General features: G+C 70.5%; 43 protein-coding genes. 28 read left to right on the plus strand and 15 right to left on the minus strand.

The window, feature by feature from the left end; genetic code table 11:
• Positions 1-3 precede the first annotated feature (3 nt).
• Both E1267_RS15225 and E1267_RS15230 read right to left on the minus strand, forming a co-directional pair.
• Positions 4-669 carry a DUF4129 domain-containing protein gene (locus E1267_RS15225; protein WP_132333109.1) on the minus strand — a complete coding sequence of 222 codons (666 nt, stop codon included), beginning with the start codon at positions 667-669 and terminating at the stop codon, positions 4-6.
• Positions 666-1,700 (minus strand): glycerophosphoryl diester phosphodiesterase membrane domain-containing protein, encoded by a 1,035-nt coding sequence (locus E1267_RS15230; protein WP_246063894.1) that lies wholly within the window; start codon positions 1,698-1,700, stop codon positions 666-668. Before E1267_RS15230 ends, E1267_RS15225 begins: the two co-directional genes overlap by 4 nt.
• A 508-nt stretch (positions 1,701-2,208) precedes the next feature.
• Between E1267_RS15230 and mtrA the strand changes: the two genes are divergently transcribed.
• From mtrA to E1267_RS15260, 6 genes are all read left to right on the plus strand, one after another.
• Positions 2,209-2,886 (plus strand): MtrAB system response regulator MtrA, encoded by a 678-nt coding sequence (gene mtrA, locus E1267_RS15235; RefSeq protein WP_043620615.1) that lies wholly within the window; start codon positions 2,209-2,211, stop codon positions 2,884-2,886.
• A gap of 18 nt (positions 2,887-2,904) precedes the next feature.
• Complete coding sequence (mtrB, locus tag E1267_RS15240; RefSeq protein WP_132333111.1) at positions 2,905-4,653, plus strand: MtrAB system histidine kinase MtrB; 1,749 nt, start codon at positions 2,905-2,907, stop codon at positions 4,651-4,653.
• Positions 4,640-6,376 (plus strand): LpqB family beta-propeller domain-containing protein, encoded by a 1,737-nt coding sequence (locus E1267_RS15245; RefSeq protein WP_132333112.1) that lies wholly within the window; start codon positions 4,640-4,642, stop codon positions 6,374-6,376. Before mtrB ends, E1267_RS15245 begins: the two co-directional genes overlap by 14 nt.
• A 41-nt stretch (positions 6,377-6,417) precedes the next feature.
• On the plus strand, positions 6,418-7,140 hold the full coding sequence (locus E1267_RS15250; RefSeq protein ID WP_220449498.1) for a ComF family protein: 723 nt from the start codon (positions 6,418-6,420) through the stop codon (positions 7,138-7,140).
• 612 nt (positions 7,141-7,752) lie between these two features.
• A complete protein-coding gene (hpf, locus tag E1267_RS15255) occupies positions 7,753-8,421 on the plus strand; it encodes a ribosome hibernation-promoting factor, HPF/YfiA family (RefSeq protein WP_132333113.1) in 669 nt (222 codons plus the stop codon).
• A gap of 172 nt (positions 8,422-8,593) precedes the next feature.
• On the plus strand, positions 8,594-9,292 hold the full coding sequence (locus tag E1267_RS15260) for a response regulator (protein WP_132333114.1): 699 nt from the start codon (positions 8,594-8,596) through the stop codon (positions 9,290-9,292).
• A gap of 289 nt (positions 9,293-9,581) precedes the next feature.
• Here the strand turns inward: E1267_RS15260 and E1267_RS15265 are convergent, their stop codons facing one another.
• Together E1267_RS15265 and E1267_RS15270 are read right to left on the minus strand one after the other, a co-directional pair.
• Positions 9,582-10,775, minus strand: a complete 1,194-nt coding sequence (locus E1267_RS15265; protein WP_132333115.1) for a winged helix-turn-helix domain-containing protein — start codon at positions 10,773-10,775, stop codon at positions 9,582-9,584.
• A gap of 257 nt (positions 10,776-11,032) precedes the next feature.
• Positions 11,033-11,293: an HGxxPAAW family protein gene (locus E1267_RS15270; protein WP_132333116.1), complete on the minus strand. Its 261-nt coding sequence runs from the start codon at positions 11,291-11,293 to the stop codon at positions 11,033-11,035.
• 223 nt (positions 11,294-11,516) lie between these two features.
• Between E1267_RS15270 and secA the strand changes: the two genes are divergently transcribed.
• Complete coding sequence (secA, locus tag E1267_RS15275) at positions 11,517-14,306, plus strand: preprotein translocase subunit SecA (RefSeq protein ID WP_132333117.1); 2,790 nt, start codon at positions 11,517-11,519, stop codon at positions 14,304-14,306.
• A gap of 99 nt (positions 14,307-14,405) precedes the next feature.
• Here secA and E1267_RS15280 read toward each other — a convergent pair whose 3' ends face one another.
• The 4 genes from E1267_RS15280 to E1267_RS15295 all read right to left on the minus strand — a co-directional run bounded on the left by E1267_RS15280 (position 14,406) and on the right by E1267_RS15295 (position 18,518).
• A complete protein-coding gene (locus E1267_RS15280) occupies positions 14,406-14,858 on the minus strand; it encodes an Rv3235 family protein (RefSeq protein WP_220449499.1) in 453 nt (150 codons plus the stop codon).
• A 206-nt stretch (positions 14,859-15,064) separates the two neighbouring features.
• Positions 15,065-16,324, minus strand: coding sequence for a PTS transporter subunit EIIC (locus E1267_RS15285; RefSeq protein ID WP_132333118.1), 1,260 nt, complete (start codon positions 16,322-16,324; stop codon positions 15,065-15,067).
• A 123-nt stretch (positions 16,325-16,447) separates the two neighbouring features.
• Positions 16,448-17,761: a PTS transporter subunit EIIC gene (locus E1267_RS15290; protein WP_132333119.1), complete on the minus strand. Its 1,314-nt coding sequence runs from the start codon at positions 17,759-17,761 to the stop codon at positions 16,448-16,450.
• 31 nt (positions 17,762-17,792) lie between these two features.
• Positions 17,793-18,518: a GntR family transcriptional regulator gene (locus E1267_RS15295; protein WP_132333120.1), complete on the minus strand. Its 726-nt coding sequence runs from the start codon at positions 18,516-18,518 to the stop codon at positions 17,793-17,795.
• Positions 18,519-18,642: 124 nt separating this feature from the next.
• Here E1267_RS15295 and E1267_RS15300 point away from each other — a divergent pair, with 124 nt between their 5' ends.
• The 6 genes from E1267_RS15300 (at position 18,643) to nagZ (ending at position 23,799) form a co-directional block, all read left to right on the plus strand.
• Positions 18,643-19,677 (plus strand): SIS domain-containing protein, encoded by a 1,035-nt coding sequence (locus E1267_RS15300; RefSeq protein WP_132333121.1) that lies wholly within the window; start codon positions 18,643-18,645, stop codon positions 19,675-19,677.
• A gap of 51 nt (positions 19,678-19,728) precedes the next feature.
• Complete coding sequence (locus E1267_RS15305) at positions 19,729-19,965, plus strand: PTS sugar transporter subunit IIB (RefSeq protein WP_132333122.1); 237 nt, start codon at positions 19,729-19,731, stop codon at positions 19,963-19,965.
• Positions 19,966-19,975: 10 nt separating this feature from the next.
• The gene (locus E1267_RS15310; protein ID WP_132333123.1) at positions 19,976-20,422 is read left to right on the plus strand and encodes a PTS sugar transporter subunit IIA; all 447 of its coding nucleotides are present in this window, start codon (positions 19,976-19,978) and stop codon (positions 20,420-20,422) included.
• A 113-nt stretch (positions 20,423-20,535) separates the two neighbouring features.
• A complete protein-coding gene (locus tag E1267_RS15315; RefSeq protein ID WP_132333124.1) occupies positions 20,536-20,796 on the plus strand; it encodes an HPr family phosphocarrier protein in 261 nt (86 codons plus the stop codon).
• The gene (gene ptsP, locus E1267_RS15320; RefSeq protein WP_132333125.1) at positions 20,793-22,460 is read left to right on the plus strand and encodes a phosphoenolpyruvate--protein phosphotransferase; all 1,668 of its coding nucleotides are present in this window, start codon (positions 20,793-20,795) and stop codon (positions 22,458-22,460) included. The genes E1267_RS15315 and ptsP overlap by 4 nt, the downstream gene beginning before the upstream one ends.
• A 64-nt stretch (positions 22,461-22,524) precedes the next feature.
• Positions 22,525-23,799 (plus strand): beta-N-acetylhexosaminidase, encoded by a 1,275-nt coding sequence (gene nagZ, locus E1267_RS15325; protein WP_246063896.1) that lies wholly within the window; start codon positions 22,525-22,527, stop codon positions 23,797-23,799.
• 16 nt (positions 23,800-23,815) lie between these two features.
• On the opposite strand, the gene E1267_RS45325 is transcribed toward nagZ, so the two are convergent.
• On the minus strand, positions 23,816-24,010 hold the full coding sequence (locus tag E1267_RS45325; RefSeq protein WP_181957805.1) for a hypothetical protein: 195 nt from the start codon (positions 24,008-24,010) through the stop codon (positions 23,816-23,818).
• A 44-nt stretch (positions 24,011-24,054) separates the two neighbouring features.
• On the opposite strand from E1267_RS45325, the gene E1267_RS15335 reads away from it, so the two are divergent.
• From E1267_RS15335 to E1267_RS15355, 5 genes are all read left to right on the plus strand, one after another.
• Positions 24,055-24,714, plus strand: a complete 660-nt coding sequence (locus tag E1267_RS15335; RefSeq protein WP_342774826.1) for an HAD family hydrolase — start codon at positions 24,055-24,057, stop codon at positions 24,712-24,714.
• 129 nt (positions 24,715-24,843) lie between these two features.
• Complete coding sequence (locus tag E1267_RS15340) at positions 24,844-25,344, plus strand: DUF6912 family protein (protein WP_132333126.1); 501 nt, start codon at positions 24,844-24,846, stop codon at positions 25,342-25,344.
• A 114-nt stretch (positions 25,345-25,458) separates the two neighbouring features.
• Positions 25,459-25,893 carry a DUF2690 domain-containing protein gene (locus E1267_RS15345; RefSeq protein WP_165959628.1) on the plus strand — a complete coding sequence of 145 codons (435 nt, stop codon included), beginning with the start codon at positions 25,459-25,461 and terminating at the stop codon, positions 25,891-25,893.
• Between the two features lie 87 nt (positions 25,894-25,980).
• Positions 25,981-26,607, plus strand: coding sequence for an HAD family hydrolase (locus E1267_RS15350; protein WP_132333128.1), 627 nt, complete (start codon positions 25,981-25,983; stop codon positions 26,605-26,607).
• Between the two features lie 165 nt (positions 26,608-26,772).
• A complete protein-coding gene (locus E1267_RS15355) occupies positions 26,773-27,480 on the plus strand; it encodes an HAD family hydrolase (RefSeq protein ID WP_132333129.1) in 708 nt (235 codons plus the stop codon).
• An 18-nt stretch (positions 27,481-27,498) separates the two neighbouring features.
• Here the strand turns inward: E1267_RS15355 and E1267_RS15360 are convergent, their stop codons facing one another.
• Positions 27,499-28,671 (minus strand): penicillin-binding transpeptidase domain-containing protein, encoded by a 1,173-nt coding sequence (locus E1267_RS15360; RefSeq protein WP_246063899.1) that lies wholly within the window; start codon positions 28,669-28,671, stop codon positions 27,499-27,501.
• Positions 28,672-29,174: 503 nt separating this feature from the next.
• Here E1267_RS15360 and E1267_RS15365 point away from each other — a divergent pair.
• The 3 genes from E1267_RS15365 to E1267_RS15375 are packed head-to-tail and all read left to right on the plus strand — an operon-like array spanning position 29,175 to position 33,034.
• Positions 29,175-30,104: a LysR family transcriptional regulator gene (locus E1267_RS15365; protein WP_132333130.1), complete on the plus strand. Its 930-nt coding sequence runs from the start codon at positions 29,175-29,177 to the stop codon at positions 30,102-30,104.
• A gap of 49 nt (positions 30,105-30,153) precedes the next feature.
• Positions 30,154-31,011, plus strand: coding sequence for a serine hydrolase (locus E1267_RS15370; protein ID WP_132333131.1), 858 nt, complete (start codon positions 30,154-30,156; stop codon positions 31,009-31,011).
• A 58-nt stretch (positions 31,012-31,069) separates the two neighbouring features.
• The gene (locus tag E1267_RS15375; RefSeq protein WP_132333132.1) at positions 31,070-33,034 is read left to right on the plus strand and encodes an acetoacetate--CoA ligase; all 1,965 of its coding nucleotides are present in this window, start codon (positions 31,070-31,072) and stop codon (positions 33,032-33,034) included.
• On the opposite strand, the gene E1267_RS46400 is transcribed toward E1267_RS15375, so the two are convergent.
• Entirely contained in the window at positions 33,021-34,697 is a 1,677-nt protein-coding gene (locus tag E1267_RS46400) for an alcohol dehydrogenase catalytic domain-containing protein (RefSeq protein WP_246063900.1), read from the minus strand. The two genes, E1267_RS15375 and E1267_RS46400, sit on opposite strands and share 14 nt — an antisense overlap.
• 401 nt (positions 34,698-35,098) lie before the next feature.
• Here E1267_RS46400 and E1267_RS15390 point away from each other — a divergent pair, with 401 nt between their 5' ends.
• The 6 genes from E1267_RS15390 to rhaS all read left to right on the plus strand — a co-directional run bounded on the left by E1267_RS15390 (position 35,099) and on the right by rhaS (position 41,249).
• The gene (locus E1267_RS15390; RefSeq protein WP_246063902.1) at positions 35,099-35,452 is read left to right on the plus strand and encodes a reverse transcriptase domain-containing protein; all 354 of its coding nucleotides are present in this window, start codon (positions 35,099-35,101) and stop codon (positions 35,450-35,452) included.
• A 107-nt stretch (positions 35,453-35,559) separates the two neighbouring features.
• Positions 35,560-36,561, plus strand: coding sequence for an AraC family transcriptional regulator (locus E1267_RS15395; RefSeq protein ID WP_132333133.1), 1,002 nt, complete (start codon positions 35,560-35,562; stop codon positions 36,559-36,561).
• A 105-nt stretch (positions 36,562-36,666) separates the two neighbouring features.
• The gene (locus E1267_RS15400) at positions 36,667-38,163 is read left to right on the plus strand and encodes a sugar ABC transporter ATP-binding protein (protein ID WP_132333134.1); all 1,497 of its coding nucleotides are present in this window, start codon (positions 36,667-36,669) and stop codon (positions 38,161-38,163) included.
• Positions 38,160-39,203, plus strand: coding sequence for an ABC transporter permease (locus E1267_RS15405; protein WP_246063904.1), 1,044 nt, complete (start codon positions 38,160-38,162; stop codon positions 39,201-39,203). Before E1267_RS15400 ends, E1267_RS15405 begins: the two co-directional genes overlap by 4 nt.
• Positions 39,196-40,182 (plus strand): ABC transporter permease, encoded by a 987-nt coding sequence (locus E1267_RS15410; RefSeq protein WP_132333135.1) that lies wholly within the window; start codon positions 39,196-39,198, stop codon positions 40,180-40,182. The genes E1267_RS15405 and E1267_RS15410 overlap by 8 nt, the downstream gene beginning before the upstream one ends.
• On the plus strand, positions 40,179-41,249 hold the full coding sequence (gene rhaS, locus E1267_RS15415) for a rhamnose ABC transporter substrate-binding protein (protein WP_132333136.1): 1,071 nt from the start codon (positions 40,179-40,181) through the stop codon (positions 41,247-41,249). Before E1267_RS15410 ends, rhaS begins: the two co-directional genes overlap by 4 nt.
• Before the next feature lie 40 nt (positions 41,250-41,289).
• Here rhaS and E1267_RS15420 read toward each other — a convergent pair whose 3' ends face one another.
• Positions 41,290-41,925 carry a GNAT family N-acetyltransferase gene (locus tag E1267_RS15420; protein ID WP_132333137.1) on the minus strand — a complete coding sequence of 212 codons (636 nt, stop codon included), beginning with the start codon at positions 41,923-41,925 and terminating at the stop codon, positions 41,290-41,292.
• Positions 41,926-42,167: 242 nt separating this feature from the next.
• On the opposite strand from E1267_RS15420, the gene E1267_RS15425 reads away from it, so the two are divergent.
• Positions 42,168-42,836: a L,D-transpeptidase family protein gene (locus tag E1267_RS15425; protein WP_165959629.1), complete on the plus strand. Its 669-nt coding sequence runs from the start codon at positions 42,168-42,170 to the stop codon at positions 42,834-42,836.
• A gap of 26 nt (positions 42,837-42,862) precedes the next feature.
• Here E1267_RS15425 and E1267_RS15430 read toward each other — a convergent pair whose 3' ends face one another.
• The 3 genes from E1267_RS15430 to E1267_RS15440 form a co-directional block, all read right to left on the minus strand.
• The gene (locus E1267_RS15430) at positions 42,863-44,449 is read right to left on the minus strand and encodes an NADH-quinone oxidoreductase subunit NuoF family protein (protein WP_132333139.1); all 1,587 of its coding nucleotides are present in this window, start codon (positions 44,447-44,449) and stop codon (positions 42,863-42,865) included.
• A gap of 64 nt (positions 44,450-44,513) precedes the next feature.
• A complete protein-coding gene (locus E1267_RS15435; protein WP_132333140.1) occupies positions 44,514-45,347 on the minus strand; it encodes a hypothetical protein in 834 nt (277 codons plus the stop codon).
• A gap of 66 nt (positions 45,348-45,413) precedes the next feature.
• A partial coding sequence (locus E1267_RS15440) for a DUF1996 domain-containing protein (protein ID WP_132333141.1) occupies positions 45,414-46,317 on the minus strand: 904 nt, incomplete at its 5' end.

Below are 46,317 nucleotides of genomic sequence, written 5' to 3' on the forward strand. Positions count from 1 at the left end.
CGCTCATGAGGCGCCTCCGACGCCCGTCCACGGTCCCGCGCCGGGCGCGACGGCCGTCTGGGAGGCGATGGGCACCGGGCGGGCCTGGCTGACGCGGTCGTCAAGACCGGCCATCCGCGTGTAGGCCTCGCGCGTGCCCGGCACGCCGCCGTAGGTGACGTCGTCGAACGAGCGGGCCGCCATGGCCAGCTCGTCCGCGAGGTCCGGCAGGGAGACGGCGGCCTCGGCGGCCAGCTCGTCGGCCGTGCGCCCGGGCATGCCGTCGACGAGCGCGCGCTCCTCCAGGTCGCGGGCGATGGCCCGGAGGCGTTCCTGGAGGGCGGGGGCCCACTGCTCCTCGGCGGCCAGCCGTTCCGCCGCCTGCCGGTGCTCGGCCGCGCTCATCGTCCGCCGGCCGAACAGCGCGCCCACCGCCGGCGCGTTCCTGCGAGCGGACCTGCGCAGCTGCCACGAGATCAGCACGATCACCCCGAGAATGATCAGTACGATCACCACGGACGCGATGACGCCGCCGGCCGGGCCGCCGCCCACGGTGGCGTCGACCAGGTCGCCGAGGAACTGCATGACCCATCGGTAGACCCGGTCTGGCAGCGACTCCGTCTCGTAGGCGGGGTCGAGCAGCTCGCGCGCGGCCTGCCGCGCCGCCTCCTCCCTGTCGATCGGGCTCACGATCTGGCGGAGTTGGACGGGTGCCACAGCTCGTCGGCGGAGGCGTGCACCCAGCCCTGGCGCTGCTGCTCGATGGCCGCGGTCTGCAGGACGAGGTCGAACGCCTCACTGCGCATGCGGCGGTCGGCGTAGAGGAGACCGGCGACCCCGGCCTCGAACGGATAGGCGAACATGGCGCTCAGCGTGCCGCCGACGGCGATCAGCACGGCCGACACGGCCGTCGTCGCCGCCGAGCCCGCGCCGAACATGCCGAAGAGCGTGCCCGCGATCGTGAACGGCACCGACAGGATGCCCGCCACGAGCCCCACCAGCAGCGAGGTGAGCAGCAGGATGCCGAACACCCGCCAGAAGTCTCCGGTCACCAGGTGCCACGAGCGGCGCATGGCGTCGAGAGGGCTGCGCCCCTCGAGGACCACGGCGGGCGAGGCGAACGCGAAGCGGGTCCTGATGAACAGGTAGTAGGCGATGTAGACGATGATGAACAGGATGCTCATCACGGCCAGCCAGCCGATGTCGCCGGCGGAGGCGTTGAGCGAGAAGACCACGACGAGCATGACGAACACGAGCGCGGGCACCAGCATGAACGCGGCCATCAGCCCCACCACGCCGAACAACGCCGGCATCCGGCCCTTGACCAGTTGCCAGGACTCCCCGGCGGTGAGCTTGCCGCCGAAGACCGCCCGGCCGAGTATGCGGGTCAGCACGCCGGTCAGCAGGGTGACCGCGACGAACTGGATGGCGTAGGAGATCAGGGTGCCGCCGTACTGGGAGGCGAAGCCGTACAGGCCGGTGAGCTCGGCCTGTGCGGTGCTCACGTTGGCGGGATCGGCGAGCGCGCCACCCACCGAGTTGAGCAGGAAGGCCTGCCCCACCGCGAGCGGCACCGACGCGAGCAGTGCGGCGATGGCCGACAGGCCGAGCACGGCCTTCGGGTTGGACCTGATGAGTTTGATCGTGCCGTCGAGCAGATCGCCGAGTTGCAGGGGACGCAGCGGGATGATGCCGGGCCGCAGCGCGGGCGGTGGCGGCATGGCGCCGTAGACGGGCTGGGGATGCTGATGGGGCGGATATGGTGGCTGGGGCCCCGGCCCGTAAGGCCGCTGTGGTGGTGGTTGCTCCCCGTGGGGAGCGCCGTGCGGAGACTGCTGGTGCGAACCCGGCGCGGTCCACGGGGAGGCCGGCGGGGCGCTGTAGGGCGGGGGCTGCTCGGCCGACCAGCCTGATGGCGTCTCGGGCGTGGGACCGTGACCGTCTGACATATCCCCAATCCTGGCATGCTGGGCGGGAACTTGGTGTCGCTGAGTGCAGCCGGGCCCGTCCAGAGCCTCGGCTCGGCCGCATTCTTCGGCGAATCCGGCCTGTGTTCGCGTCCAGGGATGGCAGAAAGTTGCTCTGTTACCGCAGACTGAGATTGCGATCGCGGGGGCGGACCGAAAATTCGCCTTTTGCGGGGCTTGAGTCACACTCATGAGCCCACCAAGGGTAACCTTCAGCGATCGTGCGGGTATGTCCCACAATGCGTAGAACGAATGAGGGGCCATGAAAGGTCGCGTGCTGGTCGTCGATGACGACGCCGCTCTCGCCGAGATGCTGGGGATCGTGTTGCGGGGGGAGGGTTTCGAGCCGTCATTTGTCTCCGACGGTGACAAAGCCCTTGACGCTTTCCGGGATACACGCCCCGACCTGGTGCTGCTCGACCTGATGCTGCCGGGGGCCGACGGCATCGACGTCGCGCGCAGGATCAGGGCGGAGTCGGGCGTTCCGATCGTCATGCTCACGGCCAAGAGCGACACGATCGACGTCGTGCTGGGCCTGGAGTCCGGCGCCGACGACTACATCGTCAAGCCGTTCAAGCCGAAGGAGCTGGTGGCCAGGGTGCGGGCGCGCCTGCGCCGCACCGACGAGCCGACCCCCGAGATCCTGCAGATCGGCGACATCACCATCGACGTGGCCGGACACTCAGTCAAGCGCGGCGAGGAGACCATCAACCTCACGCCGCTCGAGTTCGACCTGCTCGTGGCGCTCGCCCGCAAGCCGCGCCAGGTGTTCACCCGAGAGGTCCTGCTCGAGCAGGTGTGGGGCTACCGTCACGCGGCCGACACACGGCTGGTCAACGTGCACGTCCAGCGGCTCAGGGCCAAGATCGAGAAGGACCCCGAGCACCCCGAGATCGTGGTGACCGTCCGCGGCGTGGGTTACAAAGCCGGCCCCGCCTAGCCTCCGCCCAGCCCTGCCATGCCCCCGACCAGAAAGACGAGAACACGCAGGCGTACGCTCCGCCAGATCCTCGGCGGAGTTCGCCGGCGGGTCCGTCGTGCGGCGGGCAGGGCGCGCAGCATATGGCGGCGCTCGCTGCAGCTCCAGGTCGTCACCAGCACGCTCGTCATCTCCGTGATCGTGGTGGTGGTGCTCGGCACGTTCCTGTTCGGCCAGATCAACAAGTCGGTGGTCGACAGCAGCCAGCAGTCCTCCATCAGCGAGGCGTTCGCCGACCGCCTGCAGATCGCCGACGCGCTCGCCCCCGACACCGACGAGCAGACCAAGACCGCCGACAGCTCCAAGACCGGCTCGGTCAACCCGCTGGACGAGGTCATGGACACCGTCACCGGGTCGGGCGAGGACGGCTCCAGGAAGCGCTACGACGTGCTGATCCTCAACCAGACCACCCCGGGCCAGTCACGGGCGTCCGGCAGCGTCGTACGGGGCAGCGTGCCCCCGAACCTCCGGGCGCACCTGCTCCGCTACTTGCGCAACCGCGAATACAGCAAGCCCGTCGGCAACGTCCATGAGATCAAGTTCCCCGGCGAGAGCCAGCCCCGGCTCACCTTCGTGGTCGGCGGCGTCGTGCACGTGCCCGCCACCGGACAGAACTACGAGGTCTACCACTTCTTCCCCTTCACCGAGGAAGAGGAGCTGCTCACCAACGTCAGGCTCGCCATCGTCGTGGTGGGCCTCGGCCTCGTGCTGCTGCTCGCCGCGATCGCCTACCTGGTCGCCCGCCAGGTCGTCTCCCCCGTACGCCTCGCGCGCCAGGCCGCCGAACGCCTGGCCGCCGGCAAGCTGGACGAACGCCTCAAGGTGCGCGGTGAGGACGACCTCGCCCGCCTGGCGAACTCGTTCAACGAGATGGCCGCCAACCTGGCGCTGAAGATCCACCAGCTGGAGGAGCTCTCGCAGGTCCAGCGGCAGTTCGTCTCCGACGTCTCCCACGAGCTGCGCACCCCGCTGACCACCGTGCGCATGGCCGCCGACCTGCTGTACGACGCCCGCGAGGACTTCGACCCGATGGCCTCCCGCTCCGCCGAGCTCATGCAGGCGCAGCTGGAGCGGTTCGAGGCGATGCTGGCAGACCTGCTGGAGATCAGCCGCTACGACGCCGGGGCCGCCACGCTCGACCTCGACTCGGTGGACGTGCGCGACGTGGTACTGCGGGCCATCGGCGACTCCGAGGCGCTGGCCGAGCGCCACTCCACCCGCTTCGAGCTGCGGCTGCCCAACGAGCCGTGCATGGCCGAGATCGACAACCGCAGGGTCGAGCGCATCCTGCGCAACCTGCTGTTCAACGCGATCGAGCACGGCGAGGGCAGGGACGTCGTGGTCACCGTGGGCGCCGACAGGGACGCCGTGGCCGTCGCCGTACGCGACCACGGGATCGGCCTGAAGGGCGGCGAGGACACGCTCGTGTTCGACCGGTTCTGGCGGGCCGACCCCTCGCGGGCGCGCACCATCGGCGGCACGGGGCTCGGTCTCGCGATCTCCCGCGAGGACGCCACGCTGCACGGCGGCTGGCTCCAGGCCTGGGGGCAGCCGGGCGAAGGCTCCCAGTTCAGGCTGACGCTGCCGAGGTCGGCCGGCGCCGATCTGAAGGGCTCGCCGTTGTCGCTGGTGCCGCCGGAGATCGAGATGCGGCGTACGTGGCGCGGCGCCATGACGCCCGTCCTGCTGCCCGTCTCCGCGGACGGAGCCGGTCATGACGAGGACTAGCCGGCTCGGCGCCGCGATCGCGATCGTCCTCGCCATGGTCCTCGCCGGCGCCGGTTGCACCGTGATCCCCGTGACGGGGCCGTACACGGTGGGCGACGACGGCACCGGCGGCGACCCGCTGAACAAGCCGTTCCAGCGCATGATCGCCATCCCGCCCCAGCCGAACTGGGGGCCTGAGGACACCATCAAGGGCCTGCAGGCCGCCATGGCCGCGTACGCGGACGACCCGTCGATCCTGCCGCAGTACCTGACCCCCGAGGCGCGGGCCAAGTGGAGCCCCGCCGGGCCGGTGAAGGTGATCGAGGACGCCTTCGAGATCACCTATCCCACGCCGCGCGACGGCACCGAGACCGTGCTGCAGGTCACGCTCAAGGCTCAGTGGGTCGCCGGCATCGGGACCGACGACGCCTACGCCCCCACGGCCGGCCCGTGGGGCGGCGGAACGTTCGAGCTCGTCAAGACGCCGCAGGGCGGCTATCTCGTCAACAAGCTGCCCGCCGGGCTGCTGCTCACCAACTCCGACGTGATGCGCGCGTACCGTCCCGCCAACCTCTACTACCTCAACGCCGACATGCCGGACCGGCTGGTCGTCGACCGCGTACGCCTGCGGATGAGGCCGACGGAGAGCTTCGCCAGGACCATTCTCGAACGCCTGCTCAAGGAGCCCACCACGACCCTTCGCGGCGCGGTGACCACGAGCTTCCCCGAGGGCACGGAGATCGAGTCCATCCGGTGGAACGAGGAACGGGTGCTGGTCAACCTCTCCGGCCCGTTCGACCTGGGCGACCTGAGCGCGGAGGCCGCGATCAGGGCGCAGATCAGGCACAGCTTCGCCGACAACGACGTCGCCAAGGGGCGCACGATCGAGATCCAGGTCGACGGCGAGACGTACGCCGTCGACCGGCCCGATCCCGACGATCCCTGGCTGGACGACGGGGGCGACACCGCCTACTTCGTCGACGACGGCGCCGTGCACTTCATGGGCAGGGAAGGCCCCGCGGGCGCCGTGCCCGGCGCGGCGGGCGAGCAGCGCGCGGGCTACACCGACTTCGCCCTGTCGAAGGAGGACACCGCCCTCATCGCCGCCAAGACCTCAACCGGCGTCTCCATGGCGAAACTCGCCCAGGAGGGGCGCTGGCAGGAGGTCATCGCCGGCACGGAGCTCACGCCGCCGACGTTCCACCGCGACGGGTCCCTGTGGACGTACGACAACAACAACGGCGTCCTGCTGCGGTACGACCCGTCGAGCGGCGGGGGGCCCGAGCGAGTCTCCGCGCCCAAGCTGGCCGGCCTCGACGTCACCCGCCTGCGCATCGCGAGGGACGGAGTGCGCGTGTTCGTCACCATGGGCAGGAACACCGTGCAGATCGGCGCTCTCACGCCGACCTCGAAGGGGCTCGTGCTCGGGAACTTCAGGAGCCTGACCACGACCGAGGTGGGCGACGAGATCGTCGACGTCACGTGGAGCGACGACGAGCACCTGCTGGTCCTGATCGAGAGCAAGGCAGGGCAGATACTCAACGAGATCAACGTTGGGGACGGCGAGACGGTCGGGGTGCCGTTGAAGGATCGGCTGACCTCGCTCGCGGCCCTGGACGACCGGGTGCTGGGAGAGGTGCGGACCGACAAGGAGACGAAGATCGTCGAGCTGAACCAGGACCGCCAGACCTGGGTGCCGAAGGTCGAGTCCAACGCCGGCAGCCCCATCTTTCCCCTGGGCTGACCCCTTCCGTACCACGCCGGAAACCGTCGGTGGCGGGCGGCATGCTGGGCGCCGTGCTGACCGCCGTGCTGACCGCCGTGCTCGATCTGGTCCTTCCCGGCGCCTGCGCGGGCTGCGGCGTCAAGGGGGCGCGCCTCTGCGCGGGCTGCGTCTCCGGGTTGACCGCCTCGCCCGCCAGGCGCAGGCCCGACCCGGCCCCGCCAGGCCTGCCCGACTGCTGGTCGGCGGCGCCCTACTCCGGAGCGGTCAGGAGGGCGGTGGTGGCCTACAAAGAGCGGGGCGCGGTGGCGCTGGCCGGGGTGCTGGCGCAGGCGGCGGCCTTCACCGCCGTGACGGCGATCGGGCGCACGCCGGCGCCGTGGGCACGCGGGCCGGTCGCGGTGGTCGCCGTGCCCAGCGCGCGGCGGAGCGTGCGCGGCAGGGGCCACGATCCGGTGGGGCGGCTGGCCGTGCTGGTCGCGCGCGACCTGCGGGCGTACGGCGTGCCGGCGCGCGTGTGGCCGGGGCTGGTCCAGGCGCGCGGCGTCGCCGACCAGGCGGGCCTGAGCTCCGCTGAGAGGGCCGCCAACCTCAGTGGGTCACTCCGGGTCGCCTTGCCCGCCGGAGGCCCTCCAGCGCCCGTTGCGCTGCTTGTGGACGACATCGTGACCACCGGGGCGACCCTCGCCGAAGCGGCCAGGGCGCTGCGGGCAGCCGGCGTGCAGAGCCCGCTCGCGGTCACCGTCGCCGCGACACGCCGAAGATCTTGGAAGTCGTTACGGTGACGGTCGGTAAAGAAAGATCCAATTCGCCGCTCTAACCAGAAGGTTAGATGTTCCTTTCCCGAGCGACGCGCCGGCCCAGCTCAGGGGTCAGGACGTTCGTGCCCGTAAGGGGTGCCGACCCGCGGGGGCGGGTGGCGGAATGCGCTTTCCATCCCGTCGTAAATCACGGAAAGTGATCGTTTGGCGGGCCCTTCGGCTGACATTCTCCCTGGATGCGGATAGCGTTCTGACATGGCACCCGTTCGGGTCCGTGGTTGCGCAGGGCCGGTGTTCCCGGCTCTGCTAGCCGATGCCAGCCGCAGGCAAAACGGTCCACGTAAGGCGACTCTTTGTCGACCGATCACGGTGCGGCTTAGGGGTAAGTCCTGCCTTCCCGAGGGGCCGGATGTCCCTCGCCAGAAGAGAAGGGCAGTAGTGGCGACTGAGCTGCGAGACCCTCAGCAGGCGAATGTGGGGTCGAAGACCAGGTCGGCCGGACGGGTGCCCTCCGAGCTCCCGGTGACGCCCAGTCGGAAGAGGGTAACGGTTGCAGAAAGGCAGACAGAAGACCCCGCCCGGCACGCACGTCGTCGGGCGCTCTTGCTCAGTCGTTAGACGAAGGGGGGCTGTTGCATGGACATCATCGTCAAGGGCCGGCACACAGGAGTGAGTGACCGGTTCCGAGACCACGTGACATCCAAGCTGGCCAGGATCGAACGTCTGGACAACAACATCATCCGAGTCGACGTGGAGGTGTCGAAGGAACGCAACCCGCGCATCGCCGACCGGCGAGAGCGCGTCGAGCTCACCATTCACTCGAAGGGGCCGGCCATCCGCGCCGAAGCGTCGGCCGACGACCGGTTCGCAGCCCTCGACCTGGCGCTCGACAAGCTGGAAGGCCGCCTCAGGCGGCTGGCCGACCGGCGCAAGGTCCACCACGGCAACCACTGCCCGCCCTCGGTCGCGAAGATCACCGCGACGCTCCCTGACGCCACCGGGCTTCCCCCGGTCACCAAGCCCTCCGTCCCCCAGCAGGCCCAGGAGCCCGACGAGGACGAGCAGGAGAAGAACGACCGGCTCTACGACGACATCGTCCCGATCGAGATGGACGGCGACGGCCCGCTCATCGTACGGGAGAAGTTCCACAGGGCGGAGCCCATGACCATCGACCAGGCCCTCCTCGAGATGGAACTGGTCGGACACGATTTCTACCTGTTCCGCGACAAAGAGAGCGGCCAGCCGTGTGTCGTCTACAACAGACGCGGTTACAACTATGGTGTGCTGCGGCTCGTAGAGCCCTGACAGTGCGCTGAAAGATCTTCTCGACCACCCGAGAACCGCGGCACCCGTGCCATCATGGCGGTTCAACGGCTCTGGCCCCCCGACGAGGAGGAGACGTGAGCGAGCTCAGTCAGGTTCAGATGAGCGAGCGAAGCGAGGACCACACGGTCGCGAGGCTGCCCAAGGAGGCTTCGTGACCCAGTCCGACGAGGTCCGCGCGTCCGAGAGCGAGCCGATCCGCGTGCTGATCGTGGACGACCACGAGCTGATCAGACGCAGCCTGGCGCTGGCGCTGGCCGCTGAGCCTGACATCGAGGTGGTCGGTGAAGCGAGCGACGGGCAGGAGGCGGTCGAACTGGCCGACCGCCTCATGCCCGACGTCGCCCTCATGGACGTGCGCATGCCGCGGCAGGACGGCATCGAGGCGGCGAAGGGCATCAAGGCCTCCGTCCCGAGCACCCGCATCATCATGCTGACGGTGAGTGACGAGGAAGAGGACCTCTTCGAGGCCATCAAGGCGGGAGCCACCGGCTACCTGCTGAAGGACGTCCAGATCAACGACGTCCCGGCCGCCGTGCGCGGCGTCCACGAGGGCCAGTCGTTGATCAACCCGGCGATGGCGGCCAAGCTCATCAGCGAGTTCGCGAACATGAGCCGCAAGGAGGCCGAGCGCCCGCCCCAGCTCCCCGTTCCCCGGCTCACCGACCGGGAGATGGAGGTGCTGCGGCTGGTGGCCAAGGGCATGAACAACCGCGAGATCGCCAAGCAGCTGTTCATCTCCGAGAACACCGTGAAGAACCACGTGCGCAACATCCTCGACAAGCTGCAACTGCACTCGCGGATGGAGGCCGTGGTCTACGCGGTGCGCGAGCGCATGCTCGAGATCACCTGACGCGGCGACCACGCGCTCCCATCACCCCCGGCCAACGGCAGCCGGGCCCGGGGCACCCCGGCCCACCACGGCGGGGGATCGACGCCCGTTCTGTCACGGTGCTCGCTCGGCCTGCTCCCGCCCGCAGCCAGGCCCGCTTTCGCCGCGGCCCCGACGGGCCCCGCAGCACTGTTGGCTTCGGCCCGGGGCGCGGGGCGATGCGGGTCTCGCTACGGGTGAGACCGGCCCGGCCTTCAGGCGGACGTCGTCGCCGTGGCCCCGGCCGGTCCACCCGCCATGAAGGCTCAGCTCACCGTGGGACCGTGGTCAGGATCGGGGCGAGTCCGGGAGGGTCGGCGCGTTCGACGCGGACGGAGTCGCAGCCCACCCAGTCGGCCGCCGACCACAGGGCCTCGCGCATGGCGTCGCCCCACTTGGCGAAGGACAGACCGGGCTCCAGGCTGAGCTGCCTGGCCACCAGCGTGGTGCCCTCGCGCGCCGGGTCGACCCGGCCGATCAGCCGGCCGCCGGCCAGCACCGGCATCGTGAAATAGCCGTGAACACGCTTGTGCTTGGGAACGTAGAGCTCCAGCGTGTAGTGGAACCCGAAGACGCGCTCGGTGCGGCCGCGGTGCCAGATGAGCGAGTCGAACGGCGACAGCAGCGTCGTGCGGTGACGGCCGCGCGGATCGGACGCCAGGGAGACAGGATCGGCCCAGGCGTTGGCGCGGCCCTTCTTGCCCGGCCAGCCCGCGACGGTCACGGGTGAGAGCCCCGCGGCCCCGCTGAGCAGCACCTCGTCGAGGATCGCGGCGTAGCGGCCCCTGAGCCGCAGGAAATCGATCAGGTCGGTACGGTTGGCCACGCCCAGCGAACGGCCCGCGATGGCGGCCAGGCGCGTGATGCACTCCTCGTCGGACAGGTCTTCGCCCAGCAGGTCGGCGGGGACGACCCGCTCGGCCAGGTCGTAGACCCGCCGCCAGCCGACGCGGCGGCTGCAGACCAGCTCGCCGATGTCGAGCAGCCACTCCAGGCCGATCTTCGAGTCGGACCAGTCCCACCACGGGCCGCCGTTCTTGGCGCCGCCCACGTCGGACGTCGTCAGCGGCCCCGACTCGCGTACCTTCTCCAGCAGCTTGCCCACGTCGTCGGGGACCTCGTGCCAGCGGAAGCGCCGCTCGCGGTAGGCACGGCGGCGGAACGAGTAGAGCGGCCAGTGCTCGATGGGCAGGATGCAGGCCGCGTGGCACCAGTATTCGAAGCTCTGGGCCGGGTTGCGCCAGTAGGCCCGTTCGATCTTGGACCTGCCGATCGCGCCCAGGCGGGCGTAGGCGACCAGCTCGTGGGAGCGCGCGAGGACCGAGATCGTGTCGAGCTGCACGGCGCCGAGCCTGCGCAGCATGGCGTGCACCCCACCCTTGCGCGCGTCGGCGCCGGCCAAGCCCTGGGCCCGCAGGATGATCCGGCGTGCTTCGTCGGCAGTCAGATCCGGTATGGGGGTCATGTCTGCATTTCCGTACGGCGGTGCATGCGAGCAATCTAGCCGCGGCCACCGACAAACCGTCCGCGCGGACCGCCGGGGCGAGGACGAAAGCCTCCACGCCCTCGCCCGAGAGACGGGACACGCCCTGCCCGGTCGAGATCCCGAGCAGGCAGGGCCTGGCGAGCACGCTGATCGGCGGGAGGAGACACGCCCGGGCGGAGGTGACATGGAAACGGCGGGCGCCCCGTTGGGTGGGCGCCCGCCGTGTGAAGCCTGCGTCAGCGGTGGTCTTCCGCTCGCATGCCCACGCGCGGAGCGTCGATCACGACGTCGGTGAAGATATCGAAGACGAGAGCGAGGATGCCGCCCACGACGAACACACCGGCGCCGATCCAGACGAGCGTCCAGTTGCCGGCGGTCAGCCCGAAGCCGGCAACCACGGTGCCCACCAGCATCACCGTCACCGCCAGCCACGATGACCCGCGTCCGCCGTGGCTGCCGAGATTCTCCGTTTGCTCCGACTTCTTCCCCTCAACCATGACAAATCCTTCCTTTGCCGGTTATCGCGCTATTGGTGCGAGCCGGCTCTCAACCGGCATATCCTCTGCCTTGAGCCCATTCTCCCAGACCGGTCTTGTGCCCTCGTCGGCACGGTGGCTGTGTCTGCTTGCGGAAGCGCCTACCATGGCAACGGGGAAGTTTGTCTCGGCCTCTCCTCCTGGCGGCGCCGCCGGGGTAGACCTGCGAGGAGCTTTACATAAAGTGGCAGCCATTCTCGACAAGATCCTACGTGCCGGCGAAGGCAAGATCCTACGGAAGCTGAAGCGGTACGCAGACCAGGTCAACTCCATTGAGGACCACTTCACGGCCATGTCCGACGCGGAGTTGCAGGCGATGACGGACGAGTTCCGCAAGCGCCACGCCGAAGGTGAGAGCCTCGACGACCTGCTTCCGGAGGCGTTCGCGACCGTGCGCGAGGCGGCCAAGCGTGTGCTCGGCCAGCGGCCCTTCGATGTGCAGATCATGGGCGGCGCCAACCTTCACATGGGCAACATCTCCGAGATGAAGACCGGTGAGGGCAAGACCCTGACCTGCACCCTGCCGACCTACCTCAACGCGCTGAGCGGTCAGGGAGTGCATGTCATCACGGTCAACGACTATCTCGCCAAGCGCGACGCCGAGAACATGGGGCGCATCCACCGCTTCCTCGGCCTCGAGGTCGGATGCATCGTGTCCGGGCAGCAGCCCGACGAGCGTCGCAAGCAGTACGAAGCCGACATCACCTACGGCACGAACAACGAGTTCGGCTTCGACTACCTGCGCGACAACATGGCCTGGTCGCTCGACGAGTGCGTGCAGCGCGGTCACTTCTACGCGGTCGTCGACGAGGTCGACTCGATCCTGATCGACGAGGCCCGCACGCCGTTGATCATCTCGGGCCCGGGCGAGCAGTCGGGCAAGTGGTACACCGAGTTCGCCAAGATCGTGCCCCGCCTGCGCAGGGGTGTCGAGGCGAAGAACCCCGGCGAGGAGAGCACCGGCGACTACGTCGTCGACGAGAAGAAGCGCACGGTCGGCATCCTGGAGTCCGGCGTCGAGAAGGTCGAGGACTGGCTCGGCATCGACAACCTCTACAAGCCGGAGCACACCCATCTCGTCGGCTTCCTGAACAACGCGCTCAAGGCCAAAGAGCTGTTCAAGAAGGACAAGGACTACATCGTCACCGACGGCGAGGTGCTGATCGTCGACGAGTTCACCGGCCGCATCCTGCACGGCCGCCGCTACAACGAGGGCATGCACCAGGCCATCGAGGCCAAAGAGGGCGTGAAGATCAAGGACGAGAACCAGACGCTCGCCACGGTCACCCTCCAGAACTACTTCCGCCTCTACGAGAAGCTGGCCGGCATGACCGGTACGGCCGTCACCGAGGCCAACGAGTTCAACAAGACCTACAAGCTCAACGTCGTCCCGATCCCGACCAACCGGCCGATGATCCGCAAGGACCAGGCCGACGTGGTCTACAAGACCGAGGACGCCAAGTTCAACGCGGTGGTCGAGGACATCAAGGAGCGCTACGAGGCCGGGCAGCCGGTCCTCGTCGGCACGACCTCGGTGGAGAAGTCGGAGCGGCTGTCCAAGGCCCTCAAGCGGCGCGGCGTTCAGCACGAGGTGCTCAACGCGAAGAACCACGCGCGTGAGGCGTCGATCATCGCCGAGGCGGGCCGCAAGGGCGCCGTCACCGTCGCCACCAACATGGCGGGCCGGGGCACCGACATCCAGCTCGGCGGCAACCCCGAGTTCCGCGCCGACCTCGAGCTGCGCCAGCGCGGGCTCGACCCCGTCGAGACGCCCGAGGAATACGAGAAGGCCTACCCCGAGGCGCTGGAGAAGGCCAAGGCGGCGGTCAAGGCCGAGCACGACGAGGTCACCAAGCTCGGCGGCCTCTACGTCCTCGGCACCGAGCGGCACGAGTCGCGGCGCATCGACAACCAGTTGCGCGGCCGCTCCGGCCGCCAGGGCGACCCCGGCGAGTCGCGCTTCTACCTGTCGCTCGGCGACGACCTCATGCGCCTGTTCAACTCGGCCAGGGTCGAGATGATCATGACGAGGTTGCAGATCCCCGACGACCAGCCGATCGAGTCCGGCATCGTCTCCAAGGCGATCGCCTCCGCCCAGCACCAGGTCGAGCAGCAGAACTTCGAGATCCGCAAGGAAGTTCTGAAGTACGACGAGGTGATGAACCGCCAGCGCAAGGTCATCTACGCCGAGCGCCTGCGCGTGCTGGAGGGCGCCGACCTGCACGAGCAGGTGCGCGGCTTCATCGGCGACGTGATCGACGGCTACGTCCAGGGCGCCACGGCCGAGGGTTTCGCGGAGGAGTGGGACCTCGAGAAGTTGTGGAAGGCGTTCGGTGAGCTCTACCCGGTCCAGGTCACGATCGAAGACATCATCGAGGAGGCCGGCTCGCGCGAGGAGCTGACCGCCGACCTGATCAGCGAGCGCATGAAGGCCGACGCGCTGGCCGCCTACGACAGGCGCGAGGAGGAGTTCGGCCCCGAGACGATGCGCGACCTCGAGCGCCGGGTGATCCTCTCGGTGCTCGACCGCAAGTGGCGCGAGCACCTCTACGAGATGGACTATTTGCGCGAGGGCATCGGCATGCGGGCCTACGCGCAGAAGGACCCGCAGATCGAATACCAGCGTGAGGGCTACGAGATGTTCTCCGGGATGCTTGAGGGCATCAAGGAGGACTCCGTCGGCTTCCTGTTCAACCTCGAGGTCGAGGTGCAGGAGAACCCGATCGTCGCGGAAGAGGACGCGGCGCTGGCGGAGACCCGCTCCATCATCGCGCGCGGGCTGCGGGGTCCCGACCGGCCGGCCGAGCTCGAATACTCGGCCCCCGGCGAGCAGGGCGAGGTCGAGCACACCCGGGTGCGCACGAGCTCCGCCGAGCGGGCCGCCTACGGCAACGTGGAGCGCAACGCGCCCTGCCCGTGCGGGTCGGGCAAGAAGTACAAGCGCTGCCACGGCGACCCGAAGAACGCCGCCTGACGGTTGCTTCCGAAGACCCCCACCCCTCCCGGGGCGGGGGTCTTCGTTCTGTACGGCCCCGCCCGCTCAGCCGGGGCCGTCTCGCGACTCCGGTGCGGGTCAGGCGGTCTCGAAGTCGGTGCAGAGCCACTGGTGGCCATGCCGTTCCAGGCGGGCGGCGAGTACGTGGTCGCGCTCGCCGCAGTGGACGACCACGCACATCTCCAGGACGCCCTCCCTGGGTTCGCTCACGTGTGGCCTGCCGGCGAACGGCGGGCGGCCGGCCGCGATCATCCGCCCGGCCCTGACGAGGTCCCGGTAGGCGCGCTCGGTGAGCCGGCCGGCCAGGGTCTCGGGCGGGCGGCGGCCGGTGAGCACCTCCGCCAGCGCCTGCCCGAGATGGCGTAGCCGGCGCTCGTCCGGGGCCGCGCCAGGTGCTCCCCACACCAGGGGGCGCGAGTCCAGGGCCAGGGCTCCGTGCACCTGCGCCGCCGCGCCACCCGCTCCCCGCCGGTGCTCGTCGCAGGGCGGTTGGGGGGTGGAAGTGATGTCGATGTGGGGTGCTGCGGACACGCATCCTCCAGGTGCTCAGGCGGAGAGTCAAACGTCATAAGGAGTTTTCGGCCCCGGCCCAGGAATACAGCGGCCGCCAGCTTCTCCCAGCAGGGGCCGCGTTTCGTCCCGCCGTGAGAAGAAGGTCGGCCGGAGCTGGATCCCCGTCGTCGCGGGCTGCGCGCTGTTTCGGGCGTGCGGCGGCGTACGCATCGGGTGTCCTGAACTCAGGAGGGTTCGCGGCCGGGCGTGGGGAGGTTCAGGGCGCGGATCAGTACGGTGAACAGCACGTAATAGAGCACCAGGTACGCCAGCCCGAACCCGACGATCAGCCCCAGTTCGTGAGTGTTGGACTTGCCGGAGTTCAGCAGCAGGTCGATGGCGCCGCCGGAGAAGGTGAACCCGAGACGTGCCCCCAACTCGGCCATCAGCGCCATCGACAGGCCGGTCAGGAGCGCGTGGACGGCGAACAGGACGGGCGCCACGAAGATGAAGGCGAACTCCAGGGGCTCGGTGATGCCGGTGACGAAGGCGGTCAGGCCGGCGGAGAGCATGATGCCGCCGACGGCCTCGCGGCGGCCGGGGTCAGCGGTCCGCCACATGGCCAGTGCGGCGCCGAGCAGGCCGAACATCATGACGGGGAAGAACCCGGTCATGAAGATGCCGGCGCCCTGCTCGCCGGCGAAGTAGCAGTTGAGGTCCCCGGCCGCGTCCCGGGTGGCGCCGTTCACTCCCGCCCGGCACTCCGGCAGGGTGAACCAGACGATGGTGTTGAGCACGTGGTGCAGGCCGAGGGGGATGAGCAGGCGGTTGGCCACGCCGTAGATGCCCGTGCCCGCCGTGCCGTGGGCGGACAGCCAGTCGCCCGCCTGCGCCAGCCAGTCGCCGACCGGCCGCCACAGCAGGCCGAAGACCACGCCGAGGAGGAGCGCGGCGACCGCGGTGATGATGGGCACGGAGCGGCGTCCGCCGAAGAAGGCCAGCCACGCGGGTGGTTTGAGGCGGTGGAACCGCTGCCAGAGCAGGGCGGCGGTGATGCCGATGAGGATGCCGCCGAGCACGCCGGTCGGGTTCTGGGCGCCGAGGTCGAGCGCGGAGGTGCCGTCGCGCAGCGGCACCGTCACCTTGTCGTGGACGGCGCCCTGGCCGGCGTCGAAGAAGAGGGTCTTGGTGACCCGGTCGAAGACGAGGTAGCCGACGACGGCGGCGAGCGCGGTGCTGCCGTCGGACTTGCGGGCGAAGCCGATGGCCACGCCCACGGCGAACAGCAGCGGCAGGTTGTCGAAGAGGGCGCCGCCCGCCGCGGCGAGCACCCTGGCCACCGGGAGGAGCCAGGGCAGGACGCCGCCCAGGCCGTCGGCGCCGAGCAGGTCGTCCTGGCCGAAGCGGAGGAGCAGACCCGCCGCGGGGAGCACCGCGATGGGCATCATGAGCGAGCGTCCCACGCGCTGCAGCCCGCCGAACATCGATGACCAGCCAGCGCTCATGACGGTGGTCCCCCCGCATCGTGCTTCGCTCGCGGGGGTCGCCGGATTACTACCCCTCGGCGGATCACGGGGAACCGCCGACGGGCCTCACCCCAGGAACCGGCCGGGACCGGCCGGAAGCGATCAGGTTTCCCCGGAGTCGACGTCCGGTTCTGGTTCGCGGCCGGGTGTCATGATGTCGAGCCTGCGGATCAGGAACGTGAAGACGACGTAGTAGAGCACGCCGTAGACGGCGCCCAGGGCGAGGATGCCGGGTAAGTTCTCGGTGTTGGACTTGCTGGCGTTCAGCAGCATGTCGAGCAGCCCCGCGGAGAAGCCGAAGCCCAGTTGGCCGCCGATCAGCGTGGTCAGCGCCATGGCCAGGCCGGTCAGGATCGCGTGGACCACCAGGAGCAGCGGCGCGACGAAGATGAAGGCGAACTCGATCGGCTCGGTGATGCCGGTGACGAACGACGCCAGCGCCGCCGACAACATGATGCCGCCCACGCTGGCCCGCCGGTGCGGCGGCGCCGCTCGCCACATGGCCAGGGCGGCGGCGGGCAGGGCGAACATCATGATGGGGAAGAAGCCGGCCATGAACTGCCCCGAGTGCTCGGCGCCGCCGAAATAGCAGTTCCAGTCGCCGCCCAGCAACTGGCCGCCCACGTCGCACTGCGGCACCACGTGCCAGACGACGGAGTTGGCGAAGTGGTGCAGGCCGAGGGGGATGAGCAGGCGGTTGATCAGCCCGTAGATGCCGGTGCCGATCGGGCCGATCGCGGTGAGGGCCTCGCCCGCGTGCCGGATCCACTCGCCGAGCACGGGCCAGAGCCAGCCGAACAGCACGCCGATGAGCAGTGCCACGATGGCGGTGACGATCGGTACGAACCTGCGCCCGCCGAAGAAGGCCAGCCACGACGGCAGCTTGATGCGGTGGAACCGCTGCCAGAGCAGGGCGGCGACCAGGCCCATGACGATGCCGCCCAGCACCTGGGTGGGATTCTGCATGCCGTAGTTGATGATCTCGACGACGCCCTGGTCCTGGACCTCCTTGATCACGACGGTGTCGCGGATGCCGGAGCCGGAGAACATCACCTTCGTCACCCGGTCGAAGACGAGGTAGCCGACCATGGCGGACAGCGCGGTGCTGCCGTCGGACTTGCGGGCGAAGCCGATGGCCACGCCCACGGCGAACAGCAGGGGCAGGTTCTCCAGCAGCGCCCCGCCGGCGGCGGCCAGCACCTCGGCCACCCGCTCCATCCAGGCAAATCCCGCCACGTCCGCCAGGCCGCCGGGTTCGGCGCCGTTCGAGCCGAGCATGTCGGGCTGGCCGACGCGGAGCAGCAGGGCCGCCGCGGGGAGCGCGGCGATGGGCAGCATCAGCGAGCGGCCCAGACGCTGGAGCACGGTCATCACGCGAGCGCCCGGCGAAGGCCGGGCCGCGGCGGTCTCGTTCACCGGGCGTTCCTCCGGGGGTGGGAGCCGGCCCTCAGGGCTCGAGTACGGTGCGCAACTGGTAGCGGTCGGCACGGTAGGTGGACACGCCCAGCTCCGCGCAGACGCCACCGGCGAACGACCTGCGCTGGAGCAGCAGCACGGCGCCGCCGCGCGGCAGCTTCAGCAGGTCGGCGTCGCTCGGGTCGGCGATGCCGCCGTCGATGGTGAGCTCGCCGGCGTCCATGACGAGACCGTAGCGGCCCTCCAGTAGCTCATACAGTGATTTATCCGACAAATCGAGGTCGGCCAGACCAGGGGCGAGCTTCACCGGGATGTGCGCCCGCTCGATGGACAGCGGCTCACCGTCGGCCGTGCGCAGGCGCTCGATGAAGTGCACCTCCTCGCCCGGCTGAATGCCCAGCTCCTTGGCCAGGTGGGCGCTGGCCCGCACGATCCTTCTGTCGAGGTCGCGCGAGCCGGGGATCATGCCGCGGGCCCGCATGTCGTCGGTGAACGAGGTCAGCTGCAGCGCCAGCTCGATCTTGGGTCTGGCCACGAATGTGCCCTTGCCGGGGACGCGGTGCAGGCGTCCCTCGGAGACGAGGTGGTCGACCGCCTGCCGTACGGTCATCCTGGACAGGCCGAAGCGCTGGCAGAGCTCGCGCTCGGAGGGAATGGCGGCGCCGATGCTGAGTTCGTCGCTGTCGATGAGGTCCAGCAGGATCTCGCGAAGCTGGAAGTACTTGGGCACCGGGCTGTCCGGATCGATGTGCGCCACGGATCCTCCTCTCGAACTGACCAGGGCAATGAGCTATGGTTCGTACTGGTCTAGTCCGGACTAGACCACATGTCGCGAAAGACGGTCAAGTCTAAGCCCCACGGATACGAGGGATGAGCCCGAGATGACCACGAAGATGCGCCGCGAGATCGCCGAGCAGCCGGCCGCGCTGCGGGACACGCTGGACTCGCTGCTCCCGCGGGTCGACGAGGTGCGCGCGGTGGGCGCACAGGCCCGGCAGTTGTTGTTCATCGCGCGGGGCACCTCCGACAACGCGGCGGTGTACGGGCGCTACCTCGTCGAGTCGCACGCGGGCCGCCTGTCGGCGCTGGCCGCGCCGTCGATCGCGACGACGTACAAGCGCAGGCTCGACCTCGACGGCGTGCTGGCCGTGGCCATCTCGCAGTCGGGGCGGACGGAGGAGATCGTCGAGACGCTGGCCTGGGCGAAGGACTGCGGCGCGAGGACGGTCGGCGTCACCAACGGCGGCGCGGACAGCCCGCTGGCCCAGGCCGCCGACGTGGCCCTGTGCACGGTGGCCGGCGAGGAGGAGGCCGTGCCGGCGACCAAGACCTACACCACGCAGCTGGCCGCGCTCGCCGTGCTGGCGCTGGGGCTGGGCGCCGACGTGGACGTGGCGGAGCTGCGGCGGGTGCCCGAGGCCGTGGAGAAGCTCATCGCCGCACCCGGCGACCTCGACGCCCTGGTCGACGGGCTGGTGGACAAGCCGGGCGTGGTGGTGTCGGGGCGCGGGCTGGCGTTCTCCACGGCGCTGGAGACCGCGCTCAAGCTCAAGGAGGCCTGCTACCTGCACGCCATGGGCCTGTCGTACGCCGACCTGCTGCACGGGCCCATCGCCGTGGTCGACGCCGACACCCCCGCGCTGCTGGTCGCCTCCGAGAACAGCCCGACCCTGTCCGGTACGGTCGCGCTGGCCGAGCGGGTGGTTGCCGCGGGGGCCGCGGCGTACACGATCGGGGGCGGCGAGGCGCTCGCACGGGCGGGCACGGCCGCGCTCAACGGTCCCGACCTGCCCGAATGGGTCGCGCCCATGGGCCTGATCGTGCCGGGGCAGCTGCTCACCGAGGCACTCGCCCGCAGGCTCGGCATCGACCCCGATGCGCCGCGCGGCCTGAACAAGGTCACCCAGACCGACTGATCACACAGCGTCGTCTAGCCTGGTCACAGTGTTAGCGCAAGGGAGGACCTGATGGCGGCTGACGTCAACGCGCTCATCGCGGCGCTCGGCGGTGCCGGGAACATCCTCGAGATCGAGCCCTGCATCACCCGATTGCGCACAGAGGTGCGTGACGCGTCCATGGTCGACCAGGCGGCGCTCAAGGCGGCCGGCGCGCACGGCGTGATGGCCGCGGGCAACGTGGTCCAAGTCGTCGTCGGGCCGGAGGCGGACACGATCGCCAGCGACATCGAGGACATCATCGGCTGAGGGCGAGGTCATGACGACTGTTCTCGCCCCGGTCGAGGGGGCGGCCGTGGGGTTGGCCGCGGTGCCCGATCCGGTGTTCTCCGCGGGCATGGTGGGGCCGGGATCGGCGATCGATCCGCTGAGAGGGCCGGGGGAGGCCGTGGCTCCCATAGCGGGAAAAATCATGAAGCTGCATCCGCATGCGTACGTCATCGTGGGGGACGACGGCAGAGGCGTGCTGGTGCACCTGGGCATCGACACGGTCCAGCTGAAAGGCGAGGGGTTCCGGCTGCTGGCGACCGAGGGCGACAGGGTGCGCGCCGGCCAGGCGGTGGTGGCGTGGGACCCGTCGGCCGTCGAGGCGGGCGGGCGCTCACCGGTCTGCCCGGTGGTCGCGCTCGACGCGCTCTCCGAAGCGGTGACCGGGGTGGCGCAGGGCAGGGTACATGCAGGGGACGAGCTGTTCATATGGGAATAGACCCGCTGCCAAGGCGTCACAATAGGCATGCCGCCGATCCGACCCCGGTCGGCGGGCGCCGTTCGATCCCGGGTCCGGCCGGCCCGGACCGGCCGAGAAGGAGGAAGAAGCAGATGGGCGAGCGCAAGGTCACCGTGGCGGCGGAGGTGGGGCTGCACGCCCGGCCCGCGGCGACGTTCGTGCAGCGGGCCAAACAGGCTCCGATGGACATCACGGTGGCGAAGGCCCACGGCGGTGATGCCGTCAACGCCAAGAGCATTCTCGCGATCATGGGGCTCGACGTCCGCCAGGGCGAAACCGTCGTGATCTCCGCGGAGGGCGAGGGCTCGGAAGAGGTGCTCGACGAGCTGGCAGAGATCGCCGGAAAGCCATGAATCTGCGGGGGGTGGGAGTCAGCCCGGGCATCGGGCACGGCCCCGCGTACGTACTGACCGCCTCCGTGCCCGAACCCCCCGAGGGCGCCACCTACACCGGTGAGGCGGAGCAGGAGAAGGAGCGCGCGATGGCCGCGCTCACCAGGGTCGCGGGCGAGCTGGAGGCCCGCGGCAACCAGGCCGGCGGCGAGGCCGAGGAGATCCTCAAAGCTCAGGCGTTGATGGCCGAGGACCCCGGCCTGGTCGTGAAGGTGCGCTCGCTGATCGACCGCGGGCTGGCCGCGCCTCGGGCGATCTACGAAGCTTTCACGAAATATCGCGACGTGCTGGCCGGCTCGGGTGGATACCTGGGCGAGCGGGCCGCCGACCTGGACGACATCAGGGACCGCGTGGTCGCCCTCCTCTACGGGCACGCGATGCCGGGCCTGCCGGCCGCGACGGCGGAGCCGTACGTGCTGGTCGCCAGGGACCTCGCGCCCGCCGACACGGCGCTGCTGTCCAGGGGCGACGTCGCCGCGTTCGTCACCGAGGAGGGCGGCCCCACCAGCCACACCGCGATCATCGCCAGGGCGATGGGCGTGCCCGCCGTGGTGGCCTGTCCGGGCGCGACCACCATCCGGCCGGGCGTGCGGGTGATGGCCGACGGCGCCTCGGGCGAGGTGCGCCTGGAACCGGCCGAGTCCGACGTGGCCGACGCCGTCGGCGCCGCCACGGCCAGGCAGGCGGCGGTGGCCGAGGCGCAGGGCCCCGGCCGGACCGCCGACGGCCATCTCGTCCCGCTGCTCGCCAACATCGGCAGCCCGGCCGACCTCGCCGCCGCCCGCGAGGCGGGGGCCGAGGGCGTCGGGCTCTACCGGACCGAGTTCCTCTTCCTCGACCGCACCGAGGCGCCGGCCGCCGAGGAGCAGCGACGCGCCTACCAGGCGGCGCTCGAGGCGTTCCCCGGCGGCAAGGTCGTCGTCAGGACACTCGACAGCGGCGCGGACAAACCGCTGGCGTTCCTGCCCTCCTCCGCCGAGCCCAACCCGGCGCTGGGCGAGCGCGGGCTGCGTACGTTCCGCAAGTTCCCCGAGGTGATGGAGGCGCAGCTCGGCGCGCTGGCCGAGATCGCGACCGACGACCTCATGGTGATGGCGCCCATGGTCGCCACGGCCGAGGAGAGCCGGTGGTTCGCGCAGCAGTGCCGGGCCAAGGGGCTGCGCGTTGTGGGCGTGATGATCGAGATCCCGTCCGCCGCGCTGCGGGCCAGGGACCTGCTCGCGCCCGTGGACTTCGTCTCCGTCGGCACGAACGATCTGTCGCAGTACGCCTACGCCGCCGACCGCCAGCTCGGGGCCGTGAGCGCGCTGCACGACCCGTGGCAGCCCGCGCTGCTCGATCTGGTCGCGATGGCCGCCCGCGCCGCCGGCGACGCCGGCAAACCGTGCGGGATCTGCGGGGAGTCGGCCGCCGACCCGGCGCTGGCGTGCGTACTCGTCGGGCTGGGGGCGACGACGTTGTCCATGGGGGCGGCGGCGCTGCCCGCCGTACGCGCCGGGCTGGCCGCGCACACGCTGCAGCAGTGCACGTTCGCGGCCGAGGCGGCGCGGGAGCAGACGACGGCGGGCGCCGCGCGTGCGGCGGCCCGCGTGCACCTTCCCGAACTCGCCCGGCTGGGGCTCTGAAGAGGGGGCCCTGCCGGGTCGTCGGACGGATACCTTGGGAGGCATGCCTCACTCCCCTCGACGCTTGGCAACGGCGGGCCTCCTGACGATCATGCTGGCCGCGTGCGCCGGTGGCGGTGGTTCGGGCGGTACGACGCCGGCGACGCCGACCGGGAGCAAGGCGGCGCCGCCCACGCGTTCCGCCCCGCAGAGCACGCCTCCCGACCCCGTCGAGAGCGCGCTGGCCGGGATGAGCGTCGAGGAGAAGGTGGGCCAGCTGTTCATGCCCGTCCTCTACGGCACCTCGGCCTCCTCGGAGTCGGGGGAGAACCAAGCCCGCTACGGCGCCGGGACCCCGGCCAAGGTGATCAGGAAATACCGCCTGGGCGGCGTGATCCTCTTCCCGCAGAACGTCAGGAGCGCCGGCCAGGTCGTCGACCTCACCAACGGCATGCAGCGCGCGGCGAGGGGCGTCCCGCTGCTGGTCGCGACCGACCAGGAGAACGGCCTGGTGGCGCGGATGTCCACGCTCATGACCGACTTCCCCGGCGCGGGGCAGATCGGCGCGACGAAGGACCCGTCGTTGTCGCGGGCCGTGGCCGCGGCCACCGGCAAGGAGCTGCGTGCGCTCGGCGTCAACCTCGACTTCGCCCCCGTCGCCGACGTCAACGTCAACCCGCGCAACCCCGTGATCGGACCGCGGGCCTTCGGCGACGACCCGAAGAAGGTGGCCAGGATGGTCTCGGAGGCGGTCAAGGGCTTCGACGACGCGAAGGTCGCCGCCACGGCCAAACACTTCCCGGGCCACGGCGACACGAGCGTCGACAGCCACACCGGGCTGCCCGTGATCAAGCACACGAGGGCCGAATGGGAGCGGATCGACGCGCCGCCGTTCAGGGCCGCGATCGCCGCGGGCGTGGACGCCGTGATGAGCGCCCACATCGTCTTCCCGAAGCTCGACCCGTCAGGGGATCCGGCGACGTTGTCCAAGCCCATCCTGACCGGCCTGCTGCGGGAGAAACTCGGCTTCAAGGGCGTGATCTCCACCGACGCGCTCAACATGGGCGGGGCCCGCACGAAATACGACGACGGGGAGGTGGCGGTGCGCGCCGTGCTGGCCGGCGCCGACCTGCTGCTCATGCCCAACGACCTGCCCAAGGCCCACCGGGCGGTGCTGGCGGCGGTGAAGTCGGGCCGCATCTCCGAGCAGCGGCTCGACCAGTCGGTCACCAGGCTGCTCACGCTCAAGCAGTCGAAGGGGCTGCTGGCCGAGGCTCCCGTCGCCTCCGCCGAGGAGGCGGCCAGGGTGCTGCGCTCCTCCGAGCACCGCAAGCTGGCCGCCCGCGTCTCGGGCGACTGAGCCACGTGCTCCTGGTTCAGGCGTCGCGCCGGACCAGCAGCGGCCATCCGGTCGGGAGCGCGCCCGCCGCCCACGCGGCCGGCACGCCGAGCCCCGCCCACGGGGTGAGCGGCAGGGCGGCGGCCGTGTAGCCGCACGACACGGCGAACCCGGCACGCGGCGGCAGCGGGTCGCGGGTCTGCGGCGCGTGCTCGCCGGACGTGGTGCTCATGGATGTGCGCCGGGGGACGCCCTATTCTGGAACGAAGTTCGAGCATGGAGGTGGTCGTGGTCACGGGTGTGCTGATCGACTGGGGCGGGGTGCTCACGACGAGCATGTCCGACTCCATCGGCAGGTGGATCCGCGAGGACCGGATCGACGCCGACCACTACTACGTCGTGATGCGGGAGATGATCGAGCACGCCTACCGCGACGGCGGCGGCGAGAACACGGTCCATGCGCTCGAACGCGGCGAGCTCGACGGTTCCGCCTTCGAGCGCGACCTCGCGGCGCGGCTGCTCACGCTCGACGGAGTGCCGCCGGTGGCGGAGGGGCTGCTGGAACGGATGTTCGCGGGGTTCGAGCGGGTCGAGGCGATGTACGACATGCTCCGCGATGTGCGGAAAAATGGCCTTAAAACATGCCTGCTCTCCAACTCCTGGGGGAACGCGTACCCCCGCGACGGCTGGGACGTGCTGTTCGACGCGGTCGTGATCTCCGGCGAGGTCGGCATGCGCAAACCCGAGCCGCGCATCTTCCACCACGCCCTCGACCGGATCGGGCTCGCCGGCGAGGACTGCGTGTTCATCGACGACATCGAGGCCAACATCCTGGCCGCCCGCGCCATCGGCATCGCCGGCATCCACCACCGCGACGCGGACACCACGATCGCGGAGCTGGAGACCCTCCTGCGCCTCACGCTGCGCCGGGCCTGACCCGGCCGGTCACGGCCGGGCGGGATCGACGGTCATGGCCGATGAGCGGGTCGCCCATCAGTAAGGTGTCGGTCTGGTGGCTCGGGTTTCCTCATGGCCGAGCCCTGGCGAAGCGTGGAAAGGTACGTCATGCGCGTGTATCTGCCGTGCACTCTCCCTGCCCTGGCCGCCGCGGTCAAGGCGGGAGAGATGGGCCCGGCCCCGTTGACCGGCTACGCGGTGACCCCCGCGCTGACCGAGTGGTACGCCTCGGGCGACACGGAGGAGCTCGAATACGTCGCGCTCACCGAGGCGGCCCGCGCCTCCCTGCGGCTGCTGGCCGCCGCAGGCGGCGAGGCCCCGCCGCGGCGTGTCGTGGTGGCCGTCGAGGTGCCCGACCGCGAGGTCTCCGCGGGTGTCGGGATCGAGGAACGGGGCAGGGTGCGTCTCGCCGAGCCGGTCCCGCTGGCCAAGGTGGCCGCCGTGCACGTCGACGACCACGACGCGGTGGCCGACGTCGAGGCCGCGATCGCCGCGCTGCCGGCCTCCGACGCGGGCGACGACGACGCGAAGTTCACCGTGGACGGCGCCGAGGCCCACGAGCTCATGTGGTACGCGACCCAGGAGATCCCCGACCTTCTCGGTACGTAACGGTGACGTTACGTCCATCACACTCCATGACCGGACCGTGACTTTACTCGCTAGTGTCCCGCCCCAGCACTGTTCTTTACCCGAAGGAGTCGGTTCACCGTGAAGCTTCGAGTTGTGGCTGTCGTTACGGGGGCGGTAACGGCGGCGGCCCTCTTCGCAGGCTCTCCCGCGAACGCCCAGGCCAAGCCGTACGACCACCAGGACCCCTACAAGTCGGGCTGCGGTAACTCGGCCCGCGTGGTGAAGTCCGCGAAGATCAAGAGCCGCGCCAACGGCACCGTGGGGACCATCAAGCTGATGTGGTCCGGCAAGTGCAAGACCAACTGGACCGAGATCAAGGTCGGCACGACCATGAGCGGCACCATCAGCGTCTACGCCAGAGACGGACGCTCCGACTCGTTCACCTACAAGGCCGGCAACGGGGGCCGCCACTGGGGCGACATGATCTGGGCGAACAACATGTGCGCCTGGGGCAGCGCCAGCGTGAAGTGGGGCGGCGGCCGGGGCGGCCAGAACGGTTCCGGCACCACCGGCCAGGCCTGCCGCTGAGGCACGCGAGAGGAGGCCGTGGCCTGACGGCCACGGCCTCCGGGCGTTTCCCGGAATGTCACACCAGCCCACTACGCTGGTCATGACATGACAAAGCACATTGTGTGGGATTGGAACGGCACCCTCTTCCACGATCTCGATGCCGTGGTCGAGGCCACCAACGAAGTCTTCAAGCCCTACGACCTTCCCGTGATGACCGCCGACGGTTTCCGCGCGGTCTACACCCGCCCGATCTGGCTCGCCTACGAACGCCTGCTCGGCCGCCCGCTGACCGAGGGCGAGTGGCAACTGCTCGACGAGGGCTTCCACCAGCACTACAACCGGCTGTGCGACAGCTGCCAGTTGGCCGCAGGCGCGGAGGTGGTGCTCTCCAGCTGGACGGGCACCCAGTCGCTCTGCTCCATGGCGCCGCACGCCCACCTCGTGCCCAAGGTCGACTCGTTCGGCATCACCCGGCACTTCACCAGGATCGACGGGCTGCTCGGCATGACCGGCGGCGAGAAGGCCGCCCACATGACCGCGCACATCGCGGCGCTCGGCATCGACCCGGGCGAGATCCTGGTGATCGGCGACAGCGTGGACGACGGGCTCGCCGCCAAGCACGTGGGGGCCAGGGCGGTGCTCTACACCGGCGGCATGACGACCAGGGCCGAGCTCGAAAGCACCGGCCTGCCGGTCGTCGACACCCTCGCCGACGCCCTCGACCACGCGTAGAACGAGCGCTCCGGCGGGGCTCCGGCAGGGCTCCGGCAGGGCTCCGGCAGGGCTCCGGCAGGGCTCCGGCCATGCGAAATTCGCGCAGGCGCGGGCCTTGAGCCCCCCGGCGACCGTACCCTGGCATGGATCACCCCCCTCAGGAGGCCCGCCATCAACCGTCTTGTGCTCTGGAACGTCGACCTGACGCTGGTCGACGTCGCCATCGTGACCAGGGATGCCTACGCCGAGGCGTTCCGCCTCGTGACCGGGCGACCGCTGATCAAGCTCGTTCCCCCGCTGGGCCGCCCCGACTCCGAGATCGTCTTCGAGACGCTGGCCGTCAACGGCGTCCAGGCCGAGGACGCCCACCTGCCCAAGTTCCTCGCGGCGCTGGCCACGGCGTTCGCCGACCGGCGCGGGCGGCTGGCCAAGGAAGGCCGGATGATGTCCGGGGCGAAAGACGCGCTCAAGTCGGTGTCCAAGCTCGACGGCGTGGTGCAGACGGTGCTGACGGGCACGATCAAGAGCAACGCCGTGCACAAGCTCAGGGCGTTCGGGCTGGACAAGTACGTCGACTTCGAGCTCGGCGGCTACGGCGAGGAGGTCTACCCCAAGGCGACGCTGCTGCAGGTCGCGCAGTCGCGGGCCAAGCAGCGCCTCGGCACGCCGTTCACCGCGGCCAACACCGTGGTGATCGGCGACTCCACCCGTGACGTGCAGGCCGCCAAGATCGGCGGTGCCGCCATGATCGGGGTCGCCTCCGGGCGGTCGATGGCGGCCGAGCTGCGTGAGGCGGGCGCCGACATCGTGCTGCCCGACCTGTCCAACGCCTCGGAGGTGGTGGCCGCGGTTGCCGGCCTCACGTCTCCCGTCGACCGCAAGGCCGGCTGACCTCCACCGTGGCCGGGTTCAGGGCAGGGCGCTGAGGAAGCGGGCCGCGATCGGGGCCGCCACCGCGGAGCCGGCCCCGCCCCCCTCGACGACCACCGCGAACGCCAGGTCACCCTTGTAGCCGATGAACCAGGAGTGCGCGGGCGGTTCCTTGCCGGAGCCGTACTCCGCGGTGCCGGTCTTGCCGGCCGTGCCGGGCGGGAACCGTACGGCGTTGGCGGTGCCGTCGGTGACGACGGCGGGCATGAGGTCGCGCAGCGCCGCCACCACCCCCTTCTCCAGCGGGCGCGGCCGGGACGGCTGCGCGCCGGGGATGCGCTCGTCCTTGACGAGCGTGGGCGGGATGTACGCGCCGGAGGCGATGGCCGCGGCGACGGACGCCATGTTCAGCGGGCTCGCCAGCACCCTGCCCTGCCCGATGGCGGCGGATGCGAGGTCGGTGTCGTCCTTCGGGTCGGGGAACTCCGCCCGTACGGCGGGCGCGCCGGGCGTGATCGGGGCGCCGAAGCCGAAGCTCCCGGCGACCTCGCCCAGCCGGCCGCCGTCCAGCTCGGCCACGGCCAGTTCGCCGAACGTGGTGTTGCACGAATGCGCGAACGCGTCACGGAACGACAGCGTGCCGAAGTCCTCGTAGCCCGCGTTGTGGAAGGGGAAGCCGCCGATGTTCCGCTCCGCGGGGCAGGCGACCCGCTGGGCCGGCTCGGTCCCGTCGGCGACCAGTGCGGAGGCCGTCACGACCTTGAAGGTCGAGCCCGGCGGATATTTGCCGAGCAGCGCCCGGTTGAACCCGCCGGGCGCGTTGACCGCCGCGAGGATGTCCCCGGTCGAGGCCCGCAGCGCCACCAGCGAGCGGGGCTTGGACACGCCTTCGAGCGCCCGGGCGGCGGCCTGGTGCACCTTCAGGTCGATCGTGGTCCGCAGCGGCCGGTCGCGCTCGGGTTTCACGACGGTTCTGAGGACCTTGCCGCCTTCGTACAGGTCGATTCTGGAGCGGCGCGGCGTTGCGAAGCGGTCGGGAAGGGTCTGCTTGATGCCCTCGACGAGCTGCTGCACGGAGCCGGGCGCGTCCGGGGTGCTGACCGTGGTGCCGTCGGCGGCCACGACCCGGGGCGGGTCGGCCTGCTCGGTGATGACCCGCAGCGAGCGACCCTCCTGCAGCAGGGGGTGCAGGGTCGCGGGGCTCCAGGCCACTTTCCAGGTACGGCCGCTCTCGACCAGCTTGAGCTGTCCGCTGTAGCGCCAGTCGTGTTCCCCGTCAGCGTCGCGACGAAGCCGACGGGGCCGTCGCCTGACGGCTCGGTACGGTGGAAGCCGGCCCGGGTGGCCTTGAGGTCCGCGAGGAAGCGCCGGTGCCGGCGCTCGAAGTCGGCGGGCGGGTCGGCGACCAGGTCCCGCATCGCCGCGTAGTCCTGGCCGGACCAGGCGGCGAGGTATTCGTCGGCCGCCTGCTCCGGCGAACCCTGCGTGCGCAGCGCCCAGATGACGCCGCCGGCCACGACGACCGGGACGAGCAGTCCCGCGACGATCCACGACCATCGCCGCCCGCGCCGCCGCGGCGGGTGTTCGGGCCGGAGGTATGCATAGTTTGTCCCCGTTTGTGGTGCCATGACGGAGAGGACACCAGAGCAGAAGCATGGGTGTCCAATACTGATATGGCCGCTTTAATGATATAAATCTGGATATATTTGCTGTTCATGGACCTCGTCCGGCACCTCCGCTACTTCACCGTGGTCGCGGAGGAACTGCACTTCGGCAACGCCGCGATCCGGCTCGGCATGGCGCAGCCGCCGCTCAGCCAGCGCATCAAGCGCCTGGAGGAGGAGCTCGGCGTGCGGCTGTTCGACCGCTCGGCCCGCCAGGTCAGGCTCACCGACGCGGGCAGACTGCTGCTGGGCGAGGCCCGCGAGATCGTGGCCAGGGTCGACCGGCTGCACGAGCTGGCCAGGCAGGGCCAGGGTACGGTGCTCAAGGTCGGCGTGCCGCCCGACCTGGCTCCTGCCGCGATCGCCGCGCTCGTCGCCGGCTTCCGCGAGATCAAGCCGGAAGTTCGCCTCGCGCCCGCCGAGATCTGGACCGCCGACCAGGTGACGGCGCTGGCGGAGGGCACGATCGACGTCGGCCTGGTCCGCCACCCCGTCTCGGCGCCCGGCCTGGAGTACGGCCGGATCCTGGTGCAGGCGCAGGGCGTGCTGCTGGCCGAGGACGACCCGCTGACCGCCGTCGGCGAGGTGCACCTGGCCGACCTGGCGGGACGCGAGCTGCTGATGCCGCCCAAGGAGGGTGAGCCGGGGCTGCACGCCCAGGTGTTGTCGGAATGCCGGCGCCACGGCTTCGTCCCCACGCAGGTGCACCAAGGAGCCGGGCTCGGGCTGGTCCTGGCCGGGGCGGCGGTGGCGTTCGGGCCGAAGGCGGAGCTGCCGGGGCTGGCCTGGCGGCCGCTGCTAGGCTCGCCGATCATGTCCCGGGTCTCCACGGCCTGGCGCGTGGCGACGGCGTCCGTCAACGAGGTGATCGGCGACTTCTCCGCCGTGGCCGTACGGACACTGAAGGAGAGAGCGGGGATGACGGACGAGGGAGCCGTACCCGCACGGCGGATCAGCCGCAGGCCGGGGATGCTGGCATGAGCGGGCGCACGGACCGGCACGCGCGCGGGCGGCCTGCTGGGGAGGGCACATGAGCGCCCCCGACTTCGACACGCTGTTCAGCACGGCCGGCGTGAGGGGCTGGCTGCACGCCGCCGACATCGACTCGGGGCGCGAGGTCGGCCACGGGGCCGACGTGCCGCTGCCGACGGCGTCGATGTTCAAGGTGCCGCTGCTGGTCGAGTTCTGCCGGCAGGCCGACGCCGGGCTGCTCGACCCCTCCGACCGGGTGACCGTGCCCGCGGCCGGCCGCTCGTCCGGGCCGACGGGCATCTCGGCCATGCTGGACGAGGTGACGCTCTCGCTGCGCGACCTGGCGTACCTGATGATCGCGGTGAGCGACAACGGCTCCGCCGACGTGCTGCTGGCCAGGGTCGGGCGCGAGGCCGTCAACACGATGCTGGCCGCGCTGGGGCTGCACGGCACGCGCGTGCTGCAGAGTTGCCAGGAGTTCAACGACAGCATGCGGGAGGACGCCGGCCACCCGTGGCCGTTCGTCGACCCCGACGACGTCGCCCGTCTGCGCGCGCTCGACCCCGAGCGGACCAACCGGAGCACCCCGCGCGAGATGTCCGCGCTGTTCGGGATGATCTGGCGGGACGAGGCGGCCTCGGCCGAGTCGTGCGCCTGGATGCGGGCGGCGCTCAACAAACAGGTCTGGCCGCACCGGCTGGCCTCCGGCTTCCCGTACGACGACGTGGCCGTCAGCGGCAAGACCGGCACGGCCCCGACGTTGCGCACCGAGTCGGGCGTCGTCGAATATCCCGACGGCAGGCGCTACGCGGTGGCCGTGTTCACCCGTTCCTTCAGCACCGCGCTCAACCAGCCGCGCGCCGACGCGGTGATCGGCACGGCGGCGCGTATGGCGGTGGACCACCTACGGAGGTAGCAACTTGTGGGGAAGTCCGGGTATGACTTTCCGTTGATCAAGCGACAGGATGGGACACATGGTTGCTGAGGGCGAGCTTGTCTGGGAGCCGAGTGAAGAGGTCGTCGCATCGGCCAGGCTGAGCCGCTACCTGGAGTGGCTGGGCCGGCCTGCCGCCTACGAGGACGCCTGGCGGTGGTCCGTCGACCACCCCGAGGAGTTCTGGACGTCGATCTGGGACTACTTCGACGTGATCGGCGAGCGCGGCGACGGGCCCGTGGTGTCCGGCACCATGCCCGGCGTCACGTGGTTCGCCGGCAGCTCGCTCAACTACGCCGAGAACGCGCTGCGCCCGCGAGACGGGGGCGCAGCCCTGGTGTTCGTCTCGGAAGACGGCGCCCGCCAGGAGATGACCCACGCCGAGCTGCGCGAAGAGGTGGCCCGCGTGCGCACGGGGCTGCGCCGCCTCGGAGTGGGGCGCGGTGACCGGGTGGCCGCCTACGTGCCCAACATCCCGCAGGCCCTCATCGCCTTCCTGGCCACCGCCTCGCTGGGCGCGATCTGGTCGGCGGGCTCGCCCGACTTCGGCGTCCCGAGCGTCGTCGACCGGTTCACGCAGATCGAGCCCAAGGTGCTCATCGCGGTCGACGGCTACCACTACAACGGCAAGAGTTACGACCGTTCCGCGGCCGTCAACGAGATCGCCGCCGCGCTGCCGTCGCTGCGCGCGACCGTGTGGATCCCCTACCTGGCGGCGGCCGGGGAGGGTCGCGCGCCGCAGCGGGCCGAGCCGGCCTCCCCGCACGCCACGGAGCCGCCGCACGGCGAGGTCATCGGCTGGGAGGGGCTGCGGGCCGAGCAGGGACCGCTGGAGTTCGAGCGGCTGCCCTTCGACCATCCGCTGTGGATCCTCTACTCCAGCGGCACCACCGGGTTGCCCAAGCCGATCGTGCACGGCCACGGCGGCGTCGTGCTGGAGCACCTCAAGTCGCTCACCTTCCACCAGGACGTGGGCGAGGGCGACGTGTTCTTCTGGTACACGACCACGGGCTGGATGATGTGGAACTACCTCATCGGCGCCCTGCTGGTGGGGGCCACGCCGGTGCTCTACGACGGTTCGGCCACCCATCCGTCGCCGGCGGCGCTGTGGCGCATCGCCGACTCGGAGGACGTGACCTATTTCGGGGTCGGCGCCCCCTACATCATGGCCTCGCTGAAGGCCGGCCTGCGCCCGGAGGGGCTGGAGAAGCTGCGCGGCGTCGGCTCGACCGGCTCCCCGCTGCCTCCCGAGGGGTTCGCGTGGCTGGCCGCCGAGCTGCCGGGCGTCCCGCTCGGGTCGTTCTCCGGCGGCACCGACGTCTGCACGGGCTTCGTCGGGGCCACCATGCTCCACCCGGTCAGGGCCGGCATCATCCCGTGCCGGTCGCTGGGGGCGAAGGTGGAGTCGTACGACCCCGCGGGCGAGCCGGTCACCGGCGAGGTGGGCGAGCTGGTCGTGACCAGGCCGATGCCGTCGATGCCGGTGATGTTCTGGAACGACCCGTCGGGCGAACGCTATTTCGGCAGCTACTTCGACGTCTATCCCGGCGTGTGGCGGCACGGCGACTGGATCAAGATCAACGAGGACGGCAGCTGCGTCATCTACGGCCGCTCCGACTCGACGCTCAACCGCGGCGGCGTCCGTATGGGCACCAGCGAGTTCTACCGGGTCGTCGAGCGGTTCGAGGAGATCGCCGACAGCCTCGTGATCGACACGGGCCAGCTCGGCCAGGAGGGGCGGCTCCTGCTGTACGTCACGCTCGCCGAAGGGGCCGAGCTCACCGAGCCGCTCCAGCGGGCCCTCTGCGACGCGCTGCGCACCGAGTTGTCGCCGCGCCACGTGCCCAACGAGATCCACGCCGTGCCCGGCATCCCGCGCACGCTGTCGGGGAAGAAGCTGGAGGTGCCCGTCCGCAAGATCCTGCTCGGCACCCCCGTCGAGCAGGCGGCCAACCCCGACGCCATGGCCAACCCCGAGGTGCTGAGCCACTTCAGACCGGTGTGATGACGATCTTCCCGCGCGTGCGCCCCGACTCCGCCCTGCGGTGGATCTCCGCCAGCGCCGCCGGCGGGTGGCACTCGGACGGGACGGCGACCAGATCTCCCCGGTCCACCAGGGCCGCCAACCGAGTCAGCTGACCGGGGTCGTTGCGGGTCACGAAGTGCGTGCCGCCCTCGATCGGGGTGGCGATCGTGACCACCGTGCGGCCTGGCCGGGCCAGCGCCTCGGCGTCCCGCGCGGGGACGGCGGCCAGGTTCAGCAGCACGTCCAGGTCGTCGGGCAGCGGCGTGGCGGTGTAGTCGATCACCTCGTCGGCACCGTATCCCCTGACCGCCGCCGCGCTGCGCGGGCTCGCCGTGGCCGTCACGACCGCGCCCGCCAGCCGGGCGAGCTGGACGGCGAACATGCCGACGCCGCCGCCCGCGCCGTTGATCAGCACGCGCTGTCCCCTGGTGATGCGGGCGTGCTCGTGGACCGCCTGCCAGGCGGTGAGCCCGGCCACCGGGATGGTGGCCGCGTGGGCGAGCGGGATGCTCTGCGGGGCTCTGGCCAGCATGTTCGCGGGCGCGGTCACGTACTCGGCCGCGGCGCCGTCCACCTGGCCGAACACGCGGTCGCCCGGGGTCAGGCCGGTGACCCCCGCGCCGGTCTCGACCACGGTTCCGGAGACGTCCCAGCCCAGGGTGCGCGGCAGGCTCGTACCGAAGACGTCGGTCAGCAGGCCGGAGCGCAGGCCGATCTCGGCCGGGTTGAAGGACGTGGCCGCCACCTCGATCAGCACCTCTCCCGCGCCGGGTCGCGGCACCGGGATCCGGTCGTGCCGGATCACCGATGGGCCGCCGAACGCGTGGATCCGGGCGGCGCGCATGGTGCTGTCAGGGACGGGGGCGGTGCGGAAAGCCGTGGCGTGCTCCGCGGCCCACTCGCGGAACGTGCGGGCGGCGCTCCGCGTGACCTCCTCGACGGTCCGCGTGACCGGGAGCGGGGCGGTCACCAGGGCGGCCTGAGCCTGGAGGGCCTCGTCCACGGCGGGCGGGGGCCATCCTCCGGCCAGGAGTTCCTCGCGGGCGTGGTCCGGCGGGACCTCCTCCCAGCGCGCCGGGAATCCGGCGATCTCGGCGAGCACGTCCACCTGGCCGGCCTGGGTGATCTGCTCGGGGCCGGTCAGCACGTAGGCGGCGCCGTGGTGGCCGTCCTCCAGCAGCACCCGTACGGCGACCGCCGCGATGTCCCGCTCGTGCACCGGGGCCATGGCGGCCCGGCCGTACGGCGCGCGCACGACCCCGGCCCGCAGTTGCCTGGCCCACCGCAGCGTGTTGGCCGCGAAGGCGTGCGGGCGCAGGAACGTCCACTCCAGCCCGGACTCCTCGATCAGCCGCTCGACCTCGTGTTCGTGCTCGCGGACCGCGGCCGAGGAGAGGTAGACCACGCGGCGGGCACGTGCGGTCAGCACGTCGACCACCGCCCGCGCACCCTCGGCCGTCGCGAACGGCCACACCAGGAACACCGACTCCACCCCGTCGAGAGGCAATGACCCGGGGTCTTCGAGGTCGCCGCCCGCATGACCCCTCCTCAGGGGGATGACCTCGGCGCCTGCCGCCCGCAACTGCTTCGCCACCTGACTGCCGACCGTGCCGGTCGCCCCGGTGACCAGAACCGTACCCATAGAACGTTCCTTTCGTCGCCAGCAACCGTAGGAGCGCCCATCGAGACTTCCAATGCGTCATCAGCGCGTATTTCATACGTCATCGTCTTAGACTCCGGTCCATGTTGCGTCCTGGAAGCTGGTCCAGGCCTGCGGGTGAAAGTCCCGTCCGGGTAAGCATCGGAGCGCCCGGTAGCAGGCCCCGGTTCGTCGTGGAGATATGGCGGGCTGAGCGGGTGTCAAGAGCCTCTTTGGAGGGAGCGAGCACGCGGGCCGTAGCGTTGAGCGAACCTTGCAGCCTCGTCAGAGTTACAACGGAGAAGCCGAGCCGCTCATGTCCCGGCGAAGGCCATGCTTGGTGGGCCCTGTTCCGGGGTCAGCCCGCCGGGTTCTTCCGGGGTATGGAGTTGGCCAGGCGTGGTGTGGGCGAGTTGGTGCGGTACGCCGACGACGGTGTCGTCCTGTGCCGCAGCGAAACCCAGGCCAGAGCGGTCCTGTACGCGGTCGAGGACATCCTCGCATCGCTGGGGCTGAGGCTGCACCCGGACAAGACGAAGATCGTTTACCTCAGAGAGGGCCGGGTCCGAACCGGGAACGCCTCTCGCAAGTTCCTCCAGATCGACGATTACGTGGTCTGGCGTCTGCGCCGTCTGTTGATCAAGAAGCGGGGACGTAACCTGCGAGCCGGTCAGACGGCGCAATGGACTGAGGAGTGGTTCAACGGGCACGGCCTGCATCGCCTGCGGGGCACGATCCGCTATCCGAAGGCAGCGTAACCATGTCAAGAAGATCATCGGTAAGCCGTATGCGGGAAAACCGCACGTACGGAATTGAAAGGGGGATGGGGAACCGGGCCTTCACGGCACCGCGCCCCTGACTACCAATGGACGTGCTCAGTGACGTGCTCGCGCTCATGCGCACCGGGCGCCCCCGGGCGGCCCGCGTCGCGTGGCACGCACCCTGGGGTCAGCGGTTCCCGACGGTCCCCGGCTCGGCCGGGTTCCAGGTCGTCCTGGAGGGGACCGGCCGGCTGATCCCACCGGACGGCGAGCCGATCGCGCTGGCGGCGGGCGACGTGCTCTTCTCCCCGCGCGGGCACGGCTACGCCATGGCCGACACGGTGTCCACCCCACCGGCCGAGCCCGCGTGCGACCCGCTGGAGGATGAGCTCGGCCTGTTCGCCGCGGACTCTTTCGGCGGCGAGGGCGCGGCGACGGTGCTGCTGTGCGGTGGTTACCGGTTCGACGTGAGCCGCGCCCACCCCATCCTGGCCGACCTGCCCGACCTGGTGCACCTGCCGGGGGCGCTCGGCCGGGACGCCGAGTTGAGCGCCGCGATCGGCCTGCTGAGCACGGAGGTCCAGCGGCCGGGCGGGGGCGCCGACACGATCGTGACGTCGCTCCTGGACATGCTCCTGCTCTACATCCTGCGGGCCTGCTTCGCCGCCGAGCCGGGGCGCTGCCAGGTCGGCGGCTGGGCGGCGGCCCTGGCTGATCCGGGGATCAGCGCCGTGCTCGACGCCGTGCACCGGGATCCGGCGCGTCCGTGGACCGTCCAGGAGATGGGCGAGCGGGCGGGCCTGTCGAGGTCGGCCTTCGCCCGGCGGTTCACGGCGCTGGTGGGACAGCCGCCGCTCACCTACCTGACCTGGTGGCGCCTGGCCACGGCCGCCCGGCTGCTGCGGGAGTCGGACGCGGTGCTGGGGGAGATCGCCGCCCGGGTCGGCTACGGCTCGGAGTACGCCTTCGCCAACGCCTTCAAGCGGGAGCACGGCATGTCGCCCGGCCGGTATCGCCGTGAGGCCGCCGCCCGGCTCGCGCCGCCACCCGGTCGGAACCGGCGGCCGGCTGTGTTCGGCCAGGCTCGCGACGTGGTTAAAACGTAGCAATCACAATGCCGTCATACCTTGGATGAGGGCATTGACGCTTGCTGGATACAACGCCTAGATTCCGGACAGCCGCCCGTTAAAACGTTTGTTGCCGGAGGATGGATGGCCGCACCCCCCACGCTGGCCCTGGCGAACGTCAGCAAGTCGTTCGGCGCCGTGCGGGCGCTGCGTGACGTCTCCATCGAGTTGTTCGCCGGCGAGACGCACGGGCTCGCGGGGGAGAACGGCGCCGGCAAGTCGACGCTGGTCAAGACGCTCGCCGGGGTGCACCGCCCCGACAGCGGCCAGGTGCTGCTCGGAGGCGAGCCGGTCGACTTCGCGGGACCGGCCGACGCCCAGCAGGCGGGCGTGGCCGTCATCTACCAGGAGCCGACCCTCTTCCCCGACCTTTCCGTGGCCGAGAACATCTTCATGGGCCGTCAGCCGCGGCGCGGTCTCGGCCGGATCGACCGCAGGGCCATGCACGCGCGCACCAGGGAGTTGTTCGGGCGGCTCGGCGTGGCCCTCGACCCCGAGCAGCCCTCGCGCGGGCTGTCCATCGCCGACCAGCAGCTCGTCGAGATCGCCAAGGCGATCTCCAGGGACGCCCGCGTGCTGGTCATGGACGAGCCGACGGCCGCGCTCTCCGGCCACGAGGTGACCCGGCTGTTCTCGGTGGCGGAGGCGCTGCGCGAGCAGGGTTGCGCCCTGCTGTTCATCTCCCACCGGCTGGACGAGATCTTCACGTTGTGCCAGCGGGTCACGACCCTGCGCGACGGCGCCTGGATCGCCGGCGAGCCCGTCGAGGGGCTCACCCACGACGACCTGATCCGCCGCATGGTGGGACGCGAGGTCGCCACGTTGTTCCCCAAGGAGGAGGCGCCCGTCGGCGAGGTCGCGCTGAAGGTCGAGCGGCTGACCCGCGAGGGCGTGTTCACCGACGTGTCGTTCGAGGTGCGCAGGGGCGAGATCGTCGCCCTGGCCGGGCTGGTCGGCGCCGGCCGCAGCGAGGTGGCGCGAGCCGTCTTCGGCATCGACCGCTGGGACGCCGGAGCCGTCACGGTGGACGGCGTCGCCCTGCCCGCGGGCAGTCCCACGGCCGCCATGAAGGCGGGGCTGGCCCTGGTCCCCGAGGACCGCCGCCAGCAGGGGCTCGTCATGGACCTGTCGATCGAGCGCAACATCGGGCTGACCGGCCTGCGCGAGCTGCGCCGGGGGCCGGCCATCTCCCGAAGGGCCGAGCGCGACCGGGCCAGGGACTGGGCGCTGCGGCTGCAGTTGAAGTTCGCCCGGCTGGCCGACGGTGTGGGGGTGTTGTCCGGCGGCAACCAGCAGAAGGTCGTCCTGGCCAAGTGGCTGGCCACGCGGCCGTCCGTGCTCATCGTGGACGAGCCGACGCGCGGCATCGACGTCGGCACCAAGGCGGAGGTGCACCGGCTGCTGTCCGAGCTGGCCGGCCAGGGCATCGCCGTGCTCATGATCTCCTCGGAGCTGCCGGAGGTGCTCGGCATGGCCGACCGGGTGCTGGTCATGCACGAGGGCCGGCTGGCCGCCGAGATCCCCCGGGCCGAGGCGACCGAGGAGAGCGTGATGAGCGCCGCAACCGGGAGGGCCGCGTGACCGGACCCACCACCACGGTGGCCGCGCCGCCCGAGCGGACTCCCGGCGGGCGCAGCGCACGAAGCCTGGTCGACCTGGTGTTCAGGGCGCGTGAGCTGAGCCTGGTCATCGCCCTGGTCCTGCTCGTCGGCATGACCGGCGCGGTCAACCCCAACTTCCTGTCCGGGCAGGGCATCGAGGACATCCTGCTCAACACCGCGATCCTCGCCCTGCTGGCCGTCGGGCAGTCCGTCGTGGTCATCACCCGCAACCTCGACCTGTCCGTCGGCTCCGTGGTGGGACTGGTCGCGTTCGTCACCGCCGACGTGCTCGCCGGCGGCTGGGGCCTGGTCCCCGGCGTCGTGTTCGGGGTGGCGGTCGGCGCGGCCTGCGGCCTGCTCAACGGGCTCCTCGTCAGCTTCTGCCGGGTCCCCGCCCTGGTCGTGACGCTCGGCACGCTCTACGTGATCCAGGGCGTCGACCACTACATCGCGCACGGCCGCCAGATCAACGCCGTCGACCTGCCGCCCGCGCTGCTGTCGCTCGGCAACGGGGCGGTGCTGGGCGTCCCGTACCTGCCGCTCATCACGCTCGTGTTCATGCTGCTGATCGGCTATTACCTGCGCTCCTACCCGAGCGGCCGGGAGTTCTACGCCATCGGCTCCAGCCCCGAGGCGGCCAGGCTGGCCGGCGTACCGGTGCGCCGCCGCATCCTGACCGCCTACCTCGTCAGCGGCTGCCTGGCCGGACTGGCGGGCGTGCTCTGGCTGGCCAGGTTCGGAACGGTCATCGGCGACTCCGCCAACGGCTGGGAGCTGATCGTGATCAGCGCCGTCGTGGTGGGCGGCGTCGCGATCACCGGCGGGGTCGGCAGCGTGTACGGGGCCGCGCTCGGCGCGCTGCTGCTCACCACGATCGGCAGCGCCCTGGTCGTGCTCCGGGTCAACCCCTTCTGGCAGCAGGCCATCACCGGCGCGCTGCTCCTGCTCGCCATCAGCGTCGACCGGGTGCTGGCCATGAGGGTGGCCCGCCTGCTCAGGAACAGGAGCCGTCATGGCTGACCAAGGGGGCGGCCGCCTCGTCATGGGCAGGGTCCTGCGGTGGGACGTCCTGGTGGCGTCGCTGCTGGTCGCCGTGTTCGCTGCCGGCTCTTTCAGCACTCCCGGCTTCGCGACCATCGGCAACCTGTCGTTCGCGCTGAGCGACCTCGGCGAGATCGCGCTCATCGCGCTGGCCATGACCATGCTCGTGGTGGCCGCCGAGGTGGACCTGTCGGTCGCCTCCGTGCTCGGCCTGTCCAGCGCGCTCGTCGGCGCCCTGTGGGAAGGCGGCATGGCCATCGAGACAATCATCCCGCTCGTGGTGCTCGTCGGTGCCGTGTGCGGGCTGGTCAACGGGCTGCTCGTGACCCGGCTCGGCCTGCCCTCACTGGCCGTCACGATCGGCACGCTCGCCCTCTACCGCGGCCTGGCGTACGTCGTGCTCGGCGACCAGGCCGTCGCCCAGTTCCCGCCCGGCTACGTCGCGCTGGCCGTGGAGAACGTACCCGGCACGCCGATCCCCTACCCGATCGCGCTGTTCGTGCTGCTCGCCGTCATCGTCGGAGTGGTGCTGCACGCCACCGGCTTCGGCCGCTCGCTCTACGCCATCGGCGCGCAGGAGGAGGTCGCCTTCTTCGCCGGCATCCGGGTCAAGCGCATCAAGCTGCTCCTGTTCGTCTTCTCCGGCACGATCGCGGCGTTCGCCGGCGTCATCTTCACCCTCAGGTACGGCTCCGCCCGCGCCGACAACGGCCTGGGCATCGAGCTCGCCGTCATCGCGGCGGTCCTGCTCGGCGGGGTCGACTTCGACGGCGGCAAGGGCACGCTGGGCGGGGTCATCGCCGGTGTGCTGCTCATCGGGTTGCTGCGCAATCTGCTGATGCTCGGCGACGTGTCGACGGAGATCCAGTCGATCGTCACCGGGCTGCTCCTCATCGTGTCGGTGCTCACCCCGCGCCTCGTCTCCCTCATCAGGCCGGCCCTGAAAGGAATTCCATGACCCCGATGCGCCTCACCGCCGTCGCCACGCTGCTCGTCCTCGGCGTGGCGGCCTGCGGCGGCACCACGAGATCGTCCGTCACCGCCGCTCCTCAGGAGGCGCCCGCCTCCTCGGCCGCCGCCTCGGCGAACCCCGACGCGCCGCTCAAGGAGGGCATCAAGCTGGCGTTCCTGCCGAAACAGATCAACAACCCGTACGAAGTGATCGTCGACAAGGCCGGGATCGAGGCGGCCGAGGAGTTCAAGGGCGAGGCGAAGGAGGTCGGCCCGTCCGACGCGTCGGCGTCGTCCCAGATCTCCTACATCAACACGCTGACCCAGCAGGGCCACGACGCGATCCTCATCGCCGCCAACGACGCCAACGCCGTCTGCGGCCCGCTCCAGCAGGCCCGCGCCAAGGGCGTCAAGATCGTGTCGTACGACTCGGACGCCGCGCCGCAGTGCCGCGACCTGTTCATCAACCAGGCGAGCTCGGAAGAGGTCGGCCGCAGCCAGGTGCAGCTGCTCGCGGAGATGATCGACCACAAGGGCGAGATCGCCATCCTGTCGGCCACGGCCAACGCGACGAACCAGAACACCTGGATCGAGTTCATGAAGGAGGAGCTGGCCAAGCCGGAGTATAAGGACATGAAGCTGGTCAAGGTCGCCTACGGGGACGACGACGACCAGAAGTCCTTCACCGAGACGCAGGGCTTGCTGCAGGCCTATCCCGACCTGAAGGGCATCATCTCGCCCACCACGGTCGGCGTCTCGGCCGCGGCCCGCTACATCTCGGGCTCGAAGTACAAGGGCAAGGTCGTGCTGACCGGGCTGGGCACGCCCAACCAGATGCGCCAGTACGTCAAGGACAAGACCGTGGAGAAGTTCGCCCTGTGGAACCCGAAGGACCTGGGCTACCTCGCGTCGTACGCGGCGGCGGCGCTGGTGTCGGGGCAGATCACCGGGGCCGAGGGTGAGACGTTCAAGGCGGGCAAGCTGGGGGAGCGCACGATCGGCGAGAACGGCGAGGTCATCCTCGGGCCGCCGTTCACCTTCGACGCCTCCAACATCGACCAGTTCGACTTCTGACGCGCCGGGGCGTGCCGCCCGCGGACCGGGCCGCACGCCGTCAGCTGGTCAGGCCGAGGAGGGACAGGCAGGCGGGCAGGTTGTGGAGCTCGTAGCCCGGTGACTCCTGCCAGTCTTCCCTGGCCAGGCGGAAGCGCCGGGTGACGGCCGGCTTGCCCTGGCGGTCGTGGACCGTGATGCCGTCCTCCTGGTAGCCGAGCTTCCTCGTCACCGCCAGCGAGGCGTGATTGTCCTCGAACGCCTCGGTCGTCGCGTGGTGCGCCCCCAGCCCGGCGAAGGCGAGGTGCAGCACCGCCCTGCGCATCTCGGTGCCGATGCCCTTGCCGTGGAAACGTTGTCCCAGCCACGAGCCGGTGCCGACCTCGCGGGTGACCGCGAAGGACGTGGCCATGAGGCCCTGGGTGCCGACGACCTGGCCGTCGTACACGACCACGAAGTCGATCGACCACTTCTCCGGGGCGAGCGAGCCCCACGCGCGGAAGTGGTACTGCAGCGTGCTTCTGGCCCGCTCGGCGGGGTCGGCGTCGGACCAGGGGAACATGAACGGCATGTATCCCGCCTCGTGGATGCCCTGGGCGGCGCGGTCCGCGAGCTCGTCGAGGTCGTCGAGCGAGGGGAGGCGCAGCTCCAGGCGAGGCGTCGTGATGGACAGGTCGAACAGGGGCCAGTTGCGCATACCACCGCATGGTGGCAGGCGACGCGGAGGTGCGCGAACGATTTTCGCCGGCCGCGACCTGGCGACGATAGTCGAATAAATGGGGAATGCCCGTTTATGGCTGGATTTGTAAATTCGCTGCCTTTACCGGACAAAACCCATGCATGAGATGAATTCTCGACGGTGTGGGTAGGCATCGAATTATGATCATAAAATTTCGGAGAATCGGCGCTTTCGTCGTCGGATGTGGGGTGCCCTTGCTGATGGGCGTACCCGCGATGGCGGACAGGAACGATCCCATACCGGTCAAGCAGGCCGAGGTGAAGGTGCCCGTCCTGCGGCCGGGGGATCGCGGCAAGGAGGTCGAGCGCCTCCAGCGGGGACTGCGCCATGGCCGCTACTACTTCGGCAAGATCAACGGGCGCTACGACGAGCAGACGAAGTTCGCGGTCTGGGCACTGCAGAAGAGCCACAAGATGCAGACGCGGGGCGCGGTGGGACCGGAGATCTGGCGGGCGCTCGACCGGCGGCTCAGGACCCGCCCGCTGGTGCCCAACGGCCCGGCGAACCGGGTCGAGGTCAGGCTGCGCGACCAGTTGCTCATCGTCTACCGCGGTCACCGTCCCGAGCTGATCTCGCACATCTCCAGCGGCGCCCAGCGGCGCTGGTGCCTCAAGGGGCGGTGCGGCGACGCGGTCACGCCCGTGGGGGACTTCCGCGTCAACCGGCTAGCGCCCGGGTGGACGACCGGGCCGCTCGGATCGATGTACAACTCCCTCTACTTCGTCGGTGGCATCGCCATGCACGGTTCCACAAAGGTACCGAACCGGCCGGCGTCCCACGGATGCGTACGCGTCCCGATGGAAACGTCCAAACGGCTCTACGCAATAGTCGGCATGGGAGAGCCGGTATATGTGCGACAGAAATGGTGATTCCTGAAAAATCGGGATATGTCGCGTCAACCCGCAGTTCCTCCGACTCGTGAGACGTTCGGGCCGGTGCCCACGCGCGTAAGCTTGGGCACGCTCGCCCCGGCCTTCTTGAGCACGCCGTCCTTGACCAGCCTCAGCGGCGAGCCGGCGGGCTTGGGGCCGTCTCCGGTCGTCCGGGCGAGCCGCAGGGCCAGCGCCGGGCACATGTCGACCGCCCGCCGCGCCTCCTTGGCGAGGTGGCCGGGGACGTTCCTGAACGACGGGAAACCGTAGTCGTCCAGGTCCACGAACTCCGGCAACAGATGCGCGCAGAGCCCGTGCCCCTGGCAGCGGGACCAGTCCACCTCCAGCCGGTACTCGGGGGGCGCCTCCCGCTCGGGCATCGGCAGCACGCCGCGGATCGGCCGGCCGCACGAGCCGTGCTCCAGGTGCTGCGCGATCTCGGTCTCGAACGCGTCCAGCGCCGACAACACGAACTTCGCCGTGCCGTCGGGGTGGAAACACGCCCCGCGCCGCTCGACGCCGCGCACGCAGCGACGTACGGCGTCCACCGAACCCGTGCCCTCGACCAGCGCGTACATGGCCCTGGCGATGTCCGGCAGGCCGAGACGGCACGGGCCGCACTGGCCCGCGGACTCGGCCGCGAGGTAGGCCGCCACCCTGGCGGCCTCCCCGAGCGCGCAGGTGGATTCGCCGAGCGGGACGATGATCCCGGCGCCGAGGGTCGCGCCCGCCAGCTTCATGCCCTCGCGCGAGAGCACGGCCGTCTGGACGACCTCCGCGGACAACCACGCGCCGTGGTAGCCGCCGATGAGCACGCCGTCGCCGATCTCGGCCTCGGTCAGCGCCAGCACGTCGGCCAGATAGGTGCCCGTGGGCGCCTCGATGACCGCGCCCTTCGCCGCGCCGCCGCTCACGGTGAGCAGGATCGTGCCGGGCTCCTTGCTGGTGCCGATCTCGGCGTACTTCTCCGGGCCGTACTCCGCCAGCAGCGCGAACTGAGCGTACGTCTCCGTGTTGGACAGCAGGGTCGGCAGCCCGTCCACACCGCTCGTCGCGGCCCGCTTCTTGCGGCCGGGAGGGATGCCCTCCTCGCCGTTCACGGCCTTGACGAGCGCGCCGCCTTCGCCGGAGATGAACCTCTCCTTGATGCCGACCACGCGGATCGGTACGCGGCTCTCCGCGCCTCCCGACACGTTCGCGGCGCGGCGCTCGGCCACGGCGGCGGCTACGGACGCCTCGGCGACCTCACCGCCGGCCGTGGCGACGACCACCTCGCGGGCGCCCAGCGCCTCGGCGGCCAGCACCGCGCCGTCCAGCACCAGGTGGGGGTTGCGGGTGAGCAGCATGGCGTCCTTGGAACTGGCCGGCTCGCCTTCGGCGCCGTTGACCAGTACCACGCTCTCTCCCGTGCCGGCCGCGTCGGCGACCGCACGCAGCTTGCGCGCGAACGGGAAGGCCGCGCCGCCCCGCCCGCGCATGTCCACGTCGTTGGCATGAGAGATGAGCTCGCCCAGCTCGCGCGGCTCCATCACCCCGTGGAGCGTGCGGTGCGCGGGCAGGTCGAGCCTGCGGCAGTGGTCGAGCCCGGCGGTGAGCCGGGCCGGACCCATGCGTAAAACCCGGGGAACTCGGGCCGGAATCACGGTCGCTCCTGATCGATCGTCGCGGGCAGGCTCATCCGGCCTCCCTGTATCTGCGCCGGGCCTCGGCGAGGCTCACGGGTGCGTTGGCGTTCACCGCGGCGCCGCGGGAGGCCGCGGACGCCGCCACCTTCTGCGGCCGTTCGTTCGGTACGCCCGCGGCTGCCGGCGACGCCACCGCCGGCCCTTCGACCCTTTCGGCCATGGTCGGCGGCCGGCGCAGCGAGGCCAGCACCCGCACGCAGAGCGCGGAGCCGACCGCCGCCAGGCAGGCCACGTAGGACCAGGCCACCCAGCCGGCCGGCGGGCGACCGGCGGTGAGCCCGTGCATGATGCCGACCGGCCAGGCCACGTACGCGGCGGCGTGGAAGATCCGCCACATCCACGGCCTGGTCCGGACGGCGAAGCGCCCCCTCAACATTCCCGTGACCACGGCCAGGACCATCAGGTCGAAGGCCAGCGCACCGAAACCCACGTAGATCCCGGCGACCGGAACGACGGCCGCCCCCAGCGGCACGTGCCCCAGGCTGATCATGAGGGTGATGTGCGTGATCAGGTACGCCAGCCCGATGAACGCGGTGGCTCTGTGCGCGAGCTGGGCCCTGACCCGGTTGGCCGGTGACAGGAAGACGCGTTCGGTGGTGAGCAGGCCGAGCGCGACCGTCGCGGTCAGCAGCACCAGGGCGAAAACGCCCGCGTAGAACTCGAGGAAGCCCACCCCCCGGCCGAGCAGCGCCACGCCACGTTCCGTCCTGGTCAGCGCGAACGCCGACAACAGGACCGCCGTGATCAGGGCGCTCGCCCCCAGCCGGACGTTTCTGGTGTCCAGCTTGGTGGGGGCATGCCGGGGGGATCGTCTGTGGAGCATCTATTTCCCTCCAAGGTCGGGTGAGGGTGCGACTCGGAAGGCTGGTGCCCGTGAGGGCATGTCAGATCAGCAACGGCGGCCCCGGTTGATGCAGGAGACGACGGTCTGCATCAGCCGATCGGGCATCACATTGACGAAGTCGCCGTGGTCGGTGACCGGATTGTGCTTCTGCTCGGGGAAGGCGTCCACGGCGTATGACGGACCTTGCGGCACGTTGTACGCGAGGGTCATGCGGAGTTGGGGAATCGCCTGAGTGCCCTGAGGACAGGCACCGTTCTGGTCGGGGAAGACCACGTGCGTCCGGTGATTGGCGCTGTCGGTGTTCTGGCCGTCCCAGCAGCTGGGGAAGTCCAGGATACGAAGAACCTGACTGCCACGCGGGCAAAGCGTGTATTTGTCGGGACTTATGCGATTTTGGAATCCCGAGCAGCTCCAGCCGGCCTTGGCGTTTGCGGTGCCGTTCGTGGCCGCCTTGGCGTCACCGGTGATGAGCCTCAGGAACCTCGGCATCGCCACGACGTCGCCGGTGGGGTTGCCGCGGAACTGCAGCGTGACCGCGCGGGGCAGCACCAGCCGGCCCACGTTGCCGTCGGGGTCGCCGGCGTTCTCGTCCGACGTGCGGTCCCTGATCACGGGCCAGAAGTACGTGGACTTGTCGCCCTGCCGGCAGGTGGTGCCCGCGGCGGCCAGGCTCTCGTCGGTGGAGAACGCGTCCGTCGACAGGTTGCCCACGTAGTCGTGCAGGTGGTGCGCGCCGTTGCTCACGCCGGGCGCGACGATGAAGTTGTCGGGGTTGTGGTGGCGGTTCTGGTTGGTGCCGCAGCGGGAGACGAACGAGCCGCGGGAGCCGTCCCTGCCGATCCGCGCCTCGTTGACCTGCTGGACCTGGCGGATGTTGACGAAGTCATCGGTGAACGGGCCGAGGTCGCAGTCGTCCCCGCCGCCGCTCTGGGTGGGAGAGGGGGAGGGG

Origin of the sequence: Nonomuraea longispora, assembly GCF_004348345.1 — a bacterium.
Taxonomy (GTDB): Bacteria; Actinomycetota; Actinomycetes; order Streptosporangiales; family Streptosporangiaceae; genus Nonomuraea; species Nonomuraea longispora.

Excerpts from the sequence above, each read along its gene's own strand:
- hpf (WP_132333113.1), top strand. The coding sequence starts at position 7,753 with ATGGACATCATCGTCAAGGGCCGGCACACAGGAGTGAGTGACCGGTTC.
- E1267_RS15270 (WP_132333116.1), bottom strand. The coding sequence starts at position 11,293 with ATGGTTGAGGGGAAGAAGTCGGAGCAAACGGAGAATCTCGGCAGCCAC.
- E1267_RS45325 (WP_181957805.1), bottom strand. The coding sequence starts at position 24,010 with ATGAGCACCACGTCCGGCGAGCACGCGCCGCAGACCCGCGACCCGCTG.
- E1267_RS15285 (WP_132333118.1), bottom strand. The coding sequence starts at position 16,324 with ATGAGCGCTGGCTGGTCATCGATGTTCGGCGGGCTGCAGCGCGTGGGA.
- E1267_RS15350 (WP_132333128.1), top strand. The coding sequence starts at position 25,981 with ATGACAAAGCACATTGTGTGGGATTGGAACGGCACCCTCTTCCACGAT.
- E1267_RS15370 (WP_132333131.1), top strand. The coding sequence starts at position 30,154 with ATGAGCGCCCCCGACTTCGACACGCTGTTCAGCACGGCCGGCGTGAGG.
- E1267_RS15430 (WP_132333139.1), bottom strand. The coding sequence starts at position 44,449 with ATGGGTCCGGCCCGGCTCACCGCCGGGCTCGACCACTGCCGCAGGCTC.
- E1267_RS15245 (WP_132333112.1), top strand. The coding sequence starts at position 4,640 with ATGACGAGGACTAGCCGGCTCGGCGCCGCGATCGCGATCGTCCTCGCC.
- E1267_RS46400 (WP_246063900.1), bottom strand. The coding sequence starts at position 34,697 with ATGGGTACGGTTCTGGTCACCGGGGCGACCGGCACGGTCGGCAGTCAG.
- E1267_RS15305 (WP_132333122.1), top strand. The coding sequence starts at position 19,729 with ATGGCGGCTGACGTCAACGCGCTCATCGCGGCGCTCGGCGGTGCCGGG.
- mtrA (WP_043620615.1), top strand. The coding sequence starts at position 2,209 with ATGAAAGGTCGCGTGCTGGTCGTCGATGACGACGCCGCTCTCGCCGAG.
- mtrB (WP_132333111.1), top strand. The coding sequence starts at position 2,905 with ATGCCCCCGACCAGAAAGACGAGAACACGCAGGCGTACGCTCCGCCAG.
- E1267_RS15315 (WP_132333124.1), top strand. The coding sequence starts at position 20,536 with ATGGGCGAGCGCAAGGTCACCGTGGCGGCGGAGGTGGGGCTGCACGCC.
- ptsP (WP_132333125.1), top strand. The coding sequence starts at position 20,793 with ATGAATCTGCGGGGGGTGGGAGTCAGCCCGGGCATCGGGCACGGCCCC.
- E1267_RS15425 (WP_165959629.1), top strand. The coding sequence starts at position 42,168 with ATGGGCGTACCCGCGATGGCGGACAGGAACGATCCCATACCGGTCAAG.
- E1267_RS15335 (WP_342774826.1), top strand. The coding sequence starts at position 24,055 with ATGGAGGTGGTCGTGGTCACGGGTGTGCTGATCGACTGGGGCGGGGTG.
- E1267_RS15300 (WP_132333121.1), top strand. The coding sequence starts at position 18,643 with ATGACCACGAAGATGCGCCGCGAGATCGCCGAGCAGCCGGCCGCGCTG.
- E1267_RS15375 (WP_132333132.1), top strand. The coding sequence starts at position 31,070 with ATGGTTGCTGAGGGCGAGCTTGTCTGGGAGCCGAGTGAAGAGGTCGTC.
- E1267_RS15420 (WP_132333137.1), bottom strand. The coding sequence starts at position 41,925 with ATGCGCAACTGGCCCCTGTTCGACCTGTCCATCACGACGCCTCGCCTG.
- E1267_RS15250 (WP_220449498.1), top strand. The coding sequence starts at position 6,418 with ATGCTGGGCGCCGTGCTGACCGCCGTGCTGACCGCCGTGCTCGATCTG.
- E1267_RS15230 (WP_246063894.1), bottom strand. The coding sequence starts at position 1,700 with ATGCCGCCACCGCCCGCGCTGCGGCCCGGCATCATCCCGCTGCGTCCC.
- E1267_RS15410 (WP_132333135.1), top strand. The coding sequence starts at position 39,196 with ATGGCTGACCAAGGGGGCGGCCGCCTCGTCATGGGCAGGGTCCTGCGG.
- rhaS (WP_132333136.1), top strand. The coding sequence starts at position 40,179 with ATGACCCCGATGCGCCTCACCGCCGTCGCCACGCTGCTCGTCCTCGGC.
- E1267_RS15365 (WP_132333130.1), top strand. The coding sequence starts at position 29,175 with ATGGACCTCGTCCGGCACCTCCGCTACTTCACCGTGGTCGCGGAGGAA.
- E1267_RS15265 (WP_132333115.1), bottom strand. The coding sequence starts at position 10,775 with ATGACCCCCATACCGGATCTGACTGCCGACGAAGCACGCCGGATCATC.
- E1267_RS15400 (WP_132333134.1), top strand. The coding sequence starts at position 36,667 with ATGGCCGCACCCCCCACGCTGGCCCTGGCGAACGTCAGCAAGTCGTTC.
- E1267_RS15340 (WP_132333126.1), top strand. The coding sequence starts at position 24,844 with ATGCGCGTGTATCTGCCGTGCACTCTCCCTGCCCTGGCCGCCGCGGTC.
- E1267_RS15435 (WP_132333140.1), bottom strand. The coding sequence starts at position 45,347 with ATGCTCCACAGACGATCCCCCCGGCATGCCCCCACCAAGCTGGACACC.
- E1267_RS15395 (WP_132333133.1), top strand. The coding sequence starts at position 35,560 with ATGGACGTGCTCAGTGACGTGCTCGCGCTCATGCGCACCGGGCGCCCC.
- E1267_RS15310 (WP_132333123.1), top strand. The coding sequence starts at position 19,976 with ATGACGACTGTTCTCGCCCCGGTCGAGGGGGCGGCCGTGGGGTTGGCC.